This is a genomic window from Maridesulfovibrio sp., assembly GCF_963676065.1.
Taxonomy (GTDB): Bacteria; Desulfobacterota; Desulfovibrionia; order Desulfovibrionales; family Desulfovibrionaceae; genus Maridesulfovibrio.
On record NZ_OY780933.1, the window covers coordinates 4,013,872 to 4,071,542 of the forward strand.

A 57,671-nucleotide genomic window follows, 5' to 3' on the forward strand; every position below is an offset into this window, starting at 1 on the left:
AGTAATTTCCGTAGGTTAATCATATGAAATGTAAGGTATGCAAAGAAAAGGCTGTAGTTTCCCTGCCCAGCCATAACGCTGCGTTCTGTGAGAAACATTTTAATAAATTTTTTATGCGTCAGGTTGCCGAGGGCATCAGAAAACGCAAACTGCTTACCCCCGATGACAAAGTGCTGGTCGCTTTGTCCGGCGGGAAAGATTCACTCGGACTCATGTACGCTCTAGCCGAACTGGGCTACGATGTAACCGGTCTGCACATTGATCTGGGGATATTTGGGTCTTCCATAACCGCACGCACTGTGGTCGAGGATTTCTGCAAGGAAAAAGGCTACCCGCTACGGGTGGTAGAGCTGGAGAAGGAAGGCGTGCCGATGCCGCTGATTAAGAAGCACATCCGCCGCCCCATCTGCGCCATCTGCGGAAAATTCAAACGGCACTATTTCAATAAAGTCGCGATCGAAGAAGGTTACACAGCTCTCGCAACCGGTCATAATCTGGACGACGAAGTAGCCCGTCTATTTGCCAACACCCTGCGTTGGGATCAGGGCTATCTGTCCGATCAGGGGCCTGTACTGCCGGCTGAAAACGGCTTCGCTAAAAAAGTTAAGCCTTTATTCAGGGTTACTGAATATGAAAGTGCGATCTTCTCTTTTCTGGCCAAAATCCCTTATCACCATCTGCCCTGCCCGTTCAGTTCCGGGGCCAGCTTCACCGGGCATAAAAAGCTCTGGCGGGATATGGAACTGCGCAGTCCCGGCACCAAGCGCTCATTTTACAAGGGATTCCTTGATAGAGGACAGCCCGCTTTCTCCGCTCTGGAAAAGGAAGAAAAGGATTACGAAATTAATCCCTGCACAGAATGCGGTTACCCCACTTCAGCCGGAGTATGTAGCATCTGCAGGCTTAAGCGGCAGTTACAGGAATCTATTGAGGCAGAAAAGGCATGAGCGAGCCCAAGGTTTCGGTGACTATGCCCTGCTACAATTGCGAATCCACTGTCGGAGAGGCAATTGAAAGCATTTTAAGCCAGACCTTTGAAGATCTGGAGCTTGTCGCAGTTGATGACGGTTCTGCTGATAATACCGTCGAAATCCTTAAAAACTACGCAAGCAGGGATTCACGCCTGAAACTGTTATTTCTTGAACATCAGGGAGTTGTCGGTGCCGCGAATGCAGCTATTGAAGCGGCTTCCGGCACCTACATCGCGCGCATGGATGCCGACGATAAGGCCCTGCCCGAACGCATAAAAAAACAGGCAGATCTTTTGGATAGTGACCCGGAAACGGGATTAACGGCCTGCCGCGTCGGATTCGGCGGAGACCGCGATAAAAACGGCGGCTACGCTCATTATGTGGATTGGATAAATACACTGGTCGATGCTGAAGAGATATCGCTGAACCGTTTTGTGGAATTTCCTTTCGCCAATCCGTCCATCATGATGCGCCGGGAGCTTATCAGCCAATATGGCCCGTTCCGGGACGGTGATTTTCCCGAAGATTACGAACTGGTGCTGCGCTGGCTGGAAGCCGGGGTAAAAATGCGTAAGGTTGATGAAGAATTATTGATCTGGAATGATCCGCCGGACCGACTTTCACGCAACCATCCCAAATATACGGTTGAAGCCTTCTACGGCATCAAAAGCGAATACCTGTTCCGCTGGCTGCAAAGACGGATCGGACCATATCCTAAAGTGGGAATTATCGGTTCCGGACGTACCTCCCGCAAGCGGTACCGCATACTTGAAAGCATGGGAGTTGAGACAGCGTTCTACGTTGACGTGGACCCGCGCAAGGTTGGAATGTTCATCCACGGCAAAAAAGTCCTCCACCGTGAGGAGATTCCGCCCGCCGGAGATACATTCCTGCTCTCATACGTTGCAAGTTGGGGTGCGCGGGACGAAGTTGCCCGGTTTCTGGATGATCGAGGCTATGTGATGGGACGGGATTATCTGCTGGTTTCATAATCAGCAGCAGGCGATGCTGAGAACTTTATGCAGCGCCGGAATGCAGGCTGAAAAGTTTGACAACCTGTTCCAACTCCCCCTCTGAATCTTTTGGAAGCTCGCTGAATTTAAATCCGATGGAGACATTAGACTGTCTGCTGTCCACATTTCGCACGATTCCGGTTCCACCTATTTCCGGTCCTTCTCCATTAACCCTGAAAGCAAAGCCTGCAGCCTGATCAATGGCAGAATTCAAAAAAATGTTCCCGTCGGGAATGGTAAACGAAATCCTTCCTCCGCCCTTTGAAATGTCTTTGAAAACACCGTGCAACTCTTTTCCTTTAAAAAAGATACGTACCGGCTGAAAACATTCTACACGTGTGCTCTGGCGCAGGCTCACCTTCTCGAAAGATTCTGGATAGCTCAGATAAAGGACGGGATATGGATATTTCATGACCCTTGTAACCGTCGAGCGAAAACCGCATATGAAGCAGCCTCTGCATCTGGCGCGGACTGTCACCTCCGGATCATCGGTCAGCGTTCTTTTATAATCCACTTCTCTCAACGTCGGAAGCCAGACCGAAAGAAACACCCCGGGTTTAAACCCCACGACCTCTCCCCAAAGACGTTCCTGAGTTGTAAACAATTCAATGTTGACACTCTCGCCAAGCTGAAGCCCCAGATTATCCTTTGCCCCACACGAAAGGACTGAATATTTAGCTTTATCTGTATTCATAATTTAATACCGTCAGCTCCTATTATCATCTAACCAACGGCATAGGCTATATGAAACAGTCTTCATATTATAATCTAAAATCTAATATCTTCTCACTAAGCTCCTCAGATGTCCTAAAGTCAGCCTCAAACTCGACCTCTCCGATAGCGGTTACAGGAATCATCCCGCCCAATGAATTAAGAGCGTATACGTAATCGAACTTATCGACATCCATGAGTTTGATTTCAGCAGAATCTATCTTGATGTAACGGGCCGCAACCTGCTGGGCAGTACCCGGAAGTTTGTATTCTGTCTGCGGCTCGAAAAAAGCATCACCGGATCTGAAGAGTAGTGAAGCAAATGAGGACTCCAGCACATTACCGGCAAAATCCTGTAGCAAGGCATCATCAAACCCGCTGTTCTTAGCGTCTTCCCATGCATTAAGATAATTCATCCGGTTTGTTGATTTATGCGCCATAAGCGGTGAGAGGAAAATATTAGGACAAGGTTTGAGAGTCCAAATTCTCTGAGGGATATAGTCAAAAGCGGCTGCACAGATTATTGGAGAGGTAATCCCCTGCTCTACCGGAAAAAAGATATTCACCCTGGCAAATTTATTTATCAGCCCATTGGCATCAATCACTTCACGAATTACAGATTCATAATCCGGCGCTTCTTCAACTACTGAAAATTCGGCAAGGCTCTTACGGGCCCTTTCCAGATGCAGATCGAGATGACATATTTTGCCTCCGTTCCAGCAGAGTGTTTCAAAAAAACCACACCCTGTCCTGAATGCCGGCTGGGTAAGGTCAAGCCTGACTTCGTTTTCGTTAAGTTCACCATTTCTAAAATAAATCATAAGGACTCCGAATCTAATATTTTGCCGGCCTTGGCAATGGTTTCTCTGTACTCAGCCTCAGGGTCTGAATCAATGACAATACCACTCCCGGCCCAGTAATCCAATTCCTGTGAATTCTGATCATAAACCGCGGTTCTGATCGGGATTGAAGCTACCATATCCTGCGGTCCGTTGATAAGTACTACGGCCCCGCAATAAGGACCGCGCACGTGCGGTTCAAGCCTATCGATAAGCTCCATGGAACTTTTTTTGGGACACCCGGTGATTGAACCGCCGGGAAAAGCATTTAAAAGCAAATCAATGCAATCGTGCCCCGCTGCCAATTCGCCCCGTACCCGACTGAACATCTGTAAAAGATTATCCACAGCAAACACGGATTTATGGTCCTCAACCACCACTGATCCGTACTTGCAATCCGCAGAAATATCATTCCGGATCAAATCCACTATCATGGACAGCTCCGAATCTTCTTTCGTAGAATTCTTTAACGACGCAACTTTTTCCCGGGAAAAAACATCAAAGCTCAATGTTCCCTTAATGGGTTCAGAAAGCACACGCCCCCCATCAACCCTTAAAAAAAGTTCCGGGGAGGTGGAAACTATCACCTTTTCGCCACTGCGAAATAAGGCATAGTAAGGTGCAGGATAACGTTTATGGAGTGCAAAAAACCAGAGTACCGGATCAAGATCCCCACCCGGCATTCTAAAGTGCGTAGTTAGATTAAGCTGGTAAGTCAGCCCGTCACGGATATATTCCAGAACGCGCTTCACCCCTTCTTCATATCCTTTTTTATTCAGTGACATAATGATATCTTTACCGCCGAAGGACGGCAATTTAATATCAGGCACAGAGCCGGCTTTTTCCAGAGATGTCATAATTTCCGGGCGAGATAATTCATCTCCGGAGAGCCATTTCAGGGACGAATTACCACTGTCATGAATGAGCACAGCACTATATTTTTTTAGATGCAGCAGCGGATACTCACTAACCTTGCTACTTCCCACCCCATGCAACTCGTGGCCCAGCTCATAGGAAAGATATCCTATGACTGGAGCGCTCTCAGTAAAACAGAATTTTTTCATGCGTAAACGAACATCATCACTGCAAAGAGAGTGCGGCAGCACCAACTCTCTCTGCGGCTTGAAGCCTATATAGCTCAAGCATGAGCCTGAGGAATTCGGAGAACCTAGCAACACATCCGAATTATGCTCACGCGCAGAGTAAAAGGCTATCTCCCGGAAACGCTCAAAGCTACATGAGTCCGAAATAATTAAGGGCGAATTCAATAAAAACTCCGGGTTGCTCGGTTAAAAATGATTCAGGATGAAACTGATATCCCAGCAGAGGTCGATTCGTGTGTGCCACAGCCATAGGAATCAACTGGCTGTTTTCGCTGATCAGCTCCAGTCCCTGCCCCAATCTCCTGCAATAGAGCGAATGATAACGGGCCACGTCAATTTTCCGCCCGTTAAAAGGAATTCGTTCAGTTCTGCCGTGAAAGCAACCATCCAATCGGGAGGTGCAGCCACCGAAACATTCGTTAATAATCTGCATGCCCAGACAAATCCCCAAAACAGGCAGGCCGGATTCAATTACGTTTTCATAACCCGGATAATCAGCAGGACTTCCCGGTCCGGGAGAAATGATAATTAAATCATAGCCTTCGTAATCAAATGCATCTTCGCATCCCAGCACTTCTGTATACGGAAGCACTGTAATCAAGGCCTGTGCAATTTCATGAGCCAGCAAATGCTCAAGATTGTTTGTGAAACTGTCGTTGTTATCGATTAAGAGTATATTCATGACTTTTAGCGGGTGTTTACTTTATCAACGCCATGCACACAAGCACGAAAAACAGATTGTGACAAGCCCGGTTGCGCTCCAAGGATTCAATAAGTATATAGCTCGTTAGACGAATAAAGACCTTCCCCCTATTAGGGATCCCAGAGGGGCTTAGCTCCTTTGGCCGCCGGAGGCCACTTCACTAAGTATCAGCGCATAGCGCCTCATATCCCACCCCACGGAGAGCAAAAAATGGAATGTATTTCAAAAAGGGCCTGTGAAATTACCCCTTTTCTGGTCATGGACGTTCTGGAAAAAGCGCAGGAACTGGAACGCCAGGGCCGCAGCATCATTCATATGGAAATCGGCGAACCGGACTTCGATACGCCTGAATGCGTGAAAAAAGCATGTATCAAAGCCATGGAAGCAGGCGAAACCCACTATACGCACAGTCTCGGAATCCCCGAACTTCGTGAGACTGTCAGTAAATATTACAAGACAACGTACGGAGTAGACGTCGATCCCGGCCGCGTTATCATCACGCAGGGGACTTCACCGGCGATGTTGCTGCTCTTCACTTTCATATTAGATAAGGGCGACAATATCATCCTGTCCGACCCCTGCTATGCCTGCTACAGCAATTTCATCTCCTTTTCCGGGGCCGAAGCCAATACTGTCCGCACCTTTGAAGAAGACGGCTTTCAATACCGTCCGGAAGCAATAGAACAGGCGATCGACAAAAACACCAAAGCCATTTTGATCAACTCCCCTTCCAATCCCACAGGAACTCTGCTCTCGCCGGAAAGGATGGAAAAAATCGCCCAAATGGGTCCATGGATCATTTCCGATGAAATTTATCATGGCCTTGTCTACGGAGAAAAAGAGCACACCATACTTGAGTACACGGATCACGCCTTTGTGCTCAACGGATTCTCAAAGCTTTTTGCCATGACCGGGTGGAGGCTGGGTTATATAATCGCACCGGAAAAGTATATCCGCCCCATGCAGAAGCTCTGCCAGAACTTCTTTATCTCCGCCAACACCATGGCGCAGTATGCCGGTATAGCGGCGCTGACCGAATCGTGGGACGAAGTAAATCGTATCAAGGGCATCTATGATGATCGCCGTAAGTTCCTGCTCAAACGGCTGCGCGAAATCGGCTTTGATATTAAAGTTGAACCCACCGGAGCATTCTATGTACTGGTCAATATGAAGCACCTCGCAAAAAAATTCGACGGAAGCTCTCTAAAACTGGCCTTTGATATCCTCGAAAAGGCTGGAATCGGAGTTACTCCGGGCATTGATTTCGGCGAAGGGGCTGAAGGTTTCATCCGCTTTTCCTACGCTAATTCAATGGAAAATATTGCGGAAGGAATGGATCGACTAGAGAAGTATGTACGGGAGAATTCCTAAAAGATTAATATAAAAATTCCCACCGACGCATTCAACGCCGGTGGGAATATAACTAGCCAGTGATCCTATGTTTCTCAACAGTATGATCAGTTTTATTTCTGCATACCGCCTTTAATTCTACTACGCCTCAGCCTCACCGCCGCCGATTTTCTCCATCTTGATGAAGAACATAAGCAGGGCCGGAATCATGAACACGGTAAATACCGTGGACAAGGCCAGACCGCCGAGCACAACCGCTCCAAGACCTCGGTAAAGTTCGGAACCGGGACCGGGCGCAATCGCCAGCGGAAGCATACCGAAAATGGATGTTGTGGCCGACATATAGATCGGGCGCAACCTTGAACGGGTCGCTTCCAAAACGGCTTCACGGTGTTCCACACCTTCGTTACGCACGTTATTCAAGGATTGGTGAACGATCAAAATCGCGTTGTTAACAACAACACCGATCAGGATAACAAAGCCGAGCATGGTCAAAACATCCAGCGGCTGCGGAGCGATAAAGAGGTTTTCCAGCTTCAGTCCGAGGAACCCGCCTGCACCTGCGAGAGGCACGGTCAGCAGAATGATGAACGGATAAATAAAGTTACCGAACAGAGCCGCCATAAGCAGATAGGTGATGACCACCGCCAGCATGAAGTTCCACTGCATGGCCTCACGGGTCTGGGTCAGCTTATCAGCAGCACCGGACATACGCACATTAACTCCGTCCATAAGGCCCATCTCTTTGACTTTGGGGATGAGCTGGGTCTGGATAATATCCATAGCCTGCTCCAAAGGCATGGTCTTAGGCGGAGTGATCTGCAAGGTAACGGTCCTCTGCCGCTCAAGATGACGAATCTGGGTAATGCCGTAGGTTCTTTCCAGATGGGAAAGAGACGAAACCGGGACTGCCCATCCCTGTGGTGTAGCCACCAGAGATTCATAGAGAGCTTCCGGAGTATCAACCTGTTTCTCCGAAGCCATCAGGTTCAAATCGATTTTCTTTTTACCGTCTTCCTTGAAATCACCGATGTTACGACCATCCATGAGTACATCAAGGGCCTCGCCCAGTTCCTCACTGGACATACCGGCGGCACGCAGGCGGTCACGGTCCGGCACGATGCGGACTTCAGGATAAAGCATCTCAAGGGAAGGAATTGGCCGGACCTGAGCGTTCGGCATTACCTGTTTGGCCATGCCGAACATTGTACCGGCAGCAGCCATGAGTTTAGGTAATTGCGGACCGCTGAAATCAACAGCGACCATGCGCCCTTTACCTAGTCCAGTTTCAAAGATGGACGCCTGAATACTGACCCCGAACATACCGGGAATAGAATTCATTATCCGGTTGAACAGCGGAATCAGCGCGGCAGGACGCTCTTCATCTCCGGAGATGGCACCGAAGAGATTGATGTCCGGCGCGGAAACGTAGAAAAGCTGTTCTACTGACGGCAGTCCGTCTTTCTCTTTATGCATATGCGGCTCTGTTTGAGCAGCGATATACTGCCCGATAGAATCACGCTCTTCAAAAGAAAGGCCCGGCGGCGGAATAAGAATTGAGAGAATAAGGTTTCTATTACCCTGCGGCAGATATTCCATCTTCGGGAAAAATGAAACAACCAGCAAAATGGAGGCTGCAACAAGTATTGCAACAGTAGTTAATCTGCTTACCCAGTTGCGAATTGCAAGATCCAGCAGACCCATAATCCAGTCGGAACTTTTGGTGCCCATCGCAGTAAGTATATTCTTCTTGACCTTCTTTTTTCTCTTGGAAATAGAGTAAAACTGATTGGCCAGCATGGGGATTACCAAGATGGAGACAAACATGGACAGGGAGATAGCGCAGGTTACCGCGATAGCGATATCCTTAAACAACTGCCCTGCTTCCTCTTCGATAAAAACAACCGGCAGGAAGACCGCGACAGTTGTGAGTGTTGAGGCAAGTACCGCTCCCCAGACCTCGCTGGCGCCATCGTAGGCCGCCCGATAAGGAGATTTCCCCATACCGCGGTGTCGGTCGATATTTTCAAGAACAACAATGGCGTTATCCACCAGCATCCCGACCGCAAATGATATCCCGGACATACTTACAATGTTCAGGGTTCGGCCCATACCTCCGAAAACAATAAATGAACCGATTACAGAGATAGGAATCGCGATGGCTACAATAATCGTGGCGGAAAAAGACTGCAGGAAAATCAGCAGCACAATAACCGCCAGCACACCACCGATGATAATATTCTGCTTAACCAGATCAATAGCGCCGTTGATGTACGGGGCCTGATCGTAAACCCAGTCCAGGAAGATGCCGTTGTCGGCCAGAATTCCTGCATTAAGATCTTCTACGACCTTGCGCACATTCTTCGTTACTTCCAGCACGTTGGAACCGGGCTCGGGCTTAATACCGATAGCCATACCGGGGATACCGTTATGGAGCATGGCAACTGTCTGCTTTTTGAAGCCGGGCACAACTTTACCGACGTCGCCGAGGGTGACCCTCTGCTGACCGGAAGATGTGATGACCACATTCTCGATATCTTCGGGAGTTTTGAATTCACCGGTAGTACGAATGCGGTAATCACGACGTCCGACGCCGAGGTTACCGGCTGAAACGTTTGCATTCTCGCTTTGCAGTACTTTGGTGATCTTATCGATTGTCAAGTTATAAGCCGCCAGCTTTTCCGGGGCGACGATAACGTGCATCTCATTTTCAGTACCACCGCCGACGAAGAGGTCCGCAACACCGTTAACGCGCTCAAGATACTGCCGCACGTCATTTTCAAAATAGGTGGCGAATTCATTAATATGCTTTTTATTGTCAGGAAGAGTCCGCAGAATCATCCAGATTACCGGGGAGGCAGAAGCACCGGTTGCAGAAATTACAGGACGATCGGCATCCGCAGGATATTTTCTGACTTCGTTCAATTTATTAGAAACCCTGAGCAGGGCATCATCAATATTTGTACCTATTTTGAAACGAAGAGCAACACGACCGAAACTGTCAAAGCATTCGGACTCCATTTCCGTAAGTCCGGTGACACCCTTGAGCACTTTTTCCTGCTCTTCAATGATGTCACGCTCAATTTCATAGGGAGTCGCTCCACTCCAATTTGTTTCAACTGTAATTTCCGGTTCTGTTACGGATGGTGACAGCTGATACGGCAACCCCGTAAGTGCCAGTCCGCCGAAAAGAACCAGCATAATGACACCAACCAGTACAGAAACAGGCTTTTCAATTGAAAATTTTACAAAATCCATAAATTACTCCGGCCCGCCGGGCTATTTATTATCAATGATTACGGGCTGTCCGGGTCTTAATCTTTCGTTACCTTTGGTAACGATATCCATTCCGGCCTTAAGTCCCTGACCGCGAACACCGGCATTCATACCTTTAAAGCCGACGACCTTTACCGGGAAAGGCTGTGCTTTACCATCGATAACACCGATGACCATGGTAGTGCCGCGCAGGGTTATGACTGCGTCACGAGGGACCACAACAGTATCGCTCGCAAGTCCGTTAGGCAGGGAAACGCGAGCTTCCATACCCTGCTGGAAACCGTTATTGCTGATGATTCTGATCTTAACGGGGAAGGTTCGACTGGCTACGTCACCACGCGGAATAACGGCAAAGACTTCGCCCTTATATTCCTTGCCGCCTGCAGTAATCCCGACTTCAAGTCCGGGCTTTACTACCTGAGCAACATCCTGCGGAACGTTAACAACCACATCGTAACTTGTATTCATGCCCAGCTTTACAACATCGTCCCCGACTGAAAGCCATTCACCCAGATAAACTGAACGCTTGAGTACAATACCGGTAAAAGGGGCTCGTATGGTCTTCTTTTCCATTTGGAGCTGCAGGCGGCGTAATTTAGCCTGCGAAGAAGCGAGTTCACTTTCCATGGCGATAGCTTTGAACCGCTTGGAGTCGTATTCGCCCTCATGGACAGAACCGCTTTTAAAAAGCTGGGTTATGCGCTGATCATTACGTTTGGCAAGATCATAATTGGCCTTAGCCTCAGCATAAGCAGACTTGGCGGCACGAATTTCAGTACTCAAAAGGTCGGAACTGAGCTGGATCAGAACATCGCCCTTTTTGACAACATCGCCTTCTTCAACCCTGACTCTTACAATCTTACCGCTCACTTCGGATGCAACATCTGAAGTTTCGGAAAAATAGACTGTACCGATATAAGAAGATTCGGGGGCTACCTGTCCGGCAAAAGACTTAGATGTTGCCACGTGTGCCGGAGGCATTGCAGGCGCCTTCTGTTCAGCTGCGAACACAGGGCAGGCAGAAATTATAAAAATCAAAAAAAATATTATTTTTTGCATAGAACGTCTCCGATATGTATTATAACGTTGTTTTCAACGGGCTCACTTTACGTAAGATATTACTATAGTCAACAGGGAACATAATTACGCTCAAAGTAACCACTCACCTCTACGATTATACATTTAAAATTATGATCAGAACTCAGGCTTGACAAATTATAATATACCTATCCTGGAACAATCGTGCACATTGAACCTGTACATAAAACCCCCAGTTAAAAAATGAACAACTTACTTATAATACTTTCATTTATTGCGGTAATTTTCACTGCCTCTCCGTCCGAGGCTCTGACAATACAGAACACCTGCAAATATCCTGTCGCCGGGTCAGTCACAATCGCGGACAGCATGGTCAGCGTGGCCCAATTCAGGTTGATTCCCGGAGAGAAAAAAAAATTTCTTGGAGGATTCGAAAAGATGAAACTGATCATACGAACCATCCCGGATGTCTACAACCTCGAAAAATTAAAGATTACATCGACTGAAATAGACAGCCCGAACAATCTGATCATGCTGAAACAATCGCCGGATGGCATCAGATATAAGGTTGAATAATTTTTATTTTCCCTGATTTTCAAAAAAAAGCCCTCCCTGTAAATATACAGGGAGGGCTTATACTTTCAGTCTCAGAAATTACTGAGTAAATCCTTTCAGGTTCTACTACAGATTTGCGAGAATAATCTCACCGAATTCCTTACAACCGACCTGCTCGGCACCGCTGATCTGACTTGCGAGATCAACAGTAACTCTTTTGGCGGCGAGTGCTTTCTCAACAGCATTCTTGATCAGATCTGCTGCTTCGCCCATGCCGTTATTTTCCAGCAGCATAGCACCGGAAAGAAGAATGCTTCCGGGGTTTGCGAGATCTTTACCGGCGATGGTAGGTGCGGTACCATGAGTTGCTTCATAGATAGCAAGTTTATCACCCATGTTTACGCCCGGAGCGAGACCGAGTCCGCCAACCTGTGCGGCCAGAGCATCGGAAAGATAGTCTCCGTTAAGGTTGGTGGTAGCGACAACGCTGTACTGCTCAGGACGCATCAGAAGTTCCTGAAACATAGCGTCGGCAATGCGGTCGTTGATTACAACTTTGCCTGCTGCGTCTTCGCCTTCTTTGACAACTTTTCCGGCATAATCTTCTTCTGCAAGATCATAGCCCCACTGGCGGAAACCGCCTTCGGTAAATTTCATGATATTGCCTTTATGAACCAGAGTTACGGATTCGCGGTTCTGGTCAATGGCGTAATCAATTGCGCGGCGAACAAGACGTTTGGAACCTGCAGGTGTGATGGGTTTGATGCCGATGCCGGCAGTAGGATCGATTTTGGCACCCATAGTATTAACCAAAAAGTCGATTACTTTTTTGGCTTCGGGAGAATCGGAGCTCCATTCGATTCCGGCATAAACGTCCTCGGTGTTTTCGCGAAAAACAACAATGTCCACCTTTTCGGGGCTCTTTACCGGGGATTCAATACCTTCGAAATAACGAATAGGACGGATACAGGCGTAGAGATCAAAGACCTGTCTCAGAGTAACGTTGAGGGAACGGATGCCCTTACCTACGGGAGTCTGCAGAGGGCCCTTGATAGCCAGTTCAGCCTTGGCAAGGGTGTCGAGGGTTTCCTGCGGCAGATATTCACCGGTAGCTTTATAAGCTTTTTCCCCGGCAAGAAGTTCAACCCACTCGATTTTTTTATCACCGCTGTATGCTTTTTCAAGCGCGGCATCGATAACGGGACGGGCTGCACCCCAAACTTCTGGACCAATTCCGTCGCCTTCGATAAAATATACTGTTTTTGTAGACAAAAGGAGCTCCTTTGTTGCTTGCACAGCTCCGGATCCTTAGGGCTGCGCAGTGGATGGATACCTGTGTATTAAAGAAAAACAACAAGTATTGCCGGACGGCGTTTCGAGTCATTTATTAAACTGAAAAGAGGAACCGGATGGATTCCGTCCGCAGACTGGACAAACGGCAGGATTGTATCTGCATAATCGATTTCAGAGCGCATATTTAAGTCATTCTTCCAAAAAAGTAAAGAACCACCCTATTGGAACACCATCAAAATACATAGTTCTCAAAAAAATTAAATCGGAACAACTTTAATCCAAACATCGCGCTGTAGACAGTACAAAATTCTTTTTTAATAAAAGCGAAAAGGGAGATCCGCCGTAACGGACCTCCCTTTCTGAGCTATATGATACCCATCTGTGATTATTAGCCACCGATGAGCTGCATGGCCATCCTGGGCATACCGTTTGCCTGGGAAAGCATGGCTACTGCGGACTGGGTAAGGATCTGGTTCCTAGTGAACTCAGTCATTTCAGTCGCTACGTCCACATCGGAAATTCTGGATTCCGAAGCCTGAACGTTTTCAGCCTGAATAGAGAGGTTGGTAATGGTGTTTTCCAGTCTATTCTGGAGAGCACCGAGATTTGCGCGGATCTTATCCTTGGAGATAATAGCATTATTCAGCCTATCCAAAGACTTCTGCGCCAACTCCTGTGTAGAGATGGAGTTATTCGCTCCCATACCGACACCGAGAGCTGAAGCTGTGGAGGTATCGATTGAGACGTAGTAGTAGTCCTCTGCACAATCGTTACCGGTACCGAAGTGGACCTTTACAGGACCGTTGGACTTAAGACCGGAACCGTCATGAGCGCTTACCTCACCGGACATATTACCGTTAAGCAGGTGAATTCCGTTGAAGTCGGTAGCATTGGCGATACGGGTAATTTCCGAAGCCATTGCCTGATATTCAGAGTCAATAATCAAGCGCTGGTCAGAGTTATAGGTACCGGTTGCTGCCTGAGTGGCAAGTTCCTTCATACGGATGAGCTTTTCATCGATAACACCGAGTGCTCCATCAGCAGTCTGGATCATGGAGATGGCGTCGTTTGCGTTACGGATACCCTGGTTCAGAGACTTAATATCTGAACGCATAAGTTCGCGAATTGCCAGACCGGCAGCATCGTCAGCAGCGGTTCCAACACGAAGCCCTGAAGACAGACGACGGGTTGAAACACCGAGGTTACCATACGATTCTGCCAAGTTACGGTTGGCATTCATGGCCATCAAGTTATGATTAATTACGAGCGACATAATAATTCCTCCTTGAATTACTTATAAAATTCGCCTGAGTGGGTCCTTCCACTCTTAGCTTTTACTGGTTTACTTTATTTAATAATCCGCTTAAACTTTTAAGCCATAAGAGACCCTCCGGAACAGTTCGACTTCCAGCTATCAGCCGGTCAACCCGGATAACTACCGATACTTGTTTGAGCATCATGGGCATTACCTGTGTTACACTCCGACAGGTATCCGCTCGTCTTTACTAAGACGCGGAACCATGTGGAATCCACGACTCTGGTACAGGCACGGCCATGCGGTAGCGATTCTCACATGTCCCATAAGGGAAATTTCTCTGCGCAGGATATTTGCACACTACCAACCTCCGAGAACCACAATCGGCCAAATGCCTTGTTATGCTCATGTAAATATCAGCCTATTTTCCGAATATCCCCCCTGCCAAGTTATTAAAGGTTTGCTCTGCACGAAGGTTTGCAATGGGTATGCCTATAGCTAGGCGAATCTTTATTTTTATAAAAAAGACACGCACAACACGTTGTTTATAAAGAATTTTTGGAAAAAATGATTTCTTGATGCAGACGAAGAAAAGCAACAGAAAAAAAGCAGAGGGAAAGATCTGCCCCATGGGGAGGGGAAAATCTTTCCCAATAAAGCGGGCGGGAAAATGTTTACAGGATCATCTTTCGTATATATGACCCGAAAAAAGCTTATGCAGAAATAAAAAACAGCACGCCACCGTGCGAATTATATTATCCATGAAAATAAGAAGCATTCATAAACTGAATGAACGTATCAGAAATTACTTATGTTTGTTCCTGACCATATTTATAATAAGTTCCCTGTGTTCCACTGTGCTCTTTTTTTGGTATGTTTCAGATGAAGTAGACAGCAAGGCCTCCATCTGGTCAAAATATCTGATAGATCGCATAGATTTTCTGGAAACAATAGTCACATCAAGAGCCACCTTCGACCATGGCATGTCCATTCTCAGAGTCACTCCTGAGGGGGAAGTGGTTAATAGCAGACCATTCCCGCTTGAAATAAAATCTATAGCTGATTCATCATTTTTCCGTGAAGTAAAAGATTTCAAGCCCGGACAATCAATAATCATGTGCCAGCCGGACAAAGGCCATGACCAGACATTCCTCATCCAAAGGCTGGACCACAGTTTCGCCATAGCAAAAGTCCCTCCCGGAAGTCTTTTACCGGTTTCGCCACAGGACACGGAACTGCTGATAAGGGACAGAAATGGTAACATTGTTTATGAATCCGAACACAACCATATCCTAAATTATTTTAGCATTGGAAGACTGCATTTTTCCGATTTCTTCATTTTTTCTTCAGCTCAGATTGATGTAAATAAATTCGGCGGTTTTTCGCTGACCGTGGGCAAAAATATTTCAACGGAATTTTATGCTGGTCTGCTGCTTATCCTCTTTACCACTAGCTGTATGGGCATACTGATTAAAAGATCAGCTTTCCTGACCTGGGATTTGGGCAAAAACGAACAGGACTTTATCAGAATCAATGATCTGTTAAAAAAAGTTTCCGCGTCACCGGATGATAATCTTACCGATTTTTCCGCTATTGAAGACACTGCCAAAAGACTCCGTGAAGTGGATTGGGATGCGGAAGCCGGAAAAATGTATTTCACTGAAAACAGAGACTACATCAATGCCACAGCCTTTTTTTCAGGAAGAATACTCAAGTTACTTGATGAAATCACATCTCATTCCCTGCAACTGAGCAGATCAAGGCAGGAGTATCATGACTTGGTGCATTCCGCCCGGAGTATAATTCTGAGGCTTGACCGCAAGGGAACCTGCACCTTCTTTAATGAATATGCACAGCTCTTCTTTGGTTTTTCTAAAGAGGAAATGGTCGGCAAAAGTGTTATCGGAACCATCATTCCCAAAACGGGTAAGGGGGAATCAGATCTGGAGCAACTGATCAGCGACCTTACCAGCAAACCCGGCAATTTTCCTGTCAACACCAATCAGAATGTATGCAAGGACGGCAAATACGTATGGGTATACTGGACCAACAGCCCTATATTTAATGAAAATGGCGAGCTGACTGAAATTCTCTGCGTCGGCACGGACATTACCAAACGTAAAATAATGGAGACCCAGCTCCAGAATACAAGAAATTATATCCGCAACATTATTGATTCCATGCCCTCGGTAATAATAGGACTGGATAGTGATTACCGGGTTACTCATTTCAACACTGCAGCTCAACGGATGGCGGTAATTAACAGCAGTAAAATCGAAGGGATGGAAGTAGAACTTGCATTCCCTTCGCTGGGGAAATTCGCATACAACATCACAAAAGCCATTGAAACCGGAGTTCCGGAGAAAAGCATACGCACACAGGGCCAAACGGCCCCGAACAGCTATCAGGACATTATAATCTACCCTCTGACCGACGGCATGAAGGGCGCGGTGATACGTATTGATGATGTCACAGAACGGGTCCGCATTGACGAAATGATAATCCAGACTGAAAAGATGATATCCATCGGCGGTCTGGCCGCAGGCATGGCACACGAGATAAATAACCCGTTAGGCGGCATTCTGCAGGGGATACAGAATATCGTCCGCAGGATTTCTCCCGAACTACCGGCCAATCTCAAGGCTGCTGAGAAAGCAGGCTGCTCAATTGATTCCATCATAAATTATATGGAAGATCGCAAAATAATCAAAACCCTGAACGGCATCACGGATTCAGGAGTACGGGCCGCAAACATAGTCTCCGGCATGCTGGAATTCAGTCGTAAAAGTGATTCCCAGAAGGCTCCCGGAGATTTACGGAAAATTATGGATAAGGCTTGCACCCTTGCAGCTCAGGATTACAATCCTCAAAAAGGGTACGATTTCAAAAAAATATCCATAACGACTGATTACGATAAGAATCTTAAAATGGTCCCCTGTACTTCCACTGAAATAGAACAGGTTTTACTAAATTTGCTCCGTAACTCAGCACAAGCCATGAATGATTGGGAAGCGATGGAGGAAGACCCTGAAATATCAATCATAATCCGTAATGACCAAAAAATGGTAACATGCATAGTTTCCGACAATGGTCCGGGTATGGACGAGGCGGTCCGCAAAAGAGTCTTTGAACCTTTTTTCACTACTAAGGAACCGGGCATAGGAACAGGTCTGGGACTTTCCGTATCTTATTTCATTATCACGCAGAACCATAAAGGCAAATTTCAGGTGGATTCGTCCACCGGCAGGGGAACTACTTTTATCATTCAGCTCCCGGCTTTGTAGAAATAAAGACAGCCCTGAAAATCCACTGCCGGTTTTTCAGGGCCTATTTTTTTAAACAAAGCAACTGTCTGAGATATTAGCGCTTAATTTATATTACGTTTTTTATAGTGCATGATTCGATCATAGGACTGCCTGATTCTGCTCTCAGTGAGCTTACCTTCACGCACAAGCTGCTTCAATGCAGCAACGGCTTTTGTACCCAGATTCGGTTCAAAAATAAGATTATTGCCGAAAAGTAATATATCAGCTCCGGCTTTGACAGCACGGTATATTCCTTCTTTGAATCCGTATTCACCACTGACAGCTTTCATCTGCATATCATCGGTGACTATAATTCCCTTAAATCCCATTTTACGACGCAGCAGCCCATGGATAACTTTACGCGAGAGGGTTGCCGGGTAATTGCGGTCCAGACGGGAATTGAAAATATGCGCGGTCATAACCATATCCGCCTTCCCGTCACTGATTAAACTGCTGAACGGATAAAGTTCACTCTCAGACCACGAATCGGTGACATCTGTAAATCCAAGATGAGAATCTCCTCTGGAGCTGCCGTGTCCGGGGAAATGCTTCAGGCAGGAAAGGATTCCTTCTGAATGAAGCCCGTCTATAAAAACTCCTCCGAAACGGGCCACTTGACGGGGATCATCGGAAAAACTTCGCTGCAATGCCGCAATTACGGGATTTGCCGCGTTGCGGTTCACATCCACCACCGGGGCAAAATCCATATTGAAACCCATTGACTTCAACATGCTCCCGGTTGTCCTACCGGCCCGGTAAGCCATCTGGAGATCGCCGCTGTTACCAAGTTCGGCCGCAGACGGCGTTTCGGGAAAGCCCATTTCACCGGTAAGCCTCTTAATAATCCCCCCCTCCTGATCAACAGCCACGAACAAGGGTGTTTCCGCGTAGCTTTGCAGGTCGGAAGTCAGTTTTTTCAATTGCTCCGGTCCGGTAATATTGCGGATAGTGCTGTTCAGGGCGCAATCTTTACTGAAGAGAACCACCCCGCCGATACGGGCGTCGCGGATATCACTAACCACAGGATTATCAGCATTCAGCTCTATCCCCCTGAACCCGACCATGACCATCTGACCTGCCATGATATCCAGCTCGGAAACTCCCGGGACTTTGCCCGTCAGTGAACATCCGGACAAAGTGGTGATAAAAAACATCAATACAAATATTATTTTTCGCAACTGAAGGACTCCATTATTTAAATGCAGAATAAAAAAAACATGTTATAGTGATCATCCTACAACTTTGCAAGATGGGTGAGCATGTTGCCACCCGGAATTATTTCCTATAAACGAATTTCACAACTTGTTCATAATGAATTGCAAACAGAAGGAAAAAAAATGTCCCAGACAGCACTGCAAAAAGTACTTGATCATGCCCGTGACGGACTTGAGGTCCGCGAGTCTTTTTTTGAACAGTATTCCCAGCTGGTTGTCAATGTTTCCAGAGCATTGGCAGTACGTCTCGCTCTCGGCTCCAAAATTCTTTTCTGCGGAAACGGCGGCAGTGCTGCCGACTGCCAGCATCTGGCAGCGGAACTGGTCAACAGATTCAAACTGGAACGCCCGCCTCTGCCCGGCATTGCCTTAACCACGGATTCTTCCATTCTTACCGCAATCGGCAATGACTATTCTTATGAAATGGTATTTGAAAAACAGGTTCAGGCTCTTGGACAAGCCGGCGACGTACTGGTCGGTATCAGCACTTCCGGTTCAAGTCCCAATGTTATCAGCGCCCTGAAAGAAGCCAAACGCAAAGGCATGGTTACTGTAGGGATGACCGGAATCAGTGCGGGTGAAATGCTGCCCATTTGCGACCATATCATCAGCGTCCCCAGTAAAGACACCGCCATAATTCAGGAAGTACACATAGCAGTTGGTCACCTGTTCTGCCATCTTATAGACCATTTCCTGTTTGAAGCAGTAGGCGAACTGGAGCCTTACCTGAACGTGGAATAAATTTAATCACAGAAAACGAGTGCCGTATGCAGATACTTATAGTCGAAGACAGTAATACCAGCAGAATGTATCTGGAAGAAGTTCTAAAGGACATAACGCAAAATCTTGATGCCAATATCGAGAGTGCTGCCAGTGGCGAAGAAGCACTGAAAAAAGTTCAGCGAAAATGGCTGAAAGGTGTCCCCTGCGAGCTTATTTTTATGGATATAATTCTGCCCGGTATGGACGGCTTGCAGACCCTTGAAAAAATAAGGGCCCTTGAAAACGAAAAACGCATTCCGGAAGAAAAAAAGATCAAAGCGATCATGACTACAGCTCTTGACGATAGCACCAAGGCTTCGCGCGCTTTTTTCCAGTGTGAAGCCATTTCGTACATAACCAAGCCCATCACCGCTGAAAAAATACAGATGGAGCTTAGTAAATTCGGAATGATCTGAGGAGTTATAATGAACTCGCTGACTCTGGCCTTTATCCCCGTAGCGGCAATTCTGACCATCACCCCCGGCTCGGACACCATGCTTGTGGTCAATAATACGCTGACAAGGTCCACTGCGGACGGCTTATGCACTGTGGCCGGCATCAACGCAGGGCTGCTTATCCATGCCCTTGCGTCGGCCCTCGGCCTGTCCATGATTCTTATGAATTCGGCCACAGCTTTTGAAATGGTCAAAATGGCCGGAGCCTTCTACATTATTTTTCTAGGCATACAATCCTTACGCAACAGCCGTAAACAGGAAGAAACTGAAATACCTTCCGGACGTTGCAGTAAAGGCATCGCGGCCTCTATCCGCGAAGGCTTCCTGACCAACGTGCTCAACCCCAAAGTTGCAGTCTTCTATCTCGCACTTCTTCCACAGTTCATTTCTCCGGGAGAATCCATTCTACGCCAGTCATTGCTGCTCATGACCATACATTTCAGTATGGGGATAATCTGGTTCAGCTTTGTCACTCTCGCATTAGGCAGAATCCGTCACCTAGTGTCCGGAAGTAAATTCAAAAAACGGCTGGAAGTCCTATCAGGCGTGGTTTTCATCGCCCTTGGCCTAAAAATGGACCTGACAAAAAATTAGCAACATATCCTGCCAGTCCGCTCTGTTACGTCCTTCTATACGGGTATAATCTGAACCTTGCCCACCATGATATCAAATGATAGCATCGGCTATGTTATTTTCTAAAACAGCACCTATAGTCGGCATAAAAAACAAAATAGCGCTTAGTGCAGCACTGTTTGTCATTGTCGGTTATTTCTTTATCCCCTACCAGGAAATCAGACTGGAAAGGATAAGAGCCTTTGGTGAAAATAAGGCTATAGGTATAGTTATTGAAAAAAACAGCCGAATAGGCGAATATAATTTCAAAAAAGGAGACAAAAACAGTCAAACCATTAGGTATCGCTTTATTGATCCTTCCGGTCTGCCACGGGAAAGGACCGCAACTGTAGAACAATCATTCTGGAGGCGAATATCACAGGGGGACAGCGTTGTTGTGTACTATGCTAAGGCCGCACCGGGGGTATCCCGCGTTGAACATGAGGTGGAAAACGCGGTGGTTCGAATTTTAGCAAAATTCTCAAGGGAAGGTACACGTTGAATTTATGCCGAACTAATCAGAGCCTGAAGGGCTGCATCAATCCGCAGTTCTTAATAATATTTCAAAAGCCGGATCATGTGGGAGATGGGGGAAGATTTCACGCAGGAACAGGCGTAAGTATTTAACTTCGGATCAGGAGAGACCATGTTAAAGAAGTTGGCATTTCAAACCAAACTTATGCTCGGAGCGGTGTTGATCGTTCTGGCTACAATCGTATTCATGACCGGGATCAACCTGTATAAGGTGCAGGGAGCGCTGAACCATCTAGGTCAAACTTCCATGGAATCCATTGCTCACAGCGTCAGCTCGCTCATGGACATGCAGAACGATATCCTGGTGGATAAAGTAAAAGCAGACATCGACATTCTGGACAAACAAATCTTCTCACTGGGGTTTCCGAAATTAAACAAACGCCACCTTTTAAAGACCACCATCACCAATCAGGTCACCCACGAAAGTGAATCCGTTACTATTCCAAGTCTGGAGTTCGGGGGCCTTGCAGTTAATGGTAAAAATGCCATTGTTGACGATCTCCAAAAGAAAATAGGTGGAACCGCCACGATTTTTGAGGTGCTCCCCGGCAAGCTGCTGCGTGTCTCCACCAACGTAAAAAAACTGGACGGGCAACGGGCCACAGGAACATATATTCCAGATTCCAGTCCAGTGTACAAAGCTGTCATGTCCGGAAAAACATTTTATGGCATGGCTTACGTTGTAAACACTTGGTATATCACCGCATACAAACCAATGAAGGACCTGCGCGGAAATATCGTCAGCGTCATCTATGTCGGACGCAAAATCATGACTGAAGCTTTCAAAAGATCCGTAATGGCTTCACACGTGGGCGGCAAGGGTTATGCAGCCATTTTCAACAAAAAAGGCGATGTGATGCTTCATCCTACCCTCAGTGGAGAAAACATTAAAAACGAACCCTTCTGGGAATCCTTATCCAAAATAAAAGAAGGAAGAATCCACTATACGCACAACGGTGTAGAAAAAGCAGCCTATGTAACCTACTACAAACCTTGGAACTGGTCCTTCGTCTTTACAATGAATGAGGCTGACATGGCCCATGGTGTTGACAGGGAAATGTTCATCACCAACGTGATAATAGCGGTTGTAGCACTCTCCATAGCAGCAATTGTTCTGCTGTTCATGATCCGTAAGACCACAACTCCCCTGCAGCAACTCTCAAACTTCACCGCCGAAGTTTCGGAAGGTAATTACGATTCCGAACTTGAATATGAAGCTGATGATGTAATCGGTAAAACCATTGACTCAGTCAAGCACATGGTCTTTGAGCTTAAGAACAAGCTGGGATTCTCCAGCGGTCTGCTCAGTGGTCTAACCCTGCCCTGCGTGGTCGTGGACCTTGACGGAAACACATCATATACCAACCATCACCAGCTCAACATGTTCGATCTCAGCGGAGAGCCTGAGGATTACATTGGCAAGCAGGTCCAACATCTGTGCAACATACCTATTGTGTCGGAAACAATTGAAAATTGCATTAAACAAGGAAGCAATTTCTCGGACATTGAAATCAGCGGAACCACAGCTAAAGGCAAGGACTTCTACGCAATCATGGACGTAGCTCCCCTGCATGACCTAGATAAAAAAATGATCGGCGCGTTTATGATTATGAACGACATAACCGCAATCAAAGAGAACGAAAAAGCTATAACCGCCCAGCGTGACACAATTGCCGAAACCGCACGGGAAGCTGATGAGATTTCAGATCAGCTCGCCTCTGCCGCAGATGAGCTCTCTGCACAGGTGGATGAATCCCGCCGTGGTGCGGAGATACAGCAGCAGCGGGTCAGTGAAACAGCCACCGCAATGGACCAGATGAACAGCACCGTAATGGAGGTCGCCCGCAACGCAGGCGAGGCATCTGAAAACGCCCGTGCAACCAAAGATAAGGCTATTGAAGGTCAAGAACTTGTCGAGCAGGTCGTAATCGCCATTAAAGAGCTTGAGCAGAATTCTGAAGAGCTCAAAACAAGCATGGAAGAACTGGGAGTTCGTACTGATTCCATCGGTAAAGTCATGAATGTGATCACCGATATTGCGGATCAGACCAACTTACTGGCCCTTAACGCAGCAATTGAGGCCGCCCGGGCAGGAGAAGCAGGACGAGGTTTCGCGGTAGTTGCCGACGAAGTACGTAAGCTGGCTGAGAAGACCATGGATGCCACTAAAGAAGTTGGCGAAGCTATCGGCTCCATTCAGGAGAGCACCAAAACAAACATACGTGTATCTGAAAACGCGGTGGAATCCATAGTTCAGTCAACGGACCTTGCATCCAAATCCGGTGACGCTCTGGATGAAATCGTACGCATGGTCGAAGCTTCCGCTGACCAGATTGAAGGCATCGCAGCCGCAGCAGAGCAGCAATCAGCATCAAGCGAGCAGATCAGCCGGGCAACTGACGAGATCAACGTCATTTCGGCTGAGTCAGCTGAAACCACGGTTCAGTCTGCCATGGCCATTTCCGAAGTGGCAAAACTTGCCGCAAATATTAAGGAACTGATCCGAAACATGCAGTCCTAAGGCATATGGAAAAGTAATTATCAAGGCGGCTTCCCCTTCACGGGAGGCCGCCTTTCTTTCGCTTGGGAGAAAGTCTGAAACACCAGAATTCAACATTCTTGACCGGGCTGAAAACTATGTGTAACCAGCTCATAAACTGAAATTACAACCTTCGACCCGGCGGTATAAAAGCATGTGTGGCATTGCAGGATATTTCCAACCCGGAAGACAGCCCGGAAGTATTAAACCTATTCTCGATCTCCTTACCCATCGAGGACCGGACTTTCAGCACATCCATACAGAAGAAGGTATTGCGCTGGGCCACGCCCGACTCTCTATCCTTGACCTTTCCGAACACGGCAACCAGCCTATGACGGACCCACGCACGGGTAACATCATTGTTTTTAACGGGGAAATATACAATTTCAAATTCCTGCGCGAAAAACTGATCAGCAACGGACACACTTTCATATCCTCCGGGGATACCGAAGTTCTGCTCAAACTGTACGGGGAATACGGCGAGAAGTGCGTTCCCATGCTGCGCGGCATGTTCTCCTTCGCCATCTGGGATAAATCAAAACAACAATTGTTCATTGCCCGCGACAGGTTGGGGAAAAAACCTTTTTTCTACGCCCGCACAGCAAACGGATTCATTTTCGCATCCGAAATCCGCGCCCTTTCCGCCCATCCCGATATTTCAAAAGATATCGACGTGCAGGCCCTGGACCTGTTTATGAGCACAGGCTGTGTTCCGGCACCATTTTCCATCTATTCCGCCATCCGCAAGCTACCGGCAGCTCACTACGGCGTAGTGAATGCCAGCGGTCTAAGCATACAACGCTACTGGTCCCTTGATTTCACCCGAAAAATAAGATGCTCCGAAACCGAGGTGCTCGATTCCCTGCATTCCCGGCTGATGGAAGCCACCAGAATCAGGCTGGAGAGCGATGTTCCGCTAGGGGCTCTGCTCTCCGGCGGGGTTGATTCAAGCCTTGTTGTGGCCTTAATGGCCGAGTGCGGCAGCAAGTCAATTGATACTTTCACCATCGGATTCCACGAAAAAAAATATGATGAATCAGGTCATGCGGCGAAGGTGGCCAAACATCTTGGTGTGAATCATCATGTGGAATATCTGGACCCGGCCCGCTTTGAAAACATGCTTCCAGCGGTTGTCCGTCAATACGGTGAACCGTTTTCCGATGACGCGGCACTGGCAACCATGCTGCTCAGCGAGGCCACCCGCAAGCACGTCACAGTAGCATTAAGCGGAGATGGAGGAGATGAGCTGGCCTGCGGATATTCCGCTTACACCCACGTAAAATTGGCATCAACGCTCGCCCCTCTGATCGGGAAGGAAACACTGCCGGAAAAAAACATCGCCGGTGCATTCAACAGTAACTCCGCATTTGGAAAACTGCGCCGCAAGATGATCTGCAAATTCCACCCTGAATTCAAACGTATCCTACGTAATGAATTCAAGGTAGCACGCTATAAAAACGATGTTTATCGCGAGGATATAAGAGAAAGGCTTGGACAATCAACCTTCCGCTGGCTGTATGAACTTTCCAGACAGGCCTGTATTCACGCCCGTAATCCCTCGGAACGGCTCCTCTGGATGGATACGGTCCATTTTCTCTCCGATGCCCTGCTGGTCAAAGTGGATATAGCTTCCATGGCCCACAGTCTTGAAGTGCGTTCCCCACTTCTGGACCATGAACTTTTCGATTACATGGCAACTCTGCCGCCGGACCTTAAAATTAAAGGCGGAGAATCAAAATACCTGCTGAAAAAACTGGCCGAAAGATATCTTCCAAAGGATATCCTCTATCGCCGCAAGCAGGGCTTCTCCATGCCGGTTGCCAAGTGGACGAGCGGAGATTCCGCAGATTTCACACTGGATGCCATTAATCAGGCTACCCCGTTCCTTAAGCAGTTCTTTGATATGGCTGCACTGAACAACCGCATTGCCGAACATGTCTCAGGCCGCCGGAAGCATAAGAATTTTGTCTGGAATATACTCAACCTCGCACTATGGGCCATTGAACATAAATCCGGGAGAGTTTAAACGGCTTAGGCTTTACTAAACTTTCCGAAAACAGCCGACAAGGCGAATCCCGCTACACTCACCGCGATAATGGTTGCACCTGAGGAAAGATTCAGCTGGTAGGACAGCAGCAAACCGCTGACACAAAATATCATGCTCAGAACTGCGGAAAGAATCATCATGGAAAATAATGATGAGGTCCTGCTCTCGGCTATCTGGGGCGGAATGGTTAAGAGCGCGATCACCAGAATCAATCCGACAACGCGGATAACCATAACCACGCTGAGCGCAATCAACGCAAGCATGATAAAATAAAGCAGCGTTACCGGAACTCCTCTAGACCGGGCAAACTCTTCATCAAAGGACATCGCCCAGAATCCTTTATAACAAGTGAAGACCACTATCAGCACAATGGCCGCCAGACCGCTCATGAGAATAAGATCAGACTTGGGCGTGGCTAAGATTCCTCCGAAAAGATAGCTCATCAGGTCCACGTTGTAGCCGGGGGTTAAATCGAGCAGGATAATTCCCAAAGCCATTCCCGCCGCCCACATAACACCGATAAATGTGTCCGCCCGTTCTTTAACCTTCATGGTCACCAGCGCCATGAGCAAGGCCGCGCAGACCGCGAATCCTGTTGTCACCGGAAGCATGGGCAGGCCGAGAAAAAAGGCTAAACCTACTCCTCCGTAAGAGGCATGAGCCACCCCGCCGGCCAGCAGCACAACTCTGTTGACCACCACCAGAGCACCGATAATCCCGCAGATAATCGACGCAAGCAATCCGGCGATGAGGGCGTTCTGCATGAATTCATAACTGAGCATCTCAAGCATTCCAGTCTCCTTCGCTGTCATCGGATTCAGGATGGAACCCCAACACACGGTGCGGCAACTCGCCGTGAGTGACCAGTTCGATGGGACAGGTTCCTTTGATGGTTTCGCCGTAGGCTTCGCTTAACAGTTCATGTGTAAGCTTAGGCTGGTCATGCAGGTGAACCTTGCGGTTTACGCAGGCCACGGATTTCACACCATGCCCGAGCACAGAAATATCATGGCTGACCATGACAATGCTCATTTCCGCGTTCAGCTCCTTCAGCAGGCAGTAAAGCCCACTCTTCCCGGCCTGATCAACGCTGGCAGCGGGTTCATCAAGCAGCAGCAGACTCGGTTCGTCAACTATTGCCCGGGCGACAAAAACACGCTGACGCTGTCCGCCCGATAGATCTGAAATTTTACGGTTAATGTGCTTAAGCATTCCGACCCTCTCAAGGGCCTTTTCCACATCATCACCGGACCTTTTTCCGAAATTAAGACCGAACACTCCCTTTAATCCGGGAGCGACCTTGCCCATAAGCACGGCATCCCGCACGGAAATAGGAAAACTATTTGAAACCGTCGTATACTGGGGCAGATAACCGATACGTCCACCAAGTCTGCCCGGAGGCATACCCATAATTTCAACGCTCCCCTGCTGTGGCTCGATAAGCCCCAGAAGCAATTTTAAGAGGGTTGTTTTGCCGCCACCGTTGGGACCGATCACCGCCAGATAATCGCCAGCAAAGATTTCAAAACTGACTTTATCTAAAACCGCGTGCCGTCCGTATCCGAAACTTACGTCCTTAAAATTTATTACTATTTCATTGCTCATATTTTATTTTTTTCCCGCCGATCCTTGATATATTTCCGCCTGAACCGGCTGATATCCAAATTGAATATAAATTACACTTTCTTTTTGGAACAGCGCTTCATATAATCATCAGCATAAAGTTTACAAGAGTTAACTATATGATTCTTTTATTTTTTTAAAAATAACATAAAGTCAGGAACAATTTATAACACTTTAAAAGGAATATGAAAATGCAAGTGCTATTCATCGGGGACTCACTAACATCAGGAGTAAACGACGCTGAAAGACTGAGCTGGCCCGGAAGAATCTGCAAACAGCTGGACCCGCAAGGCGCAAAATTAACCGCTTACAATCTCGGGGTCAGAGCCTCATCAACCGATCACGTCGAAGCACGCTGGGAATCTGAAGTCGCATGTCGCGTCCTTCCGGGCATCCCCACACTGCTGATATTCTGCATCGGGGCTCCGGATGCGGTAAAAGATATCGCCCTTGAAAAGAGTAAAGCAAGTGCCGGAAACATACTGCGTACGGCAAAAGAAAACTATGCGACCTTATGTGTTACCCCGCCGCCCATGATCGATTCCGAAAAGGATGAGCGGACAAAAAAAATATCTGCAGAATTGATCAGAATATGTGAGAACCTTGACATTCCCTGTCTGGATATTAATTCACCCCTGCGGGATGATCCCGCTTACATTAAGGCCCTCAAAGAAAGCGACGGAGTCCATCCCACAGCGGAAGGATACGGCATTATGACCGGATTGATAAGTAAATTCACTTCTCCGTATATTCTGCCCAATCTCGATTAAACTCGGCTTTCCCGCCATTTCCAATTACAAACCGGACAGCATTCCCTAAATGGGAATGCTGTCCTTATTTGATGAGGATATTTCCCATGCGATCATTTGCCAGCGATAACTACTCCGGGGTACATCCCGAAATAATGAAAGCCATCATGGATGCCAACGAGGACCACATGTCCTCCTACGGAGCCGACCCCGTTTCCGCAGATGCAGTAGAACTCTTCAGGGATATTTTCGGCAAACAGGCCCAAATATTTTTCCTGACCACCGGAACCGCAACCAATACCCTGATCCTGCGTCATCTCTGCAAAAGCTGGAACAGCGTCATCTGCTCTGAAGACGCGCATATCAACGTAGATGAATGCGGAGCCCCTGAGAATATGGGCATCAAGCTCATGCTTGCCGAAACCGTAAACGGAAAAATAACAGTTGAGACCATCAAGCCGCTGGTTCCTTCCGAAGCGGATGTTCACCGCGCCCAGCCGGCGGTAATCTCAATCACCCAGAACACCGAACTGGGAACCCTGTACAGTGTTGATGAGATCAAAAGCATCTGCGATTTTGCCCACAGCAAAGGACTCTATGTCCACATGGACGGTGCCAGAATCGCCAATGCCGCTGCGGCACTTGGGGCCTCCTTTAAAGAAATGACTGTGGATTGCGGTGTTGACGTTCTTTCTTTCGGCGGGACAAAAAACGGCTGCATGTGCGCCGAAGCCGCTGTATTCATAACCCCGGAGGCCGGGGAAAATTTTGAGTACCTGCGCAAGCAGAGCATGCAGCTCATTTCCAAAATGCGCTACGTGGGTGCCCAATTCAAAGCACTGCTCACTAACGAACTATGGAAGCGTAACGCCGCCCACTCCAACACGCAGGCCCGTAAACTCGCTGAAAAAGCAGGAGCCATCGAGGGAGTGAAAATCACCCGCCCTGTAGAAGCAAACGGTGTCTTTGCCATAATCCCCGCGCATGCAGTGGAAAAATTACAGGAAAGATTTCCGTTCTACGTATGGGATGAGCAAAGCGGCGAGGTTCGCTGGATGACATCATGGTCAACAACAGATGATGACATTGATAATTTCTGCGCCGCACTTACAGAAATTATCTAAGAACCTTCCGCAGCCCCATCCAGTCTATTTTAGTTGCAGCGTTTCGCACTAAAATTTTCATAAAACAAAGGCCATAATATTTTTCGAAATATTATGGCCTTATCGATTTCAAAAACGATACATCCAGCGGCCTAAGAAGCACGCGAAGTGATGGATGAGGGGTCAGCATCCACCGCATGTTTACGATGATACTCAAGAAACTCCCTGCCTTGCTCTTTACCCATAAACTTGAACAGGCTGCGCTTGGAAGTTTCCAGCAGATCAACAACTATTAACCCGTCAAGGACATTATTGAATTCCGGGTCAATGTTAAACCCGACCAGCCTACCGCCGATCTTCAGATAATGACGCAGCAGGACCGGAATACCTCCGCCGCCTTCAATATCCTGTACCACCTTCTCCAGATCAGAATGATCGGTGAAAGAGACGCCGGGCAAGGTTTTCTTCCAGGACTTCAGCTTTTTGAATTTCAACGGACGAGCCGGCGATATCAATTTCGCAAGGTCCGCCCGGCCACTGTATGTCATGAGGGAATCAGCCATAAATTCTCGCGAGATAGTCGCATAATCATTTGATATACTTACGCACCCAAATAGATATCTGTACTGCGGATTGCGGGCCAGATACGAGGCGATACCTTTCCAGAGCATCATCAATGAATAATAGTTTTTCTGGAAACTTGGCCGGATAAAAGACCTGCCCAACTCAAGAGCCGGACTGACCTTATCAAAAAATTGAGGATCAAAACGAAAAAAGGAATGGCTGTAGATCCCTTTCAGGCCGAACCGCTTCAATTGTTCATCGGCACGGGCTATTCGGTATGCTCCGGCGATCTCTTTTTTTTCCTTATGCCAGAGCACCAGATGGATAAAAGTATTATCAAAACTGTCCACATCCACTGACCGCCCGGTCCCCTCACCTACCTGACGGAAAGTTTTTTCACGCAAGCGCCCTATTTCATGAAGGATAAAAGGGCAATCAGCGGCATGGACCTCGTGTACGGAAAATTCATTGTTCTCTACCAGAACGGATTGCGGACCGAGCATCGTCAGTTCCGTCACGATCCTGTGCCGGGCAGCCCGTTCTCCTATTGGTTGTTCCTTTTTCTTTAAAGCGGGCAAAGCTCCTCTTCGCTTATTGAACCGTGACCGCAGGCAGTAAGTGCGAAAACGCAAATACTCCACAATATCCCTCTTGCTTTCAAGAGAAGCCAACCGCTCACCGCTGACTGTGTTACCCACGGCAAATTCCACGAGTCCTGTTTTTTTCTTCAGATTCTCACGAGGCAGCAAGGCGGTGCGCAATCCGGGATGAATCATACCCGCAGCCTGAAAAAGAAAACTATTGCGGCCATGAAAAAAAACCGGGGTAGCACTGGCACCGGTACGTTTGATGATACCACCGACGGTGGGACTCCAGACCGGGTCTTCAACCTTGGCCCCCTTTATATTAAGGCTGGCGACTTCCCCGGCGGGAAATACAGCTAACATGCCCCCGGAACGGACCCATTTGACGGCCTCCTTCAATCCCGAAATATTGCCAAGATGTGATTTTTTACGACCGAAAGGATCAACGGAGATCAGGTGTTCTTTCATTTCCGGAATCAGACCGAGCATAAAATTTGCCATAATTTTGACATCCGGCCGCACCATTTTAAGCATCTGCATCAGAATCAGCCCTTCCACTACGCCGAAAGGATGATTGGCAACCACTACTGAAGGTCCGCTTTTCGGTATGCTCTTCAATTCCCGCTGATCCAGCGAGACATTAACACCAAGTAAATTCAGAGCCTTGCCAATAAAATCATCATGATCTTTTTCAACCCAATGCGCCTCGTCGTGCACCCGGCTATACAAAGAATTAAGCCGGGGCAGACACAAAAGATGAGACAAAGGCTTTTCCACCAGAGAAAACAAAGCCCCTCTGACAGGATCTTCAAACGGAGATTTTAAACAGAACAAATCAGAACATGTTTCACTGACCATCGTGAGCTCCCTGCTATTAATTTTTATTTATCAACAATAGTCAGGTAGCCACTCACATGTGTTACTCTGTAGTGACATGTGTTTTACATTTTCAATCTTTGCTCTTTCCTTTAAACAAGAAAATCTATATCCTACACAAAATATAAAGGCAGACAACAAGCTGTCTGCCTTTATAATAAACTTGTAAACCTTTAAAAAAACGACTACTGGATAGTGCCAAGATCTGCTTTCATATGCCAATGCTCCCTTGGGATCGGGATGCAGAAGCTACGGTCAGCGACATCAGCGCACAAGATTAACCCCTTAGTATCCTGATCCCAAAACACACGATCTATAAAAAAGGCTATAGCTTGTGAATTAGTCAGTTTATCGGGGCGGCTGCCGGGCATGAACCTTTGCATCACGGCGACGGCAGCTTTCTTCAGGGTTCGCACGGCGTTGGTGGAAATTGCCACATCCTGAAAATCCAGTTCATGGAGTGTTGCGTTTTCTCCAGCCATGACTTGGGCGATCTTACCCCGCTCCTCAGACGCTTCGCTGTATTCACGATAACTCATGGTCTGCCTCCTGATGCTGTTACGAGATGCAAGTACTCAATCACATGCAAAAGATGAGCCGACTGGTGACTTAATTATATATTATTTTTTAGCTTAAAACAATTTTTTTATTGCGAGCGAACTTATGAACAACGAACACTTTGGAGCACGGCTTCACGAAGACGGCAAATGCTCTTTTAAAATTTTTGCTCCACAGGCCCATGAGGTTAAAATAAAAACTGGAAACATGGGTGGTTATGTAGAAAAAATGACTCCGGGAAAATACGGTGTTCATGAAATCACCCTCGAGAAAATCCACCATGGTGATATTTATTCCTTCATCCTTGATGAAGGACCCGCCGTTCCCGACCTTGCCTCCCAGTGGCAGCCTTCAGGACTAAGAGGCATGTCCGCAATCGTAGATCACCATTCTTTTGACTGGAGGGGAGACTCTTTTAGAGGGCTGCCCATGAGTGAAATGATGATATACGAAATTCACGTAGCCACCTTCAGCCCGGAAAATAATTTTGAAGGCATCATCTCCAGATTGTCCCACCTCAAAGGACTTGGGATAAACACCCTGCTGCTTATGCCCGTAGCCCAATTTTCAAATACCCGGGGCTGGGGATATGACACGGTGTATCCATTTGCCGTGCATAATAGCTACGGGCAGCCCGATGAACTGAAAAAACTTATCAGGCAATGCCACATGAACAATATCGCTGTGATTATGGACGTATCATTCGGCCATCTTGTTCCGCCGAATTTTCTCGCCACAGCCTACACGCCTTTTTTCAGCGAGAAATTCAACATTTCAAAAGGACATATCCTCAATTTCGATGAAAGATACAGTTGCGGAGTGAGAGAATTTTATATTCAGTGTGCCCTTTCATGGATGCAGGATTACCGGGTGGACGGGTTACGCATAAAAGACGCAGACCTGATTCTGGATCAGAGCCCGGTACATTTTCTGGAAGAACTGTCTTCGCGCGTTAAACATTTCGCCAAAATCAACGACCGGAACTGCGTGCTTATCAACAGTGATAAACACAATGCTGTACGCCCTGTACTTCCGCCCGAACAAGGAGGCTACGGGCTAGATGCTCTCAACAATGACGATTTTTACTGCGCCCTTCAAAGCAGAATAACCGGAAATACAAATGGGCGCTTCAAGGATTACTCCGACCCGGAACGCATGGTTTCAGCCATGCAATACGGTTTCGCCTACCGGGGGGAGATTTCCAGCCACCTGCTCAGGCTTCAGGGACGCGACAGATCAGAGCTCAAGGGCTGTAAATTTGTCGTCTATTCTCAAGGTCATGAGGAATATTATGAGCGCGACAGCTCGTGCCGTATAATTGAAAAAGCAGGCTTTGAAGCGGCGAAACTAAGTGCCGGGGCCACCCTGCTTTCTCCGTATGTGCCGCTTATTTTCATGGGTGATGAATATGGCGAGAACGCACCGTTTTATTTTTTTGATGAATCTGAAAGTGACGCGGCTGTGGATAAATGCAGTCTTAACTGGCGGAATATCCGAACAGAGCACGGGATGGCTATGCTCCGCCTCTATCGTGAACTGATAGAAATACGGAAGGAACATCCCGCCATTAACGAACCCTGCCGCAGTAGATGTCAGGTTCAGGAAATTTCACCGAATGTAATTCTCATTCTTAGAAATCCCACTTCCGGTGACCGCAACTACGCTGCAACAATCTTTAATTTCAACACTGATCCTACGGAATGTAATGTGGCTGAGCACCTTCCGCAAGGAGTCTGGACACAAAAGATCTACAGTGCCGCCAATAAATTTTCCGGAACGGCTGGTCCGCTGCCCGAAATTCTGCCAAGGAAAGGAGCGATCAGTATGGCAGGACAATCATTCGCACTTTATTTTTTTGTACATATATGAGCAGCTCCTAAGATTTCATTCGGGTAAGATAAAGCATCGCTGGACATATCCCCCCTTGCCCTGCAATAAAATAGTGATAAAGTAAGCAATGACTTCAGCGTATATTGCAGAGCAAAAAGGAGATTCCAGCGATGAAACGTTCCAGCGGCATTCTTATGCATTTCACATCACTGCCATCACGATTCGGGGTAGGCGATCTTGGGCCGGCGGCCTATGACTTCGCTGATTTTCTGGCCGAGGCCGGGCAAAGATTCTGGCAGGTGCTCCCCATAACCCCCACGTCTCCGGATCTCTGCAATTCCCCATATTCAGGTTTTTCCGCCTTTGCGGCCAATCCTTTGCTTATCAGCCCGGAATTAATGGTTGAGTACGGTCTGCTTGAGTACGAGGACATTATCCAAAATACGCAACCGGATTCAGAAAAAGCTGACTTTGAAACAGCCGGACAAATCAAAGAAAAACTTCTGCGTAAAGCATTTTCAAAAGTAGCCAACACTCTTCCGGAAGATCATGTTTTTAACCAGTTCATCTGGGACAACATGCACTGGGTCAACGATTTCGCTCTATTCGCTGCCCTAAAAAAACACTTTAAAGGCGCAAGCTGGCTAACTTGGCCGGAGGATATCCGCGATAGAACAGAAGACGGCATGCGTCACTGGGGAGAGAAACTTTTCCGGGAAATCCTGTACGTAAAATTCTGCCAATGGATTTTCTTCCGCCAGTGGGGAAAGCTGAAGGATCACCTTGACGAGATCGGAGTAGAATTGATCGGGGACGTACCCATCTATGTCACCCACGATAGTTCCGATGTTTGGGCAAACCGTAATATTTTTAAGTTGGATGAGCGTGGCGAATCATACTGCGTAGCCGGCGTTCCGCCCGATTATTTCAGTAAAAGCGGTCAGCTATGGGGAAATCCGGTCTATAACTGGGACGTGCTTCAAAATGACGGGTTCGGATGGTGGCTCAGCCGAATGAAGCACAATCTCGGACTCTATCATTGGGTCCGGCTTGATCATTTCCGGGGCTTTTCCGCTTATTGGGAGATCCCTGCCGAGGCAGAAACAGCCATCGAGGGGTACTGGGTACCCGCCCCCGGTCATCAACTATTTGAAAAACTTACAGCAGAGATGGGATGTCTGCGGGTCATTGCTGAAGACCTTGGACATATTACACCGGATGTAATCTGGCTTAAAGACCGCTTCCATCTGCCGGGTATGAACATCCTCCAATTCTCATTCGGCGACGACATTGGTTATTGCGGCGATGCCCTGCATAATCACAAGAGAAATTCCGTTGTCTACACCGGAACTCATGACAACAACACCAACAGGGGCTGGTTCCTTGATGATGCGGATGATGTCAGCCGCAAACACCTGCTTTCCTATCTGGGGCACAACTGGATCGACGATTCCAAAATATCATGGGAGCTTATCCGCTTGCTTATGTCCAGTGTCGGTTGTCTATGCGTCATTCAGGCTCAGGACCTGCTAAGCCTTGATGGAAAGGCGCGTATGAACATTCCCGGTGAAGCTGATGGAAACTGGGGCTGGAAGCTTACTCCAGGACAGCTCACTCCTCTAATCCGCGAAAAGCTCGGTGAAATGACTGAACTCTTTGGCAGAACCAGTAAAATAGACTGATTTTTAGTGCTGTAACCCTCTGCTACTGCGACACTTTTATAGTGTTATAAAATTGTAGCTACTCCGTAACCGGATTGTGTTTTTTTCCCAGACAGGCGGACGTATAAGCCCAATAGTTAAAGGATTAATAATCAATTCCACACAAGAAGTCGGAGGTTTATTATGAATTCTGCCCAAAGAACCAGCATTAAAAGACACATCAACGAGAAACTCACTGAGCTAGTCGAACGTTGCCAGTCACGCGACACTGCGGTTGAAAGCTGTGCTGATGATAACGAGTACGCGTCCCGCATCAGCGAACAGAAAATCAATCTTGCGCTGCATGTACGCGAGACCGAACTTATCACCGCACTTGAAGAAACTCTTGGCCGCGTAGAGCACTGGGATTTCGGCATTTGTGAAGACTGTGGTGAAGAGATCGCCATCGCCCGAATCAAGGCTAACCCGACCACCAGATTCTGCGTGTCCTGCCAGTCACGCTTGGAAGAAGATCAACTCGGACGCGTGGGCTAATTCCCCCTTTATCAGGCTTGAAAAAAAGGATAATTATCTATCCATGCAATCAAGCTTGAAAATATCGGTCATCATTCCTGTGTATGGTGAGGCGGGGTCAATTACCGCCTGCATCAAAAATGTACGGGAATGCTGCGGGGAAGATTGCGAAATCATCATCGTCGATGGTTCTGCTGACGGTTCAACCCTGTCCGCAGTGAAAGATGATGGGGTGATGCTTTTGTCATCACCTCCCGGGCGAGCGGTCCAGATGAACTACGGCGCGAAAAAAGCCTCTGGGAATATTCTACTATTTCTGCACGCCGACACAACTCTGCCGCCTGCAGCTGATTCCCTTATCCGCCGAGCCTTACTCGCTCCTTGCGCTTCTGCCGGAGCCTTTAAGCTAGGCTTCGATACTTCTGCGCGCTCCATGAAATTCATCGCCTGTATCGCTGATCTGCGGTGCAGAATTGAGCGGGTTCCATACGGTGACCAAGCTGTTTTTATTACCGGTAAAACTTTTGCGGAGGTCGGTGGTTTTCCTGAAATTCCTCTCATGGAAGACGTAGAACTATTCCGTAAAATCAAGAATAAAAAGCTCGAAATCGTTGTCCTTAAAGAGTCCGTCACGACATCTGCCCGGCGTTATCAGGCTAAGGGGCCCCTGCGCTGCGCATTTATAAACACATGCCTGCGCATTCTGCATGTACTCGGGATTAGCCCGGAAACGTTAAGCAAATGGTATTATTAAGATGGTTACCATGAGCAACGTAGTAATAACATTCGTAAAATATCCCGAAGCAGGCATGGTTAAGACGCGGCTCGGAGAAAAATTGGGATACGATGCAGCAGCGAAACTATACTCTGCATTTGTCCGCGATATGCTGCATAACTTTGCAGCCAAAGGAATAGCGCCCCTCATTGCTTATGATCCCTTCAGGACGGAAGCTGAATACCGAAAATGGCTGGGCGAACACAATTACTTACCGCAACAGGGCAGCGATCTCGGGGAAAGAATGTATAACGCTTTGCGATCTGCATTTGTCCGCGGGTTCGATTCATGCGTCCTGACCGGTAGCGACCTGCCGGACCTTGACCCTGAGTATCTCCTGCAAGCCGCACATTACCTAAAAGAAACCCCCGCCTGCATCGGAACTGCAAGTGACGGGGGCTATTACCTGATCGGTTTTCAAAAAAAATCATTAACTGATTCCATCTTCAAAAATATGGAATGGAGCACAAAAAAAGTATTTGCTTCGACAATATCACGTTTAAAAAGAAAAGGCATAACGCCGAAGCTGCTGCCGGAACATCAGGATATAGATACGATTGCCGACCTAACACTACTGCATGAAAATCCCGCAATCCCGAAATTATGTCCGGAAACCGCAGCCGTTTTAAAAAAGGTATTCCCGGAAAGTTCCGTATAAAAATACGGAATCGGACCTGAAATAGATTAATATTCGACGATATTAAGTTTATCTTCAGCGCTGCTTTTGCGACGCGTAAAGCGCAGACGGTCACAGCCAAGATCATCTATGACTTCAATATTCCAATTTCCGCCGGTACCGAATCCGCTAAGAATTTCCTGACGAATGCCGAGCCGGATCTGAAATTCAACCACAGGATTTGACGTGGTATCAAGATGGTTAACGATAAGGGGCACCAGCCCGCAGGTTACGCCTTTAAGATCTACAAATTTACTGTTGTCCATTTTATTTTCCAACGCAAAAATTTTCAAAGATTGAATTCAATACCTCTTGCGGCGTAATCTCTCCGGTTATCTCGGAAAGTGCGCTGCATGCAGACTCAAGCCTAACGCCCAGCAGATCGTACGGCACCTGCATTTTTATATCTGTCAGAAGTTCATCAAGCTCCGCATGAGCTTTTTTCAAAGTTGCGGCCTGACGGGAATTAGGCACTAACTCATCCGGGTCCGGTTCACCGGATTCTTTGAGAATACGCTCACGGATAAGCTCAGCCAAACGCTCAATACCCTGACCCTTTTTAGCCGAAATTTCAACAACATCATATCCGGCAGCACGCATCGTATCAGCAGGAGACGGAACAGCCTGTTCGAGATCGGATTTGTTAATCACAGCAAGACATTTCTCCTGCGCATCGGCAAACTGAGGATCGACATCATCAAGGGTAAATGGCTTGGAACCGTCAATAATCAGCAACACAAGATCAGCCTGTGAGGCAAGGTCTCGGCCCATGTCCAAGCCTGCCAGTTCCACGGCATCGTCTGTTTCGCGCAATCCGGCAGTATCTACAACCCGAACCTGCAAGCCTTCGAGATTGAGGGTTTCCTCAATAAAATCGCGGGTAGTACCGGGAATATCGGTCACTATAGCCCGGTTACGGCCCAAAAGAGCGTTAAGCAGACTGGATTTACCGGCATTTACCATACCGGAAAGTACCGCCAGACCACCCTCACGCCAAGCTTTGGTCCGCTCTACTCCGGACAGAATTTCAGAAATATTTTTTGCCGCATCTTCCACTTCGGAATGCATTTGTTCAAGCGGCAGGCACTCCAGCTCGTCTTCAGGAAAATCAACTGCAACGCAAAGCTGAGCCCGAAGTTCTTCCAACCGTAGCCGCAATCCATTGATACGTTCACCCAACACACCGGAAAGTTTTACCTTCGCAAGTTGAGCCGCACCGCGTGAAGGGGCATGAATCATCTCAGCTACGGCTTCAGCCTGAGTGAGATCCATACGTCCATTAAGGAAGGCGCGTAAGGTGAATTCTCCGGCGTTGGCTATGCGTGCTCCCTTGGCAAGAACTTCGCCCAGAACAGCGCTGAGGATAGCCCTTCCGCCATGGCAATTGAGTTCCACAGTATCTTCCCCGGTGTAAGAATTAGGGCCGGGCATAAACACAGCGAGCACATCATCTATTTCTACCGATTCTGCATCTACAATGGTTCCGTAATGCATTGTATAGGGCTTGAACCCTGAAAAAGATTCCTTGGCCGGGCGAAAAATGTCATTGGCGATGGACAAAGATTTTTCACCGCTGATCCTGATTATTCCGACCCCGCCGTCTCCCGGAGGAGTCGCAACTGCGGTAATCGTTCCGGTGGAAGTGATAGACATAGCAATTATCTCCCTAAAAAAAGGATAAACCCCGCAGACTCAGGTCCACGGGGTTTTCATAATCTTAATTCACCGCTCCTGAATGGGCGAAAAACCGGATGCGCTATACGCTTTACCAGAGAATTTCACCTACTGCGGCCAAAGGAGTTATCCCCTTCGGAATCCGAATCCGGTAGATTCGGTTCAGCTTAAACAGGATAATAGTAATTTCGATCCTGAAAATTAAAAACGGTTGTAGCGCTCACTATTGTAGTTCGGGCTATTACCATCTTTATTACGGTCATTACGGCGATTATTATTGTAGCGTGACTGACGATTTCCGTAATTGTTATCCTGCTGGTAACCATTACCGTAATTATCGCCGAAAAGGCCCGGACGATTGAATTCTTCGCGGTTGCCGAAGTTTTCATCGCGGTTCCGGTTGTTTAAATTATCGTTACGCTCGTTGCCGCGGCCGCGTGGACTTTCGGTGCGCTCCGTACGCTCATTGCGACGGCCTCGATAATTGTCAGTACGTTCGTTGCGATCACGACGTCCCCTGCTGCGGTCATTGCTACGGTCATTGCTGCGGGAGTCATAACGATCATTTCCGCCACGATTGTAATTATCGTTGCGTCTACCGCCACCACTGCCACGACTGCGACGGGGCAGGATCAGGACACGCTTCATCGGTCCGTCACCCTTGCTGCGAGTGTTGACATGTTTATCTTCCTGAAGAGCCATGTGAACGACTCTACGGTGATAAGAGCTTAAAGGCTTGGTAGACTGAACTCGACCGGTATGCATGGCCTTATCGGCAAGATGCCAGGCCAGCTGACGAAGTTTTTCATCCTGACGCTCACGGTAGTCGCCGGTATCAATCTGAACACGCACAGAAGTCTGCAATTTCTTGGAGACCATACGGTTGCAGAGGTATTGCAGGGAAGAGAGTGTCTGTCCCTCGCGACCGATAATCAAACCGGAATTTTCTTCGTCATTAACCAGAACATTAACACGGTCTTCGCCCACTTCTATTTCGAGATTGGGTTTGTCCTGAATGATCGGCTCAATCATCATCTCGAGCGCTTCACGAACAGCGGCGGCGATATCTTCAGGATCACCCTCCATTATGCTGCGCGGTTCGCGGCGTTCTTCACGGCGTTCTTCGCGGCGTTCACTCTGCTCTTGTGATTCTGCCGGAGTATCTTCAGCAGTTTCAGTGACAGCAGGTACGGAGCTTTCTTCCCTGACAGCTACTTCGCTTTCAGGCTTAACAGCAACCTTGCCTTCTTCCTTCACCGCAACTTCAGCCTCAGGCTTTACAGCGGGCACTTCAGGCTCGGTACGAGAAACGGGAGCGGTGTCTTCTTTAGCAACGGGAGCGCGTTCTTCCCTGCGCCGATCAGATCTTGGCGCTCTCTGTTCGGGCTGCTCTCTGCGCTGCTGACGTCCTCTTCCTCTTCTTGAATCATCGCTTGCTGCAGAGCGGTTTTCACCACCTCTGGGACGAGCTTTGACTTTAGCATTTTTCTTACCCACCAGACCGAAAACGCCGGTGGACCCACCACTGAGAATCTCAATTTCAAGTTTGTCGCGATTCAGACTAAAATGATCACAGGCATTATTAATCGCCTCGTCCAAATTCTTCCCCTGGAATTCCATGAATTCGCTCATTCTATCTCCTGATTGTTCTTCACTCCATTAAATCCGATCAACTTTTGCGTTCTAATTCTTAACCTTGCGAATCATCATCCACTGCTGCGCAATTGAAAGTATGTTGTTGACCATCCAGTACACAACCAACCCGGCGGGAAAGTTGAGGAACATAAAGGTGAATACGAGGGGCAGAAACATCATCAGCTTCTGCTGTGTCGGGTCACCTGCGGAGGGGGTCATCTTCTGCTGCAGGAACATGGTCGCACCCATCACGATAGGAGTGATGTAAAGCGGATCTTTTGCCGAAAGGTCGGCGAGCCAGACAATATCAGTAAAAGGCAGATAATGGATAAAATCAGCATGCCTGAGGGCTACTGTTCCCATCAGTGCCTTGTACAGTCCGAAGAAAACCGGAATCTGCAGCAGCATCGGCAGACAACCTCCGGCCGGGTTGACATTATATGTCTTGTAAAGCTGCATCATCTCTTTGTTCAGAGCTTCCTTGTCATCGCCGTACTTTTCGCGAAGCTTGGCCATCATGGGCTGCAGACGTTTCATCTGCTCCATGGACTTGTAACTCTTGTGAGACAGAGGCCAGAAAAGAAGCTTGATACCGATGGTCAGCAGAATGATCGCAATGCCGTAGTTATGGGTGAACTGATGAAACCACTCCAGAGCTACAACAAGAGGCTTGGCGATTATATCGAACCAGCCGAAGTTAACTGCCTTGGAGAGTTCTCCGGGCACTTTAGCCATCAACTGCGCATCCATGGGACCAAAATAATAAGAACAGGTCAACTTGCGTTCGATGTCTTTATCAAAGGAAACATTCTGCTCAGCAGCAATGCGGAAAATATCATCCTGCAATTTACCCTTCATAGTAACTGAATCAGAACCGGGCACAAGAGCGAGGATAAAATAGTTAGAATCAATAGCGGCCCAATGGATCTGACCGGATTCGCTGACACCTTTTTCAGCAAGGTCATCACGATCTTTTTCTTCGCCCAGACCTTCAGCATTAAACCATGCGATTCTGGTCGGGTTGTAGCGGTCATCCGCTGCGGTCAGGCTTTTGGTCGCAGTTGTGAAAGCAACGCGTCCAACTCCGCTGGGATTGGATTTATTGATAACCCTCATATCTTCATCAATGAGGTAGTTATCCGCATGAAAAGTAAGTCTGCGCTCTATACGGAACCCTTCGACGTCTCCGCGAAAAGTAAGTGTACCAAGCTTGTTGCCGTCGAGATTGAGGTTTGAACCTTCGTAACCCCAGACCCCGTTGGCCCAAGTGGGAATCCCGTTCAGGATAACTCCCATGGGAGCTTTATCGAGTGCGTTGGTGCCGACCATGTCAACATCCGGAGAATCATGAGCGATGGTCGCTTTAAATTTTTTGAGCTTGAAACTTTCGAGAAGGCCGCCCTGTGAGTTGATCACTGCGGAATAGAAAGGAGTTTCAACGGTGAGTTTTGTTCCTTTGGCGGAAACAATGGCACTTGCGGAAGCGGGATCGGGAAGTTGGTTTGAAACAGGTTCGGCAACTTTGGACTCTACGGCCTGATCCTGTTGTGTGGTTTGCTCCTGTTTGACAGGGGCGGGCTGCTGCTGTGGCGGAAAGAGGAACTGCCAGCCGAGAAGTACTACAAACGATAAGGCTACAGCCAAAATAACGCGTTTATTATCCATGTCTTTTTTTCTCACTAAAAATTTGTCCCTCAGATCAAATCGGGACTACGCGGTGAAATTTTTTTATGGGCGGGAACGGGATCATATCCACCCTTGCATAGCGGATTACAACGCACCAGACGCCACAATGCATAGCCCCCCCCTCTAAACACTCCATGAAGGGATATAGCCTCGATGGCGTATTGCGAGCAGGTAGGATGAAAGCGGCAACACCCCGGAAACAACGGGGATATATACTTCTGATAAAAGCGTATCGGATAAAGAAACAGAGTCCGCATTCCCTGATTTCTCACTATTCCCCCGCAGTAAAAAGCTTGTTAATCTTTCCAATAACCGGGAGAAGTTCTTTTTCGACAAGGTCATAGGTAATGTCCCTGCCGTTCAGAACACGCTTGGGGACAACAATAATGTCCGCACGTACCTGAAAGTTTTCCTGATTAAGCCTGAAGAAACTGCGCAGAACCCTTTTAATTCGGTTTCTTACAACTGCCGGTCCTTTTTTTCTGCTCACGGTAAGGCCCAAACGAACCCCGCCAGGGCCGCTACCATGACACAGCACAAAGAGTATAAAACTCCTTGTGAAGAGCTTTTTTCCCTGCTCGTAGCAGAGATCAAATTCAGGCTTCCTAAGGAGCTTGTGCTCCTTTGTCCAACTTAAACGGCTAATCTTTTACGACCCTTTGCACGACGTCTTGCGATAACAGCACGACCGTTTTTGCTGCGAGAGCGAACGAGAAAACCGTGAGTCCTTTTTCTTCTACATTTACTTGGCTGGTAAGTTCTTTTCATGTTTATTTCTCCAAAAATTAATAACGTTATAAAACCGGACAACAAATTCCAGCTACGAGGAACGGGAACATATATCCCTAACTTTAGGTATCGTCAAGAAATGTTTTCACAGTGCACATGCAGCTAAGTTCTTTTAATCTTACTCTGAATATTCTATGCTGCTTCAAACGAAAACAAGTCCGCATACCCCGATGAGGGCATGCTGTCAAAGTGAATTCATACATAATGCTGACGTGAATCTTTGGTTAATGTCCTAAATGCATATCACGTACGCATTTTTTTTTCACCGCTTTTTTCAAATTTTAAGCGTTTTTTTAACCGCCATGCAATCTCGGTATGAAACAAAACAAAGGAGTTACAAATGAACCCCGTACAATCTTTCTGGGACATCAAACTCGGAGAAATAAAAGAAGTTTTTGAAGACAACGGTTACACAACATATGTCGTTAAAAACCAGAAAGCAGCTTCATCCCTCGTTCTTGACAAAATAATCCCCAAACTGAAGCCTAAATCCATCAGCTTCGGTGGTTCCACGACCATGGTCGACTCCGGCATATATGACCAGATCAAGAAGCTTAAAAATGTCAAGGTGATCGACACTTATGATGTAAATCCTCCCATGGCTGAAAAACTGGAACGACGCAGACAGTCTCTTATCACCGACCTGTATCTTACCAGTGCAAACGCTTTCACTGAAGAAGGCGAGCTGGTAAATCTCGACGGCACAGGCAATCGTGTTGCTGCTATGGCTTTCGGTCCCCGCAACGTTGTTGTTCTCGTCGGACGCAACAAACTTTGCCCCGACCTTGACGCAGCCATAAGCCGTGTAAAAGAATACGCAGCACCGGTTAACGCCATGCGGCTTAAGCGCAAAACACCTTGCGCGGTTACCGGTAAGTGTCAGGACTGTAATTCCAAGGACCGCATCTGTAATGTCTGGGCGATCACTGAAAAGTCTTCGCCACAGGGACGCATTCATGTAGTCTTTATCAATGAAGATTTAGGCTTCTAAGTATTAACGGATCTACGTCCGGGGGGGGAAACATAAACGTGATTCCTCCCCGTTTTTTTTACAACTTTTATCCGGCTTCCATGTATTGCGGAAAGCCTTCCTGCAAATTATTTTGAGCAAAAAAATACATACAGATCATACCCGCGGATACCGTAACACCGTCGCCATCTCAGGGGGCGAGACTTCATTTCAGGTTGTTGTCGAGCAGACGGATTTATTTATTGTAGCCGAAAAAGATTTAAGCGATCAGGCTCTTGCCGCCGTCCACGACATTCGCGGTATTTTACAGGCCCATTTTGTCCTTAATCCCTCTTTCGCCACCAGCCTTACCCCTGTTGCCGTGCCTGAAAATATTCATCCGGTAATTAAAGCCATGGCAGAAAGCGCACAGGCGTGCAATGTCGGTCCCATGGCAGCGGTGGCAGGCGCAGTGGCTGAATATGTCGCTGATCAACTACTGCCGTTATCGGCTAATGTCATTGTTGAAAACGGCGGAGATATTTTCATGTATTCCAGCTCAAAACGCAAAGTGGCCCTGCTCTCCGATCCTGATTCCGGAGCCAGAATAGGGTTATCCATTGAAGCTGCCGATTTCCCTCTTTCCATATGCTCTTCATCGGGAACCATCGGTCATTCGCTCAGCCTCGGCAGTGGAGATCTGGTTACAGTGCGCGCGAAAGACGCCCGTTTTGCAGACGCGGCAGCCACCGCTCTCGCCAACCTGCTCAAATCCCCCGCTGATGTGCCGCTGGTAATAGAAAAAGCCCGTGATCTGTCAGAACACGGGCTGGATGGTGTTTTCGTACAATACGATTCCAAAATTGGTGCGTGGGGCGATCTGGAATTAGTTTCACTCTAAAAAACCGCACCGGCACGCAGCCGGCAATGCCGGAAAGTTTACCTGGGCCTCCAAAAAAGGCACAGACTACTGCAAGACTGCACGCTCAATAGCCATAAACGGCGGCTCATTGCCAGATTCCCGATTCTTGTACAACGCCATGCGATAGCCGAAGGAAACATACAGCGGACCGGAATCAAGCTGATCCGGCTTTAATGCGAAATCAAAGGGGATTCCCTTGCCATCCTCCAGCTTTTCCGGAGAAAAAACCTGCAATCCCTGCGCAAGGACATTGCCGTCCATATCGCTCAGGTACCCCTGAATCCAAAGTTCTCCGATCCAACCGGCCCACATGGGCACATTGCTTTTCTTTACATAAGCCATTCCACGTACGCCGAAATTCTCTTTGCGCGGGACTATCTCATAATCAAAATTCATGAACTCCATCTGCATGGTCCGCGGTGTTTCGAGCCGCCATGACTGCCGTTGAAGGTGAGAAACCCCTAAATGCACGCATCCAGACATGATCATTGTTAGAATCAGCAGACCGACATAAATTACTGGCTTTGAAATTTTCATTTGTTTTTCCAAATCAACTCCGGCTATAATTTAGATTCCACAGACTGGACTTTTCCGTGTAGCCGGTCCACCGCGCCTTTACGGCAGTCGGCTTTCATCAGCATATAAATTCGCTCGCAATCGATTTCAAGAGCCTGATAACATTTTGTAACCACAGCCATAACCTCATCCCACTCACCTTCGATACATGTTCCCATAGGACCAAGCTCGCAAGGCAGGCCGCACTCACGGATAATTTTAACAACCCTAGCCACGTAAGGGCTGACACTCGCTCCCTTGTCAGTTGGAAATATCGTTAATTCAACCAGTGCGCTCATTTCATATTCTCCATACGCTATAGCGGTTATTTTCAATAATTTTAAAGAATCAAACCGCCATATGCAAACATTTAAATCATCCCATCCTACGTTGCAGCAGGATAAAATCCGCAACGGTGAGCATAGCCATGGATTTAAGCACAGGAACGATACGGGGTATTGCGCAGATATCGTGCCTGCCACCGATTTTAATTTCCTCGGAATTACCGTCACGGTCAACAGTCTGCTGCGGTTTACTGATGGAAGGTATGGGCTTTACATATGCTCGGACCACAATATCCTGTCCACTGGAAATTCCACCGAGTATTCCCCCGGCGTTATTGCTGCAAAATCCATCTGCATTCATAAAATCATTGTTCTCGCTGCCCAATGCGTCAGCCGCTTTGCACCCGGAACCGATTTCAACTCCTTTGACGGCACCAACAGACATGAGCGCATAGGCTAACCGGGCATCTATCTTATCGAAAACAGGTTCACCCAGCCCAGCAGGAACACCTTTTACGCGAACCTCGACCACTCCGCCAAGGGTATCCCCCTTTGATCGAATTTCCTTGACCCGTTCTTCCCAGCGGGGAATTACTTCTGAGTCAGCAGCAAAAAATAGATTCTCATGGGATTTTTCCGGCTCTTTAACTTCAGCCTCTATACCTCCGATACGCACCGTATATGCCTGACAGGCAATACCCTGCTGAAGCAGAAACTCCTGCGCCACCGCCCCTCCAGCAACACGCGATACAGTTTCGCGGCCGGAAGAACGTCCGCCTCCCCGGTAATCTCGAAAGCCGAACTTAGCATCAAAAGTATAATCGGCATGCCCCGGGCGATACACATTCATTATCTTAGAATAATCTCTGGAACGCTGGTCGGTGTTTTCAATATGGAAACCAATGGATGTTCCCGTAGTGCGACCTTCAAAAACGCCGGAAAGAATCCTGATTCGATCCGCCTCGACGCGAGCGGTGGAGGCAACGCCCTGTCCGGGTTTGCGGCGATCCAGCTCAAGCTGGATAATTTCTTCATTAAGTTCTATGCCCGCCGGGCAACCATCAATAACCCCGCCCAGTCCGGGACCGTGGGATTCTCCATAGGTGGTGAGCTTAAAAATCCGGCCGAATGTATTGCCGCTCATATTATTTATCTCCCATGCTTGAGGATTGATACCTTTTCATAATTTTCCCGCTTACGTCATCAATAGAATCGGAACCGTCCACGACAAAACCGGCACAGCCGTGATAGAATTCTTTACGCTCTTCAAGGACGTCACGGATCTCATCTACAATGGACTTTCCGGTAAGCGACGGACGCTGATCCACATTAGGATCAGCCTCTAGACGGTTAGCGAGAACACGCACATCAGTTTTCAGATACACGGTAAAATTTTTCTTCAGCACATTTCTGTTTTCCTGCCGAACCACTATTCCACCCCCACAGGATATGACCGCCCTATCTTTTTTGATAGCTCGCCAAGCACCTCTGCCTCCAGATCGCGAAAGCCGTTCCAGCCTTTTTGCTCTACGTACTGCGCAATATCACAACCGGCCTTTCGCACAAGGACTTCGTCGGTGTCATAAAATTTAAAATTCAACTTATCAGCAAGTATCCTGCCCACGCTGGTTTTGCCGCAAGCTCTAGGCCCGATCAGGTAAATATTGGATAGCATAATATCCCCGTTGAAATTCTAGTGATAAAAAAATGACCACAACTTAAGCCTATGGAATCATAAGACTATCTATCATTGCTAGATCATACCGAAAATTGTGTTGAGGGAAAAGCACAGGCGAGACTGTGAGGAATAGGACTGAATATCAGTCAGCGATACGAATAATTAACTGGAAATATGGTCGACTTGTCAAGCCCGGAACGTAAATGATTCACAATAAAAAAATTGGCACACCCGGAAGCATGCCAATTTTATATTCACACTCAGCCCTGCGCTTTGCTGGCAGGGGCCTGATTAGTTATAACTCACAATATTCAGCTCTTCGTCTTCGGGATCATCATGAACCGGATCACTTTGTTCTGATTCACTTTCCTCGGAATCTTCGGAGGGGAGATCATCATGATCAACTTCTTCTAGAGGCGGATAGTCACAGTAATCCTTGACCGTTAAGCCAAGAACAGCTCCTGCTACCGCCATGCAGCCTACCGCGTACAGAAAATAATTGCTGAATTCGATGTTCAGACAGCAGACGACCGCAGCAATCAGGTGCAGCCCCAGAGTCAAAAAACGCGGCAGGTAAAATCGACCGGCCCGGCGCATGGCTACTATGCCCAGCAAATCGATAAGAGCGTACGAACCGAACCAGAAACAAAGCCCGGCAGAGATTAGTGATTCCAGTTCGTCCTTATCAGCCCAGCCGTTAGCGAGCATCAGCGCAACAATTACGCCGACAAAGACCGCCGCTCCTCGGACGGCATAGCCGGAATAACTTTCGGCTACAATTTTGCGCAACCTATGGCCGAACAACTGAAACAGGCCGAATATTGCTGCAAAAGTTGCAAAAATTATTGTCCCGCCCATAAGCAGAACACCTTTACCGTTCAAAATATGAGCGGCAACCTTAAGCTGCGGCAATGTGCTTTCCAACAATCCGTCAGGAGTTTCAACCAGCAAGGAGGTCCAGCTAAACAGGGCAAAAACCACAAGGATCATGAATATGGCAGGATAGGCACGCGAACTTTTATTCTCGAAAACAAGAGGAAGATCAAAACCGATAAAAGCCAGCACAGACAGAAAAACCAGCTGCAACCAGCCCATTATCCCGGATTCGGCTAGTCCTGCAGGCAGCAGAGGAGAAAAGAATTGCGGAAGCTGAACGGGGTAGCCCATTCCATTGGACCCGGGCTGATCAACCATAATTACCATATACAGGAAGAAGACAAAGGCCAGAGTAAGGCTGCCCCCGAAAAGGTCTCCGGCGTATTTTTTACACAGAAAACAAGCCCACACCGCAAGGGCAAGAATGAAGAATGAGGCAGCGAGAGGCGAAAATAAACTTAAAAATATTTCATTAACAGTATTTCCGGCAATGCCCAGCCAGGAGACAGCCAGCACTGTAAGGGTAAAAAAACGAGCCACATCAAGGAATCCAAAGGCGACGCGGTCAACCGGTGTTGCCCGCAGCTCTCCGGACGAAAGCTTGTCCATGCTTCGCGCCGTACAAACAGAAACAAGTGCGGCCAGAACCAGCATCACCATAAAGGCTGCTCCTCCTAAGCCGGCACCGTACCCGGCTGCCTCAATCCCCCTTGGAGACAGCATTACTGCAAGTGATGTAAATATTCCGCTCATTTTTCCCTCCATATATAATGAAAAGCACAACATCTATTATAGCAATAAAATATCGCAGTTTCAAAAAACAAACTTCCTGTCCGCATTATAGCGGACAGGAAGTATATATTACATGTAGAACGACCCTATCATGGCCTGATTGTTCTAAAAAGTCTAGAAAGAGGATATACATTCATCCATGTTATCATAAATGGGCAGGAAAGACACAAAACCGGAAAGGTCAAAAACTTCCCTGATGTAATCTTTAAGTGAGCAAAGCATCATTTTACCCTCACCACCTTTTAGTTCACGTGCTGCTTTAAGCAGGACGCGCAGTCCGGCGCTGGAAATATACTCAAGATTTTCAAAATCTAAAATAATCTTAATTTCCCCACTCTGAATTGAATTCAGGAGTCTTTCCTCAAAATCATTAGATGTATTAGAATCAAGCCGACCTTTTAACTGAAAGGTAATAATCCCACTATTTTTAATTTCACCGACTTCAAGCCCCATCATTTCCTCCGTTTCACGATTTTACCGCCAGAGAGGTGGCATTGCACTATTAGCGGTTAATATAAAAATCTGTCCAGCGGACTGGTTAACTACACTATTACTATTGAATATTTTTTACTAACTTTAATTTATTTTTGCCGTCTTCCCACGAATATTCGATACTGTCCATAATCTTACGCATAAAATAGATTCCAAGGCCACCAATTTTACGTTCCTCGCAAGCGCACTCCATCTCTGGCTCCGGCGCTTTAAGGGGATTGAACATGTGTCCGTCATCCTCAATCAACAAAGTAAGAAAACCATCCTTTAATTTCATGATGATTTCAAATTTGTGTCTATCCGACTGGCAACCGTAACTGACAAGGTTTGTAAACAGCTCATCCAGTACAAGATTGAGTTCGAACACTGTTTTATCGGGTATGCCGTTATCACTACCGAAATTTTCAATATTTTCGGCAAGGATTTTGAGCTCAGATATATCCGATTTCAACGAGAAGGAAGAAGTAACGCCGCACTCGGCCTGCGACTTCATTTTATTTGCCAAAGCCTTATCCTCGAATTTTCTCATTATGGATAGATAATACCAATTACCCAACATAAGTTAGAAAACCCTTGTAGCTGCGTCAACAAAAAGGTAATAAAATATTATTAGACAGATAGCCTTACAGGAGTAATGAATGATCACCAAACGTCCGCTAACATACTGGATAAAAAACAGTAATATGAAATTACAACTCATATTGCTGGTTGTCATCTTTTTTACAGTAGCAGTCAGGCTTATCCCGCTCGAAATGCAAAAAAAAATCATCAACCAAGCCATCAGTATGCGCAAGGTTGATTTATTATTTATGTACTGCGGATTCTACATTGCTTCTGTTGTTACCGCCAGTCTGCTCAAATATCTGATCACCGTGTTACAAACGTATATAGGTCAGCAATCACTTGCACAAATGAGAAAGGAGCTCTACGCCCATATCCTGACTCTACCGCTCAGCTATTTCAGAAAGGCGAACCCCGGCATGGTGGTATCCTCGCTGGTAACCGAGTTGGCTCCGGCGGGTGAATATGTAGGACAATCAGTGGCGGTTCCGGTGACTAACCTGCTTACTCTTATCGCCTTTGCCGGATACATGTTTTTCCTTAACCCCATCATGGCCGGTATTTCCATATCACTATATCCTTTTGTTATATATCTGGTCCCCAAACTCCAGAAAAAATCAAATAAAGCTAATAAAAAACGGGTCGATACCACCCGAAATCTCAGTACGCATATCAACGAGACCATTTCCGGTATTCACGAAATTCACGGTAACGGTTCCTACCGCATTGAAAACCGTAAATACGGAAGTTTCGTAGATCGGCTTTTCAAAATCAGAATAACCTGGATTCTTTACAAACAGGGCATAAAGGTTCTTAATAATTTTTTCCAAAGTCTGGGACCTTTCCTGCTCTTTATAGTTGGCGGGTATCTGGCTATTCAGGGTCGTTTTGATCTCGGTGCGCTGGTGGCTTTCCTTTCAGCCTATGAAAAAATTTATGATCCGTGGAAAGAATTGATGGATTTCTATCAGGTCCATAATGATGCCGGAGTCCGGTACCAACGCGTAATGGAATACTTCGATACAGCTCCTGAATTCGTACTCGAACCGGAAGGCCGTGCACCGGTAAAACTCAAAGGAGATATCGAAGTCCAAAACCTCGGATTCACTGTTTCCGGCAACATCCGGCTGCTCAAGCAAATCAATATGCGACTTAAACCCGGCGAACAAATGGCCCTTGTCGGTTTTTCTGGTAGCGGCAAGAGCACGCTGGCTCAATGTATCTCCCAGCTCTACAAATATACGGGAGGCTCGGTCAAAATCGACGGCTATGAAGTAGCTGATTTGACCAAGGCCGACATGGTTCACAACATGGGTATTGTGGCCCAGTCTCCTTTCATATTTTCCGGTACCATCAAGGCCAACCTACTATATTCATGTGCGGCAGTTCTTGAAAACGATCCCGAATCTGAACAAAAAATGCCCAGCCGCGACAATATGATCGAAGCCATACAGCAAGCCGGAATTTTTGTGGATGTGCTGCGTTTCGGACTAAATACTCTTCTTGATCCTGATAAAGAATCAGAACTCTCTGAGAGACTGGTCCGGGTACGTAAGAACTTCCATTCCGACTATGGAGAAAAACTTGCCGAGCATGTGGAATTTTACCATGAAGGACAGTATCTGAAATATTCAAGCATAGCCGGGAACATCACCTTCGGTCATGCAAATGACACCAGTTTTTCAGGGCGTGAACTGGTCAGCAATGAATATTTTGTCAATTTCCTAAGAAACGCGCAACTTGAGACCCCTCTATTAAGTCTGGGCCGTGAGCTTGCAAAACAGACGGTTGACATTCTGGGCAATCTCCCGCCTGATGAAGTTTTCTTTGAACAAAGTCCCATTCCTTCCGAGGAATTTGAAGATTACAAGCAGCTCATAAATCGCATTGAAGGCATTACACTACAGGAACTTCAGGGCAAAGACCGTGAGATGCTTTTGCACCTCGCACTTGGTTTTGTACCCGGCAGGCATAAAATTGTTGTTCTTCCAGCGGTACTTCAGGGGCTTATCCTTGATGGTCGGAAGCTCTTTAACTCGCAGGTCTCTCAAGAAAGACCCGAGACTTTCAGCTTCTACCAGATGTCTGAATTTATCCCTTCGCAGACTATTCTGGATAACATCCTCTTTGGTAAACCAAAGACCGATCATCCCAAAGTTCAGGACACCATCAACCAATCCATGATTCAGTTGCTGATTGAGGAGGACCTCCTTGAGACAGTCGTAGAATTGGGCATGGAGTTTCAGGTCGGAACCAAAGGCGACAAACTTTCCGGTGGACAATGCCAGAAACTCGCCATTGCGCGAACATTCCTCAAAAATCCGCCTATCATGATTCTAGATGAGGCAACATCGGCGCTGGACAACAGATCCCAGAACCGGATTCAGGGGCTGCTCGAAACCAAATGGAAAGGCAAGGCGACGCTTATCTCAGTTATACACAGACTTGATACGATCAAGAATTACGATAAAGTGGCAGTCATGAAGGCTGGTAAATTAATGGAAGTAGGTCCTTATGATGAACTCATCGAAAAAAAGGGACTGCTTTACGAACTTATACACGGAGCGCATTAATTATGGTACCGGAAACCAGTGAATATCAAGAACACTTGGAAATAATGAGGGAAATACCGTACTTCTCTGGGCTTGAACTTGAAGCGCAAAAACTAATCGCTTACCTTTGTGTTCGTGACAAGTTTGCAGCCGGTGAGGAAGTGTTCGCCAGTGGCGACCTCGACCAATCCGCATATTTCATCATTAGCGGAACCATGGAAGCTTACCTTGATTCTGGATCGATTAAGGTTCAATCATTCAAGGATGGTAATTTTGTCGGCGCTCTTTCACTAATTGGCAGCTCCAAGAGACTTTTCACTTTAAAGGCAACTTCTGATTGTGTATGTATTCGCCTTACCAGAGAAAAATTTAAGAAAGCACAAGAACAATATCCTGAAATAAGTACAAAATTCTTGAAGGCCACAGTTAACATGATCAGCCACTGGGAAGAACGATTTCTTTCTATGTACAACCCTGATTGTTCAGGATGCACTAGCGGAATCGGGTTGACTCTCATTTAGTTACAGCCATAAGGGTTTACAGGTGGAACACATGAAAAGAACAATTATACTTACTATTATCTCCTGCTTACTTCTTATTTCTAGTGCCGGTGCGGCCCAGAACGCTCCTGAATCAATTGCCGGTATAACAATTGGTAATAATGTTTCAACGGTTCGCTCTTTGCTGGAAATGAAATCTGAAACATCACCCTGGCAGGAAGAATACATTAAACGTATAGGTCTTAGAGAATTGGAAGGTTACAGAGGCGGCTACGTTGTGGTCGGTAACTGTAAACGCAAAGACATCATCCTGCGCATGAAGTTGAAATACTCAAACAACAGCTTGAATTTTTTCAATAAAATTTACAGCAAAATTGAAAAACGTTTCGGCCAACCCAATGATTGGCGAGGTAACCCTTTCGGTACCCTTAAAGTCTGGAAATGGTCGCTTAAAGATAAGTATGGAAATATAAGTCTAATTCTTCAGCATTTTAGTGGGGATGACGATTCCATCACCCAAGGCAACTCGATCAGACTCTCCCGACCATCTTGGATTCAAGAAGAAAAACAGTGTTGGGATCAGACTCATCCGATAATTCAGGACAAGCCTATTCCCGCTAAAATGCAAGGCATGAAATGGTTCCTGCCCTACTAGGCTGAGCCTCACAGTATAAAATTTAAAAGCCTCTTCGCTATTGCGGAGAGGCTTTTCTTCTGCGCTATCGCTCATTTTTCGGGCTATCACACACTACTGTTTTTAACCGCAGGAAGCAGTGAGAAGAACATCTCTCAATTGTCCAGAATTGCCTAATTTATAAATGAGCTTCTGCTAACCTAGAAAGTGTATGTAAAAATTGAGGCTACAACTTAAATAGGCTGATGAACACGCGCAGATGTCCAACTATAAACATCAAAAGGCATCCTGAAATAAATCCCTTGGATGTACCTATTTCAAAAAAGTGCCCCAATAAGAAAAGGCCCCACTCGTGAGAGTGAGGCCTTTAGACTTAACTTATGCTGTCAGCTGATGCTATTTCTTGTTCAGCTTGAGTTCCTGAGGGAACACAGGCAGATAGCGATAGCAGAGACTGATAACCAAAGCACCGTAAGCGCAGATCATCAGGGTGGTAGCCCATTCTGCCCAGTTAGGTGCGTAGGTTTCCCAGTTATCAAAAGGCATAACCGGAATAGCGATGGTCTGGACGGTGAAGACGTAACGGTTGATGGTTATGCCGATGCAGTCCAGAATAGCTGCTGAATACAGCAGTGCGGGGTTGTTTCTGATGGACGGAGTGATCAACATAATTGCGGGAACGATTCCGCAGAGTACGATCTCAGTCCACAGTAACCACTGACCGTAGATATTACCGTAGAACATCTGGTCAAAGGTCAAGCCCACGGAAGGCAGATAACCGACAGCCCAAGCCCAAGTATCAATGATCTTGAAGAACATGTACACGCAGAGCATGGTACCGGCGATTTTACCCATCAGGGCTTTTACTTTGTAATCCACCAATTTTTTACCAGTCATCTTTTCGATGAGGGTACAAACCAGAACTGTGAAAACAGGACCGGACCCTACAGCGGAAAGAACAAAAAGGAAGAATGTCCAGGGCCAGATGAAGAAACCTTCACGGAAAGCGTAAGGACGACCAAACATAACGCCGTACATACCGCCCAAGGAACCCTGGTGAAAGGTGGAAAGGAAGGTTCCGATACCTGCGAACAGAGCCATATTCACGTGTAAGTGATGGGCAAAGTGATGCAGAAAAGGAATCTTATTCAGCTGTTTCTGTTCTAAAACCAGCGGAATGAATTCAATAATCAGAACTGTGCAGTAGCAGGTAATACAGAAGATAACTTCTGTGAGCATGGAGTGCACATTGGGGTGCCAATAGCCGAACCATGCCCGGATAGGCTGCCCGATGTCCATGGTCAGAATGAGCATGGCGCCGGAGTAGCACAGGAACCCGAGAATAACTGCAAGGTTAATAATATTTTTAAGTTGATCGATCTTGAGAATATACTTGAGAAAACCGGTAAAAAAAGCACCGGCACCAAGTGCGATAACAGCAAGGTCGAAAGTAATCCAAAGTCCAAACCCGAAGTAGTTGTCAAGGCCGGTTACGCCGATACCGTAATAGAAAATATTAACGGCAGCATAGACGCCCCAGAGCAGGACGGCTGTCGGAAAGACCATCCAAAGCAGGAACTTGGGCAGTCCGCAGCGTTTTACGCCTTCGGGGAAGAGATTGCTATCCATGGTAAACCTCCCTCCTAGTGCTTGTCTTCAGCGATGTGGTTATCACTCTGCTCACGGACCCAGTCACGACGGCTGATGTAGTACACCTGAGGTTCCATGCCGATAGACTCCAGAATGCGGAAAGCATTGGGGCTCTTAATCAGCTCATGAACTTTGTGCTCAGGGTTCTTGGAATCACCGAAAGAGATAGCGCCGGACGGACAAGCTTCCAGACAAGCAGGTTTATACCAGCCGTCAGGGAGTTTATTGGGGTCCATACCTTCATTACGTGCGCGTTCTCTGGCGTTCAGCAATCTGGAATGGCAGAAGTTACATTTCTCAACAACACCGCGAGGACGGGTGGAGGTTGAGGGGGACAAAGCCTTATCCATACCTCCGGGCCAAACAGGGTCCAGCCAACCGAAGTAGCGGGCGTGGTAAGGACATGCCGCCATGCAATACCGGCAACCGATGCAGCGGGGATAAATCTGGCTGACGATTCCGCCTTCTTCGTCCTTTGTAGTCGCAACTACAGGACAGACGGGAACGCAGGCAGGATGTCCGCACTGCATACAGGGTCTGGGCAGGTAGGCAACTTCCCTGTTGGGAAATTCCTTACCGTTAGTAAGTTCATAGACATTCATCCAGGTAAGGGTCTTAAGTTTATTAGACCCTTCTTCCATGGGAGCTATGTTATTTTCAGCCTGGCAGGACACCATACAAGCACCGCAACCGGTACACTTGTCGACATCGACCACCATGGTCCATTTAGTATCAAATTCAATATGCTGCATAACGTGAATCCCCTGACTTTAAATTAGGCGATGCTCACGGAAGAACTGGACCACACGGACAAACCGGTACCGGGCTCAGTGTCAACTGTGAGAAGTTTGGAGATGTTTTCGCCTTTACCGCTGGAGTATGCATCCCACGCGGTGTGTCCGAATCCAAGAGGTGCGGCGATAACATCATTCATTACGCCTTCATTAATGTGGATTCTTACAGCGCACTCTCCACCTGCTCCGCCAAGCTTGACCTTGGAACCTTCAGACACACCGAGTTTCTTGGCGGTCTTGGAGTTAACCTGAACCATAAGGTCTTTACCCAAAAGTTCATTCTTGCTGATAGCAACCACGTTCAGCGGCGGAATAGCCACTGTGGAGGTACCGAAGATGAGCTTGGAGTAAGGAGCGAGGATAATTTCGCCACCCTTGGGCATTGTCACGGCCTTGGACAGAATTGATGCTGCGAACTTGATGGAATCTGATTCCATAGAATCGGAAACATAAGCAGAGCCTTCAAGAAGAGAATCCCAGTCAGCACCTGCTTTTTCAGCTTTTGCCTGATAAACAGAGTCAGCAGATTCATATCCAAGATCGATACCCAGTCCGGAAGCCACGCTGAGGATTACATCAACAGTCGGCTTGCTGTTGTAGAGAGGTTCTGCAACAGGAGCACTGGCTACGAGCATCGCTGCGCCTGCACCGTAAGGAGTCTGGGCATCTTCGAAGCGTTCGTAGCTGGTGGGGTTGGGCATAATCAGGTCAGCTTTGGAAGCTGTTTCATCCATATAAGTGCTAAAACTTACGAGGAAACCTGCTTTTTCAAACGCCGGTGCCAGAACGGTATTCTGGGGAAGAGCGTAAACAGGATTGGCTTCGTAAGCCATCATAACTTCGGGAGCATTAACCTTGCCTGCGGCAATACCTGAAAGGTAGCCGACAAAGTCCTTTGCTGCCAGTTCCGAACGGTCTGTGGCTGCTTCAACAGCCTTGGGCAGTTCGGGGAGAATCTTCATCCCGCCATCTTTATTGACCTGACCGAGCAGCATATTCACTGCTGAGGCGGCAATAACATCTGCTGCACCTGCGCCCTGAGCGAACTCGGAGCCTGCAACAACAACAGGAGCGGAAGATTTCATCAGAGCCTTGGCAAGTGCGGCAAGTTGCGATCCTGCTACACCTGTTGCTTTCTCAACTTTGTCAGGAGAGAATCTGGACATAACCAGAGTCTTGAAGTCTGCAAAGTCGGAAACAGGAGCGGAAGCTCCGGCTTTAAGCATGTGATAAGCAAGACCGAGGCAGAAGATTGCTCCGGAACCGGGATTAACCGGTACCCACTTATCTGCAGCAGCTGCTGTGCTGTTCTGGAAAGAACCGGCATAAACATAAGAAGTTTTAACTTCTTCACCAGTGGGACGGCTTGAGGCGTAAACACGCTGGTTTCTCACCACAGGGCCCCATGAATCCATTGCATCTGCACCGACGAAAAGAACAAAGTCGGAATTTTCCAGATCATAACCGATCTGACCTTTTCCATCCATGCTCGCCAGTGCTGCGGCTGCTCCCTGCTCATCACAGGGCATCATGTAGCACTCAGCGCCCATTTCTGCTGCAA

Annotated in this window: 53 protein-coding genes and 1 pseudogene (2 of these 54 only partly in view); 24 read left to right on the forward strand and 30 right to left on the reverse strand. The window is 47.4% G+C overall.

All coding sequences use genetic code 11. From position 1 onward, the window contains the following. The 3 genes in view from ACKU35_RS18130 to ACKU35_RS18140 are tightly spaced (at most 4 nt apart) and all read left to right on the forward strand, a layout consistent with a single transcriptional unit that may run on beyond the window. A protein-coding gene (locus tag ACKU35_RS18130; RefSeq protein WP_319761516.1) for a MoaD/ThiS family protein crosses the window boundary here: on the forward strand, positions 1-19 show its 3' portion. Its footprint begins 179 nt before the window's first position; only the last 19 of its 198 coding nucleotides appear in the window; its start codon lies beyond the left edge, outside the window; its stop codon occupies positions 17-19. 4 nt (positions 20-23) lie between these two features. Beyond that, the gene (locus tag ACKU35_RS18135) at positions 24-947 is read left to right on the forward strand and encodes an ATP-binding protein (protein ID WP_319761518.1); all 924 of its coding nucleotides are present in this window, start codon (positions 24-26) and stop codon (positions 945-947) included. Further along, positions 944-1,963: a glycosyltransferase gene (locus ACKU35_RS18140; RefSeq protein WP_319761520.1), complete on the forward strand. Its 1,020-nt coding sequence runs from the start codon at positions 944-946 to the stop codon at positions 1,961-1,963. The genes ACKU35_RS18135 and ACKU35_RS18140 overlap by 4 nt, the downstream gene beginning before the upstream one ends. A 25-nt stretch (positions 1,964-1,988) precedes the next feature. Here the strand turns inward: ACKU35_RS18140 and ACKU35_RS18145 are convergent, their stop codons facing one another. The 4 genes from ACKU35_RS18145 to ACKU35_RS18160 all read right to left on the reverse strand — a co-directional run bounded on the left by ACKU35_RS18145 (position 1,989) and on the right by ACKU35_RS18160 (position 5,319). Continuing rightward, positions 1,989-2,678, reverse strand: a complete 690-nt coding sequence (locus ACKU35_RS18145; protein ID WP_319761522.1) for a PilZ domain-containing protein — start codon at positions 2,676-2,678, stop codon at positions 1,989-1,991. A gap of 67 nt (positions 2,679-2,745) precedes the next feature. After that, a complete protein-coding gene (locus ACKU35_RS18150) occupies positions 2,746-3,516 on the reverse strand; it encodes an aminotransferase class IV (RefSeq protein ID WP_319761524.1) in 771 nt (256 codons plus the stop codon). Beyond that, complete coding sequence (locus ACKU35_RS18155; RefSeq protein WP_319761526.1) at positions 3,513-4,802, reverse strand: anthranilate synthase component I family protein; 1,290 nt, start codon at positions 4,800-4,802, stop codon at positions 3,513-3,515. Before ACKU35_RS18155 ends, ACKU35_RS18150 begins: the two co-directional genes overlap by 4 nt. Continuing rightward, positions 4,768-5,319 (reverse strand): aminodeoxychorismate/anthranilate synthase component II, encoded by a 552-nt coding sequence (locus ACKU35_RS18160; RefSeq protein ID WP_319761529.1) that lies wholly within the window; start codon positions 5,317-5,319, stop codon positions 4,768-4,770. Before ACKU35_RS18160 ends, ACKU35_RS18155 begins: the two co-directional genes overlap by 35 nt. Before the next feature lie 231 nt (positions 5,320-5,550). Between ACKU35_RS18160 and ACKU35_RS18165 the strand changes: the two genes are divergently transcribed. Next, positions 5,551-6,711 carry a pyridoxal phosphate-dependent aminotransferase gene (locus ACKU35_RS18165; RefSeq protein ID WP_319761531.1) on the forward strand — a complete coding sequence of 387 codons (1,161 nt, stop codon included), beginning with the start codon at positions 5,551-5,553 and terminating at the stop codon, positions 6,709-6,711. A 120-nt stretch (positions 6,712-6,831) separates the two neighbouring features. On the opposite strand, the gene ACKU35_RS18170 is transcribed toward ACKU35_RS18165, so the two are convergent. Continuing rightward, complete coding sequence (locus ACKU35_RS18170; RefSeq protein WP_319761533.1) at positions 6,832-9,948, reverse strand: efflux RND transporter permease subunit; 3,117 nt, start codon at positions 9,946-9,948, stop codon at positions 6,832-6,834. A 21-nt stretch (positions 9,949-9,969) separates the two neighbouring features. Beyond that, positions 9,970-11,025, reverse strand: a complete 1,056-nt coding sequence (locus ACKU35_RS18175) for an efflux RND transporter periplasmic adaptor subunit (RefSeq protein WP_319761535.1) — start codon at positions 11,023-11,025, stop codon at positions 9,970-9,972. A 222-nt stretch (positions 11,026-11,247) separates the two neighbouring features. Between ACKU35_RS18175 and ACKU35_RS18180 the strand changes: the two genes are divergently transcribed. Next, positions 11,248-11,580: a hypothetical protein gene (locus tag ACKU35_RS18180; protein ID WP_319761537.1), complete on the forward strand. Its 333-nt coding sequence runs from the start codon at positions 11,248-11,250 to the stop codon at positions 11,578-11,580. 105 nt (positions 11,581-11,685) lie between these two features. On the opposite strand, the gene icd is transcribed toward ACKU35_RS18180, so the two are convergent. Further along, positions 11,686-12,831 carry an NADP-dependent isocitrate dehydrogenase gene (icd, locus tag ACKU35_RS18185; protein WP_319761539.1) on the reverse strand — a complete coding sequence of 382 codons (1,146 nt, stop codon included), beginning with the start codon at positions 12,829-12,831 and terminating at the stop codon, positions 11,686-11,688. A 409-nt stretch (positions 12,832-13,240) separates the two neighbouring features. Beyond that, the gene (locus ACKU35_RS18190) at positions 13,241-14,125 is read right to left on the reverse strand and encodes a flagellin (protein WP_319761541.1); all 885 of its coding nucleotides are present in this window, start codon (positions 14,123-14,125) and stop codon (positions 13,241-13,243) included. Between the two features lie 839 nt (positions 14,126-14,964). Between ACKU35_RS18190 and ACKU35_RS18195 the strand changes: the two genes are divergently transcribed. Further along, positions 14,965-17,391, forward strand: coding sequence for a PAS domain S-box protein (locus ACKU35_RS18195; RefSeq protein WP_319761543.1), 2,427 nt, complete (start codon positions 14,965-14,967; stop codon positions 17,389-17,391). A gap of 83 nt (positions 17,392-17,474) precedes the next feature. Here the strand turns inward: ACKU35_RS18195 and ACKU35_RS18200 are convergent, their stop codons facing one another. Continuing rightward, entirely contained in the window at positions 17,475-18,590 is a 1,116-nt protein-coding gene (locus tag ACKU35_RS18200) for a glycoside hydrolase family 3 protein (RefSeq protein ID WP_319761545.1), read from the reverse strand. 159 nt (positions 18,591-18,749) lie between these two features. On the opposite strand from ACKU35_RS18200, the gene ACKU35_RS18205 reads away from it, so the two are divergent. The 6 genes from ACKU35_RS18205 to asnB all read left to right on the forward strand — a co-directional run bounded on the left by ACKU35_RS18205 (position 18,750) and on the right by asnB (position 25,554). Then, positions 18,750-19,367, forward strand: coding sequence for a D-sedoheptulose 7-phosphate isomerase (locus tag ACKU35_RS18205; RefSeq protein ID WP_319761547.1), 618 nt, complete (start codon positions 18,750-18,752; stop codon positions 19,365-19,367). Positions 19,368-19,393: 26 nt separating this feature from the next. Beyond that, on the forward strand, positions 19,394-19,804 hold the full coding sequence (locus ACKU35_RS18210; protein ID WP_319761549.1) for a response regulator: 411 nt from the start codon (positions 19,394-19,396) through the stop codon (positions 19,802-19,804). A 9-nt stretch (positions 19,805-19,813) separates the two neighbouring features. Then, positions 19,814-20,437: a LysE family translocator gene (locus ACKU35_RS18215; RefSeq protein WP_319761551.1), complete on the forward strand. Its 624-nt coding sequence runs from the start codon at positions 19,814-19,816 to the stop codon at positions 20,435-20,437. A 91-nt stretch (positions 20,438-20,528) separates the two neighbouring features. Continuing rightward, a complete protein-coding gene (locus tag ACKU35_RS18220) occupies positions 20,529-20,957 on the forward strand; it encodes a hypothetical protein (protein WP_319761553.1) in 429 nt (142 codons plus the stop codon). Between the two features lie 144 nt (positions 20,958-21,101). Beyond that, a complete protein-coding gene (locus ACKU35_RS18225) occupies positions 21,102-23,510 on the forward strand; it encodes a Cache 3/Cache 2 fusion domain-containing protein (RefSeq protein WP_319761555.1) in 2,409 nt (802 codons plus the stop codon). Positions 23,511-23,682: 172 nt separating this feature from the next. Next, the gene (gene asnB / locus ACKU35_RS18230; protein WP_319761557.1) at positions 23,683-25,554 is read left to right on the forward strand and encodes an asparagine synthase (glutamine-hydrolyzing); all 1,872 of its coding nucleotides are present in this window, start codon (positions 23,683-23,685) and stop codon (positions 25,552-25,554) included. Between the two features lie 5 nt (positions 25,555-25,559). Here the strand turns inward: asnB and ACKU35_RS18235 are convergent, their stop codons facing one another. Beyond that, positions 25,560-26,366, reverse strand: a complete 807-nt coding sequence (locus ACKU35_RS18235; protein ID WP_319761558.1) for an iron chelate uptake ABC transporter family permease subunit — start codon at positions 26,364-26,366, stop codon at positions 25,560-25,562. Beyond that, the gene (locus tag ACKU35_RS18240; RefSeq protein WP_319761561.1) at positions 26,359-27,180 is read right to left on the reverse strand and encodes an ATP-binding cassette domain-containing protein; all 822 of its coding nucleotides are present in this window, start codon (positions 27,178-27,180) and stop codon (positions 26,359-26,361) included. The genes ACKU35_RS18235 and ACKU35_RS18240 overlap by 8 nt, the downstream gene beginning before the upstream one ends. 209 nt (positions 27,181-27,389) lie before the next feature. Between ACKU35_RS18240 and ACKU35_RS18245 the strand changes: the two genes are divergently transcribed. Further along, a complete protein-coding gene (locus tag ACKU35_RS18245; RefSeq protein WP_319761563.1) occupies positions 27,390-27,968 on the forward strand; it encodes a GDSL-type esterase/lipase family protein in 579 nt (192 codons plus the stop codon). An 86-nt stretch (positions 27,969-28,054) separates the two neighbouring features. After that, positions 28,055-29,071, forward strand: coding sequence for a beta-eliminating lyase-related protein (locus tag ACKU35_RS18250; protein ID WP_319761565.1), 1,017 nt, complete (start codon positions 28,055-28,057; stop codon positions 29,069-29,071). Between the two features lie 131 nt (positions 29,072-29,202). On the opposite strand, the gene ACKU35_RS18255 is transcribed toward ACKU35_RS18250, so the two are convergent. Then, positions 29,203-31,056: a GNAT family N-acyltransferase gene (locus ACKU35_RS18255; RefSeq protein ID WP_319761567.1), complete on the reverse strand. Its 1,854-nt coding sequence runs from the start codon at positions 31,054-31,056 to the stop codon at positions 29,203-29,205. A 203-nt stretch (positions 31,057-31,259) separates the two neighbouring features. Next, positions 31,260-31,613: a hypothetical protein gene (locus tag ACKU35_RS18260; protein WP_319761569.1), complete on the reverse strand. Its 354-nt coding sequence runs from the start codon at positions 31,611-31,613 to the stop codon at positions 31,260-31,262. Between the two features lie 124 nt (positions 31,614-31,737). On the opposite strand from ACKU35_RS18260, the gene ACKU35_RS18265 reads away from it, so the two are divergent. The 5 genes from ACKU35_RS18265 (at position 31,738) to ACKU35_RS18285 (ending at position 37,069) form a co-directional block, all read left to right on the forward strand. Next, complete coding sequence (locus ACKU35_RS18265) at positions 31,738-33,501, forward strand: alpha-amylase family glycosyl hydrolase (protein ID WP_319761571.1); 1,764 nt, start codon at positions 31,738-31,740, stop codon at positions 33,499-33,501. A gap of 131 nt (positions 33,502-33,632) precedes the next feature. Continuing rightward, the gene (malQ, locus tag ACKU35_RS18270) at positions 33,633-35,144 is read left to right on the forward strand and encodes a 4-alpha-glucanotransferase (RefSeq protein WP_319761573.1); all 1,512 of its coding nucleotides are present in this window, start codon (positions 33,633-33,635) and stop codon (positions 35,142-35,144) included. A 162-nt stretch (positions 35,145-35,306) separates the two neighbouring features. Next, positions 35,307-35,657, forward strand: coding sequence for a TraR/DksA family transcriptional regulator (locus tag ACKU35_RS18275; protein WP_319761575.1), 351 nt, complete (start codon positions 35,307-35,309; stop codon positions 35,655-35,657). Positions 35,658-35,700: 43 nt separating this feature from the next. Beyond that, positions 35,701-36,390, forward strand: coding sequence for a TIGR04283 family arsenosugar biosynthesis glycosyltransferase (locus tag ACKU35_RS18280; RefSeq protein WP_319761577.1), 690 nt, complete (start codon positions 35,701-35,703; stop codon positions 36,388-36,390). A gap of 10 nt (positions 36,391-36,400) precedes the next feature. Then, positions 36,401-37,069, forward strand: a complete 669-nt coding sequence (locus tag ACKU35_RS18285; protein ID WP_319761579.1) for a TIGR04282 family arsenosugar biosynthesis glycosyltransferase — start codon at positions 36,401-36,403, stop codon at positions 37,067-37,069. A 26-nt stretch (positions 37,070-37,095) separates the two neighbouring features. Here ACKU35_RS18285 and ACKU35_RS18290 read toward each other — a convergent pair whose 3' ends face one another. The 7 genes from ACKU35_RS18290 to rpmH all read right to left on the reverse strand — a co-directional run bounded on the left by ACKU35_RS18290 (position 37,096) and on the right by rpmH (position 42,850). Beyond that, on the reverse strand, positions 37,096-37,353 hold the full coding sequence (locus ACKU35_RS18290; RefSeq protein WP_319761580.1) for a hypothetical protein: 258 nt from the start codon (positions 37,351-37,353) through the stop codon (positions 37,096-37,098). A gap of 1 nt (position 37,354) precedes the next feature. Then, positions 37,355-38,734 (reverse strand): tRNA uridine-5-carboxymethylaminomethyl(34) synthesis GTPase MnmE, encoded by a 1,380-nt coding sequence (gene mnmE / locus ACKU35_RS18295; protein WP_407944213.1) that lies wholly within the window; start codon positions 38,732-38,734, stop codon positions 37,355-37,357. Between the two features lie 228 nt (positions 38,735-38,962). Next, positions 38,963-40,393, reverse strand: coding sequence for an RNA-binding cell elongation regulator Jag/EloR (jag, locus tag ACKU35_RS18300; protein ID WP_319761583.1), 1,431 nt, complete (start codon positions 40,391-40,393; stop codon positions 38,963-38,965). 51 nt (positions 40,394-40,444) lie between these two features. Then, complete coding sequence (yidC, locus tag ACKU35_RS18305; protein ID WP_319761585.1) at positions 40,445-42,061, reverse strand: membrane protein insertase YidC; 1,617 nt, start codon at positions 42,059-42,061, stop codon at positions 40,445-40,447. Between the two features lie 29 nt (positions 42,062-42,090). Next, positions 42,091-42,339 (reverse strand): membrane protein insertion efficiency factor YidD, encoded by a 249-nt coding sequence (gene yidD / locus ACKU35_RS18310; RefSeq protein WP_319765432.1) that lies wholly within the window; start codon positions 42,337-42,339, stop codon positions 42,091-42,093. Between the two features lie 14 nt (positions 42,340-42,353). After that, on the reverse strand, positions 42,354-42,728 hold the full coding sequence (gene rnpA / locus ACKU35_RS18315) for a ribonuclease P protein component (protein ID WP_319765434.1): 375 nt from the start codon (positions 42,726-42,728) through the stop codon (positions 42,354-42,356). Continuing rightward, positions 42,716-42,850, reverse strand: a complete 135-nt coding sequence (gene rpmH / locus ACKU35_RS18320; protein WP_136674522.1) for a 50S ribosomal protein L34 — start codon at positions 42,848-42,850, stop codon at positions 42,716-42,718. Before rpmH ends, rnpA begins: the two co-directional genes overlap by 13 nt. Positions 42,851-43,211: 361 nt before the next feature. Here rpmH and ACKU35_RS18325 point away from each other — a divergent pair, with 361 nt between their 5' ends. Both ACKU35_RS18325 and ACKU35_RS18330 read left to right on the forward strand, forming a co-directional pair. Next, positions 43,212-43,862 (forward strand): lactate utilization protein, encoded by a 651-nt coding sequence (locus tag ACKU35_RS18325; protein WP_319761589.1) that lies wholly within the window; start codon positions 43,212-43,214, stop codon positions 43,860-43,862. A 112-nt stretch (positions 43,863-43,974) separates the two neighbouring features. Then, entirely contained in the window at positions 43,975-44,721 is a 747-nt protein-coding gene (locus ACKU35_RS18330) for a UPF0280 family protein (protein ID WP_319761591.1), read from the forward strand. Positions 44,722-44,787: 66 nt separating this feature from the next. Here ACKU35_RS18330 and ACKU35_RS18335 read toward each other — a convergent pair whose 3' ends face one another. From ACKU35_RS18335 to ACKU35_RS18365, 7 genes and pseudogenes are all read right to left on the reverse strand, one after another. Beyond that, entirely contained in the window at positions 44,788-45,279 is a 492-nt protein-coding gene (locus ACKU35_RS18335; RefSeq protein ID WP_319761593.1) for a hypothetical protein, read from the reverse strand. A 23-nt stretch (positions 45,280-45,302) separates the two neighbouring features. Beyond that, entirely contained in the window at positions 45,303-45,596 is a 294-nt protein-coding gene (locus ACKU35_RS18340) for an MTH1187 family thiamine-binding protein (protein ID WP_319761595.1), read from the reverse strand. A gap of 76 nt (positions 45,597-45,672) precedes the next feature. Further along, the gene (gene aroC, locus ACKU35_RS18345; protein WP_319761597.1) at positions 45,673-46,725 is read right to left on the reverse strand and encodes a chorismate synthase; all 1,053 of its coding nucleotides are present in this window, start codon (positions 46,723-46,725) and stop codon (positions 45,673-45,675) included. A 1-nt stretch (position 46,726) separates the two neighbouring features. After that, positions 46,727-47,256 (reverse strand): annotated as a pseudogene (aroL, locus tag ACKU35_RS18350) (shikimate kinase AroL). Between the two features lie 294 nt (positions 47,257-47,550). Continuing rightward, positions 47,551-48,888: an APC family permease gene (locus ACKU35_RS18355; protein ID WP_319761603.1), complete on the reverse strand. Its 1,338-nt coding sequence runs from the start codon at positions 48,886-48,888 to the stop codon at positions 47,551-47,553. Between the two features lie 153 nt (positions 48,889-49,041). Then, a complete protein-coding gene (locus ACKU35_RS18360) occupies positions 49,042-49,383 on the reverse strand; it encodes an STAS domain-containing protein (RefSeq protein WP_319761605.1) in 342 nt (113 codons plus the stop codon). Positions 49,384-49,480: 97 nt separating this feature from the next. Further along, positions 49,481-49,924 carry an ATP-binding protein gene (locus tag ACKU35_RS18365; protein ID WP_319761607.1) on the reverse strand — a complete coding sequence of 148 codons (444 nt, stop codon included), beginning with the start codon at positions 49,922-49,924 and terminating at the stop codon, positions 49,481-49,483. 133 nt (positions 49,925-50,057) lie between these two features. On the opposite strand from ACKU35_RS18365, the gene ACKU35_RS18370 reads away from it, so the two are divergent. From ACKU35_RS18370 to ACKU35_RS18380, 3 genes are read left to right on the forward strand one after another with little or no spacing between them, the layout of a single operon-like run. After that, on the forward strand, positions 50,058-52,553 hold the full coding sequence (locus tag ACKU35_RS18370; protein ID WP_319761609.1) for an ABC transporter ATP-binding protein/permease: 2,496 nt from the start codon (positions 50,058-50,060) through the stop codon (positions 52,551-52,553). A gap of 2 nt (positions 52,554-52,555) precedes the next feature. Continuing rightward, positions 52,556-53,053: a cyclic nucleotide-binding domain-containing protein gene (locus ACKU35_RS18375; RefSeq protein WP_319761610.1), complete on the forward strand. Its 498-nt coding sequence runs from the start codon at positions 52,556-52,558 to the stop codon at positions 53,051-53,053. A gap of 31 nt (positions 53,054-53,084) precedes the next feature. Continuing rightward, complete coding sequence (locus ACKU35_RS18380) at positions 53,085-53,687, forward strand: hypothetical protein (protein WP_319761612.1); 603 nt, start codon at positions 53,085-53,087, stop codon at positions 53,685-53,687. A gap of 375 nt (positions 53,688-54,062) precedes the next feature. On the opposite strand, the gene qrcD is transcribed toward ACKU35_RS18380, so the two are convergent. The 3 genes in view from qrcD to qrcB are tightly spaced (at most 23 nt apart) and all read right to left on the reverse strand, a layout consistent with a single transcriptional unit that may run on beyond the window. Beyond that, positions 54,063-55,295 carry a menaquinone reductase integral membrane subunit QrcD gene (gene qrcD, locus ACKU35_RS18385; RefSeq protein WP_319761614.1) on the reverse strand — a complete coding sequence of 411 codons (1,233 nt, stop codon included), beginning with the start codon at positions 55,293-55,295 and terminating at the stop codon, positions 54,063-54,065. A gap of 14 nt (positions 55,296-55,309) precedes the next feature. After that, the gene (gene qrcC, locus ACKU35_RS18390) at positions 55,310-56,068 is read right to left on the reverse strand and encodes a menaquinone reductase iron-sulfur cluster-binding subunit QrcC (protein WP_319761616.1); all 759 of its coding nucleotides are present in this window, start codon (positions 56,066-56,068) and stop codon (positions 55,310-55,312) included. A 23-nt stretch (positions 56,069-56,091) separates the two neighbouring features. After that, positions 56,092-57,671, reverse strand: the 3' portion of a protein-coding gene (qrcB, locus tag ACKU35_RS18395) for a menaquinone reductase molybdopterin-binding-like subunit QrcB (protein ID WP_319761618.1). 490 nt of this gene lie beyond the right edge of the window; 1,580 of the gene's 2,070 nt are visible here — the last part of the coding sequence; the start codon falls outside the window, past its right edge; it ends in the stop codon at positions 56,092-56,094.

Bases quoted from the DNA above. Each gene is read 5' to 3' on its own strand.
- ACKU35_RS18135 (WP_319761518.1), top strand. From the start codon at position 24: ATGAAATGTAAGGTATGCAAAGAAAAGGCTGTAGTTTCCCTGCCCAGC.
- ACKU35_RS18180 (WP_319761537.1), top strand. From the start codon at position 11,248: ATGAACAACTTACTTATAATACTTTCATTTATTGCGGTAATTTTCACT.
- ACKU35_RS18165 (WP_319761531.1), top strand. From the start codon at position 5,551: ATGGAATGTATTTCAAAAAGGGCCTGTGAAATTACCCCTTTTCTGGTC.
- ACKU35_RS18380 (WP_319761612.1), top strand. From the start codon at position 53,085: ATGAAAAGAACAATTATACTTACTATTATCTCCTGCTTACTTCTTATT.
- ACKU35_RS18215 (WP_319761551.1), top strand. From the start codon at position 19,814: ATGAACTCGCTGACTCTGGCCTTTATCCCCGTAGCGGCAATTCTGACC.
- ACKU35_RS18280 (WP_319761577.1), top strand. From the start codon at position 35,701: ATGCAATCAAGCTTGAAAATATCGGTCATCATTCCTGTGTATGGTGAG.
- ACKU35_RS18290 (WP_319761580.1), bottom strand. From the start codon at position 37,353: ATGGACAACAGTAAATTTGTAGATCTTAAAGGCGTAACCTGCGGGCTG.
- ACKU35_RS18260 (WP_319761569.1), bottom strand. From the start codon at position 31,613: ATGAGTTATCGTGAATACAGCGAAGCGTCTGAGGAGCGGGGTAAGATC.
- ACKU35_RS18145 (WP_319761522.1), bottom strand. From the start codon at position 2,678: ATGAATACAGATAAAGCTAAATATTCAGTCCTTTCGTGTGGGGCAAAG.
- yidC (WP_319761585.1), bottom strand. From the start codon at position 42,061: ATGGATAATAAACGCGTTATTTTGGCTGTAGCCTTATCGTTTGTAGTA.
- aroC (WP_319761597.1), bottom strand. From the start codon at position 46,725: ATGAGCGGCAATACATTCGGCCGGATTTTTAAGCTCACCACCTATGGA.
- rpmH (WP_136674522.1), bottom strand. From the start codon at position 42,850: ATGAAAAGAACTTACCAGCCAAGTAAATGTAGAAGAAAAAGGACTCAC.
- ACKU35_RS18375 (WP_319761610.1), top strand. From the start codon at position 52,556: ATGGTACCGGAAACCAGTGAATATCAAGAACACTTGGAAATAATGAGG.
- ACKU35_RS18160 (WP_319761529.1), bottom strand. From the start codon at position 5,319: ATGAATATACTCTTAATCGATAACAACGACAGTTTCACAAACAATCTT.
- ACKU35_RS18205 (WP_319761547.1), top strand. From the start codon at position 18,750: ATGTCCCAGACAGCACTGCAAAAAGTACTTGATCATGCCCGTGACGGA.
- ACKU35_RS18340 (WP_319761595.1), bottom strand. From the start codon at position 45,596: ATGAGCGCACTGGTTGAATTAACGATATTTCCAACTGACAAGGGAGCG.
- ACKU35_RS18370 (WP_319761609.1), top strand. From the start codon at position 50,058: ATGATCACCAAACGTCCGCTAACATACTGGATAAAAAACAGTAATATG.
- ACKU35_RS18150 (WP_319761524.1), bottom strand. From the start codon at position 3,516: ATGATTTATTTTAGAAATGGTGAACTTAACGAAAACGAAGTCAGGCTT.
- qrcD (WP_319761614.1), bottom strand. From the start codon at position 55,295: ATGGATAGCAATCTCTTCCCCGAAGGCGTAAAACGCTGCGGACTGCCC.
- ACKU35_RS18170 (WP_319761533.1), bottom strand. From the start codon at position 9,948: ATGGATTTTGTAAAATTTTCAATTGAAAAGCCTGTTTCTGTACTGGTT.
- ACKU35_RS18265 (WP_319761571.1), top strand. From the start codon at position 31,738: ATGAACAACGAACACTTTGGAGCACGGCTTCACGAAGACGGCAAATGC.
- qrcC (WP_319761616.1), bottom strand. From the start codon at position 56,068: ATGCAGCATATTGAATTTGATACTAAATGGACCATGGTGGTCGATGTC.
- ACKU35_RS18360 (WP_319761605.1), bottom strand. From the start codon at position 49,383: ATGATGGGGCTTGAAGTCGGTGAAATTAAAAATAGTGGGATTATTACC.
- ACKU35_RS18335 (WP_319761593.1), bottom strand. From the start codon at position 45,279: ATGAAAATTTCAAAGCCAGTAATTTATGTCGGTCTGCTGATTCTAACA.
- ACKU35_RS18140 (WP_319761520.1), top strand. From the start codon at position 944: ATGAGCGAGCCCAAGGTTTCGGTGACTATGCCCTGCTACAATTGCGAA.
- ACKU35_RS18220 (WP_319761553.1), top strand. From the start codon at position 20,529: ATGTTATTTTCTAAAACAGCACCTATAGTCGGCATAAAAAACAAAATA.
- ACKU35_RS18225 (WP_319761555.1), top strand. From the start codon at position 21,102: ATGTTAAAGAAGTTGGCATTTCAAACCAAACTTATGCTCGGAGCGGTG.
- jag (WP_319761583.1), bottom strand. From the start codon at position 40,393: ATGAGCGAATTCATGGAATTCCAGGGGAAGAATTTGGACGAGGCGATT.
- ACKU35_RS18255 (WP_319761567.1), bottom strand. From the start codon at position 31,056: ATGGTCAGTGAAACATGTTCTGATTTGTTCTGTTTAAAATCTCCGTTT.
- ACKU35_RS18245 (WP_319761563.1), top strand. From the start codon at position 27,390: ATGCAAGTGCTATTCATCGGGGACTCACTAACATCAGGAGTAAACGAC.
- yidD (WP_319765432.1), bottom strand. From the start codon at position 42,339: ATGCGGACTCTGTTTCTTTATCCGATACGCTTTTATCAGAAGTATATA.
- ACKU35_RS18250 (WP_319761565.1), top strand. From the start codon at position 28,055: ATGCGATCATTTGCCAGCGATAACTACTCCGGGGTACATCCCGAAATA.
- ACKU35_RS18210 (WP_319761549.1), top strand. From the start codon at position 19,394: ATGCAGATACTTATAGTCGAAGACAGTAATACCAGCAGAATGTATCTG.
- ACKU35_RS18275 (WP_319761575.1), top strand. From the start codon at position 35,307: ATGAATTCTGCCCAAAGAACCAGCATTAAAAGACACATCAACGAGAAA.
- ACKU35_RS18190 (WP_319761541.1), bottom strand. From the start codon at position 14,125: ATGTCGCTCGTAATTAATCATAACTTGATGGCCATGAATGCCAACCGT.
- ACKU35_RS18235 (WP_319761558.1), bottom strand. From the start codon at position 26,366: ATGCTTGAGATGCTCAGTTATGAATTCATGCAGAACGCCCTCATCGCC.
- ACKU35_RS18285 (WP_319761579.1), top strand. From the start codon at position 36,401: ATGAGCAACGTAGTAATAACATTCGTAAAATATCCCGAAGCAGGCATG.
- asnB (WP_319761557.1), top strand. From the start codon at position 23,683: ATGTGTGGCATTGCAGGATATTTCCAACCCGGAAGACAGCCCGGAAGT.
- ACKU35_RS18240 (WP_319761561.1), bottom strand. From the start codon at position 27,180: ATGAGCAATGAAATAGTAATAAATTTTAAGGACGTAAGTTTCGGATAC.
- ACKU35_RS18355 (WP_319761603.1), bottom strand. From the start codon at position 48,888: ATGAGCGGAATATTTACATCACTTGCAGTAATGCTGTCTCCAAGGGGG.
- ACKU35_RS18175 (WP_319761535.1), bottom strand. From the start codon at position 11,025: ATGCAAAAAATAATATTTTTTTTGATTTTTATAATTTCTGCCTGCCCT.
- ACKU35_RS18325 (WP_319761589.1), top strand. From the start codon at position 43,212: ATGAACCCCGTACAATCTTTCTGGGACATCAAACTCGGAGAAATAAAA.
- malQ (WP_319761573.1), top strand. From the start codon at position 33,633: ATGAAACGTTCCAGCGGCATTCTTATGCATTTCACATCACTGCCATCA.